The sequence below is a fragment of the Methylobacterium sp. WL7 genome (assembly GCF_008040085.1).
Taxonomy (GTDB): Bacteria; Pseudomonadota; Alphaproteobacteria; order Rhizobiales; family Beijerinckiaceae; genus Methylobacterium; species Methylobacterium mesophilicum.
Genome location: NZ_VRVG01000007.1, coordinates 1 through 56332, shown reverse-complemented (window position 1 = coordinate 56332; position 56332 = coordinate 1). Strand labels below are relative to the sequence as shown.

Here is a 56332-nt window from a genome sequence, read left to right as displayed (position 1 = left end):
CCGTGGGCTACCGGGTCTCGCCGAACGAGGTCGAAGTCGTGCTCTCGGCTCATCCGTCCGTGGCGGAGGTCGGGGTGGCCGAGCTGCCGGTGCGCGCCGACGTCTCGGTGATCTGCGGCTTCGTGGTGCTCCAGCCCGGCGCCGAGTCCGACGCCGAGGCCCTGCTCGCCTGGTGCGAGGCGCGGCTCGCCGCCTACAAGCGCCCGCGGGAGATCCGCTTTCTCGACGCCCTGCCCCGAACCGCCAACGGCAAGGTGCAGCGCAAGCGGCTGGTTGAGGCGGTGGGGTGAGGTGGCATCCTCCAGCCCCTCTGCAAAATGAGCGATTACTAATCGGACTCGAGGACTTTCAAGACGCGGGTCGTTACTTGCGGCACGCAAACATCCACCCTGTCATCCCGGGGCCGCGAAGCGGAGCCCGGAATGACAGGGCGGCTTATTCTGTCGGATCCGCAGTTGTGGGCCCGCGGGCTTCCGCAATCGCACCCCTACAACAGTGTCCCCCGCAGGATCAGCAGCGCCACGGAGAAATAAATCACCAGCCCGGTCACATCGACCAGCGTGGCCACGAACGGGGCCGAGGCGGTGGCGGGGTCGAAGCCGATCCGTTGCAGGATGAACGGCAGCATCGAGCCGGCGAGCGAACCGAACATCACGATCCCGATCAGCGCCGAACCCACGGTGGCGGCCACCAGCGGCCAATGCTCGCCGTAATCGTACAGGCCGAGCTTCTGCCAGGCCACGATCCGGATCACCGCGATGACCCCCAGGATGCTGCCCAGAACGATCCCGGTGGGCAATTCGCGTAGCGCCACCCGCCACCAGTCGCCGAGGCGGATCTGGTGCAGGGCGAGCGCGCGGATCAGCAGGGAGGTCGCCTGCGAGCCGGAATTGCCGCCCGAACTCATGATCAGCGGGATGAACAGGGTCAGGACGATCGCCTTCTCCAATTCACCCTCAAAACCCTGCATCGCCGAGGCGGTGAGCATCTCGGAGAGGAACAGCGCGCAGAGCCAGCCGGCGCGCTTCCGGATCATCGTGAAGAAGCCGATATCCATGTAGGGCTCGGGCAGCGCCTCCATGCCGCCGAAGCGCTGCACGTCCTGGGTCTGCTTCTCGACCATGGCGTCGATCATGTCGTCCACCGTGACGATGCCGATCAGGTGCCCGACGGCGTCGACCACGGGCAGCGCCAGCAGGTCGTATTTCGAGATCAGCCGGGCCGCCTCCTCGCGGCTCGCCGTCGGCGAGACGGCGAGCGGCCGTCGCCCCGGGGCGACGCTGAGCACGTTGTCGCTCGGGTCGCCCGAGATCAGCCGGCGCAGGGGCACCGCCTTGGTCAGCGCCCGGGTGCGCGGGTCGAGCACGAAGATCGCGTAGATGGTCTCGCGGGTCTTCTCGACGTGGCGGATGTGCTCCAGCGTCTGGCCCACCGTCCAGGTGCCCGGCACCGTGACGAACTCGGTGGTCATCAGCGAGCCGACCGTCTCCTCGCCGTAGGCCGACAGCCGGTCGACGGCGCCGCGGGTCTCGGCGTCGAGGCGGGCGCGCAGGTCGGAGCGCCCGGGCTCCTCGATCTCTCGGAACACGTCCGTGACCCGGTCGGCCGACATGCCCGAGAGGTAGGCCGCCACCCGGTCGCGCGGCAGCATCTCAATGATGTCGGCGGCCATATCGAGTTCGGGCTGGTCCAGCACCTCGATCGCCCGATCCATCGGCAGGCCGAGGATGATCGCCGCGGCGACCTCGGGGGCCTCCTCGTTCAGGGCCTCGACGATGTCGGGGGCGCGCTCGTCCGACAGGCGTGCGGCCAGCACGGACGGGTCGACGCGCGCGTCGATGGGGGCGATCTCGTTCATGGCCTCGCCTCGCGGATGACGAGACGGCGCGCCGCCGGTCTTGCTGGTTGAGGGCCGCGACCGGCGGCCCACGCCGCTCACCCCGCGGCCGGGCCTCTCAGCGGCTCAGGCGGGATGACGGCGCGTCGCCGGACACGGCAGGCACGATCGGTCTGGCACGTCGCTTCGCTGTCGATGCTGAAAGGGAGCGCGGGCCACCCGCATGGCGTCCCGACGCGGCTGCCTCGTGCCCCTACGGGAATAGTCCGTCAAGCCGAAACCAGCGTGTGTTCCCCGTTCGCCGCTTCGATCCCGACGGTGCGTGGCCGGGAAGTCGCGACGGCCCGCGCGCCCTACGCCCTAGCTCCCTATGAGAAATATAAGTGTTGTGCTCGCTTGTATTGCGCCCAAGATATTGCCTATATGGTCCTCAGCAACACCGAGGAGAAACGCCATGGCTTGGTCCGCCCCCATCGTTTCCGAAATCTGCGTCGGCATGGAAGTCACCAGCTACGAGTCGGCTGAGATCGACACCTTCAACTAAGCAGTCGACATTCAGAATACAGAAAGGCGCCGCTTCGCAGGAAGCGGCGCCTTTTTCGTGCGCGTCTGAGAGTGAGGAAGCTGGGTATCTGCCTGCCGAGCGTCAGGCGGCGTGATCTTCAGCTTGCCAGGAAACCATACAGACAGGAGCCGGCCTCCGGTGCGGCGGCGAGGCCCTCAGCATGCAAATCAGGCTGGTCCGCGCAGTCCGAATCGCGGACTGGTGCCGCAAATCCTGTCGCTGCCTGAAGCGGTCACACGCAGAGAAACAGGACAGTCGCAGGTCCAGCACGCAGGCCCGGATTGAGGCGCTTGACGGTATACCCTGCCACGTCGATGGATTCGGCGACCGGCCCCGGTGATTTGAGGGGTTTTCCGAACCAGCCCCAAACCCGTCCGCGAAGCCGATGGAGCCGCGTCGTGATGCGGATGCGGCGTACGGCCGCCGGGGCTCAGAGCGTTCCGATCAGGACCAGCAGCATCGTCGTGGCGACGGTGGTGCTGATAAAGCCGCAGAGCGCTGCCGCGAAGGACGGGCCGGTGCGGTCGGCGGTGGGCGCCTGGAGGTCGGACGACAGCAGGGCGGTGGTCATCGGCGCATAACCTTGTCGGCGACGTGCGTCGCTCGTGTCGGGATGATGCTGCGGGGCCTGAACGTATGCGGTGCGCGGACGCACCCGGTCAGTCGCAGCGGTTGATTTTCTTGGCGATGCGGAGACCGCGCAGCTCGCTGCGCAGATCGATGGCCACCACGCCCTCGCCGCAGCGTTCGAAGGCGTCACGAGCGTCGTCGTAGCGGTCGCCGACCTCGTCCAGCGTGTCGCAGACGCGGTCGTGGTTCCCCAGCCGCGCCTCCTGGCGCGCCTGGAAGCGGAGGGCGCTGGCCTCGTCCACCTTGCGCTGCGCATCGAGGCATGCCGGCAGGGCCAGCGCCGCGTTGCTCAGAGCGAAGAGAGACAGGGCCCCGACCAACGCCGACTTGGCGAGGGCGGATTGGGTGGAGAAGCCGGTCTTGGGAGAGGCCGAACGGATACGCACGGGATCACTCACGGAACGGTCAATCTGGCGATCCCGCAGGCGGGGCGCCGGGGTTTCTCGGGAGCGGATCGAGACCGCCCCCTCTCTGTCCGCTGAAACGGTGAAGCTGCCGTGAAGGTTCCGGCCGGACTACGCCTTCCGACGGAGCCGCGAGGTGAGGATTGCGGAGAGCCCAACCGGGGCCGGACCCATCGGGTCGACGCCGACATCGTACTGCTTCGGCATCGGCTTGAGCTTGCCATGGCTGTGGCCGTGCAGGTTGAGGGCGCCCCGGCCCATCCCGTTCCAGGTCCGGAACGCATAGTGGCACAGCACCACCATCCGGTCGTCGACCACGCGTTCCGCGTAATGGCGCACCGAGGCCCAGCCGGGGGCCTCAAGGGTGTCGGGACCGTCGTTGTTGCCCACGATCAGGTGCTTCTCGCCGTTGAGCCCGCCGAGGATCTCGCGGATCCGCGCCCCGCTCGGGCCGAGGGCGAAATCCCCGAGGTGCCAGACTGTGTCGCCGGGGGCCACAGCGGCGTTCCAGGCTGCGATCAGGCCGGCATCGTGGGCTTCGAGATCCGGGTAAGGCCTGTGGTCGAAGCGCAGCGCGCGCAGGTCGCCGAAATGGGTATCGCCCGTGAAGAAGGTGGCCACCTGTGCGATTCCTCAAGCGTTCGTCCCGACGTCCATACGACCGACCATGGCGATGGCCACCGGAAACCGCAGAGGGCAGAGCCGATCCCGCGGCTTGACCGCGGGATCGGCGCTTTGCGAAATCCTCAGGCCGCCAACTGCCGGGTGCCGTGGCCGCCTTCCTGGATCTCCTCGACGATCTTCGCGCAGAAGGCGTCGAGGTCGCCCGGGTTGCGGCTGGTGATGACGCCCTGGTCGGTCACCACCTCCCGGTCGTGCCAGCGGCCACCGGCGTTGATCACGTCGGTGCGGATCGACGCGAACGAGGTCATGTCGCGGCCCTTGGCCGCGCCCGCCTCGATCAACAGCCACGGGGCGTGGCAGATCGCGGCCACGACCTTGCCGGAGGTGAAGAAGCTCCGGATCACCTCCAGGGCCTTGGGCTCGAGCCGGAGCTTGTCCGGATTGATCTGGCCGCCCGGAAGCACCAGGGCGTCGTAGTCGGCGGGATCGACGCGCTCGAGATCGATGTCGACCGCGACCTCCTTGCCCCAATCGGTCTTGTCCCAGCCCCGGATCGTACCCTTGCTCTCGCGGGATTGCGGCGCCGACACCGCGACGGAGGCGCCGGCTTCGGCCAGCCTGGCTTGCGGAACGGTCAGTTCGCTTTCCTCGAAGCCGTCTGTGGCGAGGATCAGGATCTTGGCCTGGCGGATATCGGGCATGGCGAGCCTCCTTCTGGGGGTTTGCCCGGACAACCGAGGTCGATAGGCCGTGTTCCGATGGCGGCGGATCGCGAGGCCGTCGCCTGGAACCCCCGGAGGAGCGGCCCGTTGGTCCGGCATCTCGAAAACCAACAGGAGACCGCCATGGCCAACCCAGGCCTTCCCGAGCCTACGCCCGGCGATCTGCCGCCTCCGCCGCCCACGCCCGACGAGGAGCCGGATATCGGACCGACCGGACCGCGCTCGCCCTATCCCGTGAACGATCCCAGCATCGGCGAGCCGGGCGGGCCGGGCTCGGAGCCCGATGTCTTCCCGGGGGCGCCCACCGACCCGGGCACCCGGATGTGATCCGACCGGATGTGATCAATGGCCGCCGTGCGAGGTGCGTACGTCGCGCGGCGCGCTGAGGATCTCGGAGAGGCTCGTCACCACGTGGCGGGCCTCTTCGTCCGTCAGACGCAACTGGAACGGCGGCAGCGCGCCCGCCTGAAGTGCGACGACGGCCTGCCCCTCCTCGTCGGTGCCGATCTCGATCGCCGAGGACGTCACGTCCAGCACGGCGATTTCTTCGTCGCCCAGGCCGTCGCCCAGGTCCGGCTCGTCCGTGTCGTCGATGGCCGTGAGGAGTTGGCCGACGGCGCGCACCAGCGCGCGCGCGGCGCGGGCATCCATCACCACCGCCGTCGCCTGATCGTCCTTCTGAAAGGACAGCTGGATGTTCGCACCGTCCAGCGAGACCGAAATGCCTGCCATGTATCGCCCGGGAGCCTCGCGCCTTAACTGCCTGTCCGCGTTCCGTATATGCATCGGGATCGGCGGAAATCCCAGGGGGCGTCACGCCGCCGCGGTGGTCGCGTCGCGGCCCGCGACGCAGAAGTTGTGCCCGAAACGCCTTGTTGCCGCCGCAGCCAGCGCCTAAATGATGCGTCGGGGGGCTTACCCACCGAGACCGGCGCTTTTCAACGCCCAGCGTCTCGCGCCCTGCCACACTGGCCAACCCAGCAAGACCGTGGTGCATCGCGCGGCTTTTTCGCCGTGCGCATGGCCTATGGACGAACGAGGTACCCTACGTGAATACCGGCACTGTGAAGTGGTATAACGAGACCAAGGGCTACGGCTTCATTCAGCCCGACGATGGCGGCAAGGACGTTTTCGTTCACATCTCCGCCGTAGAGCGGGCTGGGATGCGCAACTTGGTCGAGGGCCAGCGGCTCTCGTACGAGATCCTGACGGACAAGCGCAGCGGCAAGGACGCCGCCGGCAACCTTCAGGCGGCCTGAACCCCAGCGGGATCTTACCGGCCGCGCGGCGGCTCCCCCTTCCGACGCTTCCATCCGGGCGAGACCGTCCGGACGAGGGGGCGTCGGAGGCAACCAGCAGAAACGACGCCGGGCGCGCACAGACGTCCGGTCCAGAAAAGAAAAGACAAACACGATAATGATGTTCGAATACACGCGGCGCCGCGGCGTCCGCTCCCCCGTCACCGATGCATCGACCTTCCGGGTCGGTCGGCTGGCCCGGGCCAATTCCGCGACCGAGCCCAAGACCGATCTGAGCAACCTGATCGATCGGTCCTACAATTATCACTCCCCGCGGGAACTGCGTTGGCATCTGGCCGAGCGTCTGGGGCTGGCCCCCAACGCCGTGTTCATCCGCGAGGCGGCGGCGGCCTGAGGGCCTCCGTTCCTTCTGGGATATTCCCGCCGCTCGTGACGTAGGGAGCCGTGTTCGATCTCGGATCGAGCGCGGCTCTTGCGCGTCGTCGATCTGGCGTATGGCGCGTATTCCCGCCGCTCCTTTCCCGGGCACATGCAGCGCCAGCGGAATGCGACCCGGGACCCGGCACATAACACCGCGCAGCGGCATCGTCGGCTCTCGGGCCGTGCCGCTGCGCGGCGCTTCCCCCGCTCGGTCCCGGATCACCTTCCACTGGCGTCCCAGGTGTCCCGCCAGCTGTCCGGCAAAGGGGGCGCGTGCGCCTCTTGCGCGGCGGTGTCCTACCGGTCCCAGGCCGCCAAGACCCGATCGCGCAGCGCGACCGGCGTCGCCAGCAATTCGCCGTGGACGGGGTCCGGCCGATTGTAGGCGGTCGCCTCGCCCTTGAGGTCGCAGACCGTTCCGCCCGCCTCGCGCAGGATCAGGTCGGCCGCCGCGATGTCCCAGTCCCGGGCATTGCCGGAGATCAGCCCGACATCGACCGAGCCTTCCGCGACCCGGGCGAGCCGCAGGGCGAGCGACGGGATGCGGTCGATCCGCTCGAAATCGACGCCGGCGCCGGCCCCGCGCGACAGGCGGTCGAGCATCGGCTTGGGGCCGGTGATGCGCGCGCCCGGAAGCGTCTCCTTCGAATCGACCCGGATCGGCTCGCCGTTGCGGGTCGCGCCGCGTCCGAGCACGGCCTCGTAATCAGCGTTGCCTACCGGGGCGTGGACGAAGCCAATCCGCGGCTGTCCACCGGCCAGCAGGGCGACCGCGATCGACCAGTCGGGATGGCCGGACAGGAACGCCCGGGTGCCGTCGATCGGATCGACGATCCACACCAGGTCGTGGCCGAGCCGCGCCGGATCGTCCGCGGTCTCCTCCGACAGCCACGCCGCCGCGGGCACCAGCGCGCTTAGGCGGATCTTCAGGAAGGTGTCGACCGCGACATCCGCCTCCGTCACCGGAGACCCGCCCGCCTTCGACCAGATCCGTGCGGAGGTCTGTCCGCCCAGCTTGAAGTACGGGCGGGCGATGTCGGCGGCCTCGCGCATGACCGCGCGCAGGTCCGGCATCAGGGCGGAGACGGCCGCGTCGGTGATGGGCTCGGGCATCGCGCTCCGCGGGGCATGCGTCAGGCCCGGGATCGGGCCACGTCGGGGCCTCCGCCCGGCAGGTCGGATGCAGTGAGCCGGCTCGGCAGGCGGTGCTGGGTACCGGAGGGCCGTGCCGCCCGGTTCCGTGCGTTGTAGGGCGCTGCCGGCACGGCCACAAGGATCCGCACTCTGCCCCCGGGATCGATCGAGACCAATCGATCTTCGCAAGGATCTGTTGAGCATTCAAGGAAGCATTGAGCATTCCTCAAATGACATCCCCGTCCAGAATCGCTTAACGACGGTGATTAAGCTGTGCGGAGGAGTTCGGGTGCGATTTTGCTTGGCATAACCGACGGCCCCGAGCGGGCCGCCACTTGCTCCAGGGACTCGGACAGATGAACACTTCCTCGTTCACGGACGAACGCCGCGAAGGATCTTCGATGGATGCCCGTGGGGCCGCTGCTCTGGCCGATTTCGCTATCGCCGCATCGCCGCTTCCGGTGATCGGCCGCGTCTCCGGCGCCCGCAAGGCCGCCGGAATCGCCCTGGCCTACGCCACCGAGGATGCCGAGATCTGCGGCGCCGACAGGTTCAGCCTGATCCTGGTCGATGCCGAGGGCGAGGAGCTGGATCGCCTCGGCTGCTTCGACGAGGACGACGTGGTCGCCGTCTGGCGCGACATCGCCGCCCGGGCCGGGCTGGTCCGCATGATCGTCCGGGAGGATGGTGTCCTGGTGCCGGTCTCCGAGCAGATCGGCCGGCTGATCCTCGGGCGCGTGCGCATCCGCCGCCGGCATGCCGGGCTCGGCGCCCGCCGTCCGCGCTTCCTCGCCCGCCGCAAGACCGGCCGTCTTCCGGCCCGGCCGCAGATCTTTCGCGGTGAGAACGAGATCATCGCCCGCACCTGAGACCCCGGACGAACCTCAGGACAGGCTGCGCACCACCGCGTCCGCCGCGAGGCCCACGAACAGGATCAGGCCGGCGTCCCGGTTCGAGCGGAACAGCGTGAGCGCCCCGCGCCCATCACGTTCCCGGAACGACAGGACCTGCCAGGCCAGATGCCCGGCGAAGGCCGCGACCCCGATCCACCCGACCAGTCCCGCCCCCGCATCCCTGGCCGCCAGCGCCACGAAGCCCGCCGCGAGCGCGTAGCACAGGCCGACGGCGCCCCTGACGTGCCGGCCGAACAGCCGGGCCGAGGAGTGGATCCCGGCAATCTCGTCGTCCTCGATGTCCTGGACCGCGTAGATCGTGTCGTAGCCCACCACCCAGCAGATCGTGCCCGCGTAGAGCAGCAGCGCCGGGGCATCGAGCCGGGCGAACAGGGCCGCCCAGCCCATCAGCGCGCCCCACGCGAAGGCCAGCCCCAGCACCGCCTGGGGCATCGGCATTACCCGCTTCATGAACGGATAGATCGCCACCGGCAGAAGGGAGCAGAGCCCGACGATCACGGCCTGCTCGTTGAACTGGAGCAGCACCGCCAGCCCGACCAGCGCCTGAGCCAGCAGGAACAGGGCCGCGTGGCGCGGCCGGATCTGTCCGGAGGGAAGCGGGCGTTGCCGGGTTCGTTCGACCTGCGCGTCGAGGTCGCGGTCGGCGATGTCGTTGTAGGTCGAGCCCGCCCCGCGCATCGCCACCGCGCCCACTAGGAACAGCAGGCAGTGCCAGGGATCGGGGAAGGACAGGTCCGCCTTGATCGCCGCCAGCGCGGAGGACCACCAGCACGGCAGCAGGAGAAGCCACCACCCGATCGGCCGGTCGATCCGCGCCAGGCGCAGATAGGGCCGCCAGGACCGAGGCGCCGCGCGCTCGACCCAGTGTCCGGTGACCGCGTCGGCCGGACGCCCGTCCCCCGCTGCCGTCCCGCTCATCGGTCGGATCTCCGGTCGTCCCACGTACGCATCCCCCCGTCTCGGAGGGGGGCCGCGCCGGACCCGCAATCCTCTCGGACGGCCTTACAGCGCGCCTTGCGGCAGCTTGAAGCTGCCGGTCAAGCCCGGTCCGCCGAGCAGGCCGCTGCTGGCGCCGTTCTGCGCCTGGGCGCGGGCCTGCGCCTCCATCTTGGTGGCTTGGGCCGCGACGCTGCAGATCTTGGTGCGGATGCCGCTGACCTTCAGGTGGTCGGCCTTGAAGCCCTCGGCGAACGAATCCGGGATCGAGCACCATTCCTTGTTGGCGGTGATCCACTTGATGCCTTCGGCGCCGTTGGACTGCAGCTTGCCGAACAGCGCGCAGGCCTCCTGCGGGGTCATCTTCTTCTTGCTGTTCGAGGCCGCGTTCGCGCGGGAGACCAGCGCCTTGCGCTCGGCCAGGGTCTTCTGGATCGTACCGCATTCCGGCGCGGCACCCTGCGCGAAGGCCGCCGTTCCGAACAGCAGACCGCCGACGAGCGCCGCCGCCCCCAGACTCAAGCTCCCGTGTGCCATCCCGCGACTCCCTCGACGCCTGCCGGAACCCGCGTGACGCCGGCTCCACTCCGTTCCCTTGGGTTCGCCATAGGAATGTGGCGTCAATCGAGCGGCAAACCGGCGAGGCGTTGCGCGTGTGGGAGAAGCGCCAAAAAGTCGCCCTCGTAACCTTTCGGCAACATGTCGCTGGTTGCGGGTTGCCGAGGCGGCGCGTTGACAGCCCGGCCGGGCCGCGCGACCACCCGGCCATGCCGGCCTACGACTTCACCGCCCCCCGTCTCCACGTCGAACCGGACCTCGCCGCCGGAACCGTGCTGCCGCTCGACCGCGCCCAGGCGAATTACCTGCTCAACGTCCTGCGCCGGGGGCCGGACGACCCCGTGCTGGTGTTCAACGGGCGGGACGGCGAGTGGCGCGCGCATCTGGTCCAAACCGGCCGGAAGGGTGCGGACCTCCACGTCGCCGCGCGCACCCGCGCGCAGACGCCGCGCGCAGACCTGCACTACCTGTTCGCGCCCCTGAAGAGCGCGCGCCTGGATTACCTGGCCCAGAAGGCGGTGGAGATGGGAGCCGGGACGATCCGCCCGGTCATCACCCGCTACACCCAGGGCGAGCGGATCAACATGGACCGCCTGCGCGCCAACGCCGTCGAGGCGGCCGAGCAATGCGGCATCCTGGCGATCCCGGATTGTCCCGATCCGGACAAGCTCGGCCCCGTGCTCGCGAGCCTGGTGCCCGAGCGGCTGGTGGTGTTCTGCGACGAGGACGCCCCGGTGAGCGACCCGGTGCGGGCGCTCCGGGAGGCCGCCGACCCCGCCGCACCGCCGCCGCTGGCCGTCCTGGTCGGGCCGGAGGGCGGTTTCTCCGAGGAGGAGCGGGCGGCGATCCGGGCCCGGCCCAACACCGTGGCCCTGTCGCTGGGTCCGCGCATCCTGCGTGCCGACACGGCCGCGGTCGTGGTGCTGACCCTGGTCCAGGCGGTGCTCGGCGACGCGCGTTGATCAGTGAGCCGATTGGAATCATGTGTGCCTGCGCACATCAGGGTGGCAGGCCGCGGGATTGTTCCGCCGAAGCGGGGTGAACCGGGCTCCCGGTTCACGGCGCCGCGTTGTCGGTTCCCGAAGCCTCGATTATGTCCCAGGACGGACGCCAGCCGCGCCGCGCTCTCGGAGCCGGCGCGGATGTCCGTCCGGTCTCCGCTCGCGGGACGGGGTTGAACCGGACGGACACGCTGGAGCAGTCCGGTGCGCTCCCATCCCAGGCATAGTTCACAGGCACGGGCAGGCAGCGCATGGCGCGCGACAGCAACGACAACACGCCGCTCACCACGCGCGCCGAACTGATCGAGTGGTTCGCCGCCGGCGAGAAGCCGCCCGCGCGCTTCGCCATCGGCACGGAGCACGAGAAGATCCCGTTCTACCGGGAGAGCCGCGAGCCAGTGCCGTATGACGGCGAGCGGGGCATCCGCGCCCTGCTGGAAGGGCTCGCCCGCGAGACCGGCTGGGAGCCGATCCTCGACCTCGGCAACATCATCGGCCTGTCGGCCGAGGAGGGCGGGGCGATCTCGATCGAACCGGGCGGGCAGTTCGAGCTGTCCGGCGCGGCGCTACCGGACGTGCACGGCACCGCGGCCGAACTCGCCACGCATCTCGCAGCCACGAAGCGCGCGGCCGACCCCCTCGATATCGGCTTCCTGACGCTGGGCATGAGCCCGCGCTGGCGCCGGGACGAGACGCCGGTCATGCCCAAGAGCCGCTACAAGATCATGGCCGGCTACATGCCGAAGGTCGGCTCGCTCGGCCTCGACATGATGCTGCGCACCGCCACCGTGCAGGTGAATCTCGACTTCGCCTCCGAGGCCGACATGGTGCGCAAGATGCGCGCCTCCCTGGCGCTCCAGCCGGTGGCCACCGCCTTGTTCGCCAACTCACCGTTCACCGACGGGCGGCCCAACGGCTTCCTGTCGCGCCGCTCGGAGATCTGGCGCGACACCGACCCGCACCGCACCGGCATGCTGCCCTTCGCGTTCGAATCCGGCTTCGGATACGAAGCCTATGTCGACTGGCTGCTCGACATGCCGATGTACTTCGTCAAGCGCGGCGACATCTACCACGACGTGTCGGGCGCCTCCTTCCGCGACCTGATGACCGGCAAGCTGGCGCAGCTCCCGGGCGAGTACGCCACGGTGGCAGACTGGGCGAACCACGCCTCCACGGCCTTCCCGGAAGTCCGGCTCAAGCGCTTCCTGGAGATGCGTGGCGCCGATGTCGGCGATCCTGGCATGATCGCCGCCCAGGCCGCGTTCTGGGCCGGGCTACTCTACGACGAATCGGCCCTCGACGCGGCCCTCGACCTGGTGAAGGGCTGGAGCCCGGCCAACCGGGAGGCCGCGCGAGCGACGGCGCCGCGCCTGGGGCTCGCCACGCCGGTCGCCAACACCACGCTCGGAGCCGTCGCCGCCGAGGCGCTGGCCATCGCGCGCGCGGGTCTTCGCGCACGGGCCCGGCGCGACGCCGAGGGCCGCGACGAGACCGTCTACCTTCAGCCCCTGGAGGCGATCGTCACGGCGGGGCGCACCCGGGCCGACGACCTGCTCGCCGATTACGAGGGCCGCTGGGGTGCCTGCGTGCGCCCGGCCTTCTCGGAATGCGTGTTCTGAACCGCGCGCCATCGAGACCGTGCGGCCGCACACCGTGGCGCGGAACGAAGTGCGATACCTGACGGTTCTCACGCCGATGGTTCAGCGCGTGGAGGAAGTGTCCATGTCCCGCATCACCACATCTCTCGTCGCCGGCGCATCGGCGCTGGCCATGATCGCCGGTTCATTCACCGCCGCCGAGGCGGCCCCTCTGCCGGCGCAAAGTGCCGTGCAGGTCGGCGGCCCCAGCACCCATATCGACACCGTCGGGTGGCGCCGGGGCTATTATGGCGGCGGCTACGGATACCGCCGCGGCTATGGCGGCCGCGTCGCCGGCGCCGTCGCGGCCGGTGCCGCCCTCGGCATCATCGGCGGGGCGCTGGCCGCCAGTGCGGCTCCCCGCTACGGCTATTACGGCGGCTACGGCTACCCGGCCTATGGCTACGGCTACGCGCCGGTCCGCAGCTACGCCTATCCCGCTTATGGCTACCCGGCTTACGGCTACGACGATTACGGCTGGTAAGTCCGTATTCCAATCTGCTCCAACATTCCCGGTCTCATCGAGGCCGGGATTTTTTGTCACCTGTCAGACACGCTGTCCTGGGCCGAGTCCCCGATCCGAATCACCTTCAACGGGAGCCGCAAGCTTCAGCCAAGGCCCGCGAGGCTAGTCTGCCGCAGGCCATGTGATCGGATCCCTCCGAGGCCGAATCGTCCTCGTCAGGAGACCGACGCCATGACTCGCCACACCGTCGCGCTTGCGGCCGGCGTCTTATCCGCCGTGACGGCCGGCGGCGTTTGCTTCGCCGCGGATCTGGGGCCGTATCGCGCCCAACGCGCCGTCCCGGTCGCACGCCCGCCCGTGGGTGCGGGACTCGTCGCAGAGGCACGGGTCCGTCCGGAATACAGCTATTACGGCGAGTACGGCTATCCGGTGCCGTTCGGTTACGGATACGGATACGCGCCGACCCCTGGTCGCAACATGGAATACGGCTATTACGGCCCGACCTACTATGTGTTCGCGCCGGACACGTATCGCGGTCCGGTCTTCGGCTATCACGAGTGGTAGTCGGCCGTCGCGAGCGCGGGTATCGGTGCGGGATGAGGCCGACCCCGTGCAGGACGACGAACCGGATCGTGTCGAACTCGACTTGACCGGGTTGAAATGCCCGCTCCCGGTCCTGCGCACCCGCAAGGCCCTGCGCGCGCTGGGCGCCGGGCGGGTCCTGGTGGTCACCTGCACGGATCCGATGGCGATGATCGACATCCCGAACCTCGTGCGCGAGGAGGGTGCCCGGCTCGATTCGGCCGAGCGGGACGGCGATCGCCTGCGTTTCCGCATGACGGCCTCCGCGAAGCCGCCGCATTCCTGAGCGATCCGTCCGGTTCCCAGGGATATGGCGGAGACGGCATGGCACCACGGATCGGGGGCGTGCGCCTCGTGCACGAGGGATGGGCCCGCTACCTCGTGGCCGAGGTGATGCAGGACGACGGCACGCGCATCACGCGCGAAATGGAGGATCACGGCCGCGCCGTCGCGGTGCTGCCGTACGATCCGGTCCGGCGGGTGGCGACGCTGGTCTCGCAGTTCCGGGCGCCGGTGCTCTATTCCGGCGGTCCGCCGAGCCATGTCGAGGTCCCGGCGGGGCTGCTCGATGACGGCGCGCCGGAGGACGAGGTCCGGCGCGAGGCCGCCGAGGAGACCGGGCTGCGCCTCGGCACCCTCGACCTCGTGGCCAGCGCCTGGACGATGCCGGGCATCTCGACCGAGCGGATGGACCTGTTCCTGGCGGCCTACGGGGAATCCGACCGCACCGGCGCCGGCGGCGGCCTGGCCGCGGAGGGTGAGGCGGTGGCCGTGCATGAGATCCCGCTGCCGGAACTCCTGGCCATGACCCGCCGCGGCGCCCTCACCGACATGAAGTCGCTGCTGCTGCTCTTTGCTCTCCAATTGCGCCGGCCGGAGTTGTTTGCGTAGCCGACTGAAGCTCGCCCGCGACACGTTGGAATGACAGACGACGGTGGGGCGAAGCCGGACGAACGACTGTCCAATCACGCTGACGATCAGGGCGTGGATGGGATGGGGCTTGCGCACCCGGCGCCGGCCCGCCCCCTCAATCCCGCCGCCCCGAAACCCGGTCGCGCACGGCGATGCCGATGAAGCGCCAGGATTCGATGAAGTAGCGGCGGAAGAGACGGCGCGGGGCGCATAGGAAGCGGAACACCCATTCGAGGCCGAGCCGTTGCATCAGCCACGGAGCGCGGGGGAGGCAGCCGGCCGCGACCGAGAGGGCGTCGCCGACGCAGAACACCACCGGGTTGCCCAGCGCCCGACCCTGGCGATCGACCCAGACTTCCGATTTCGGTGCGCCGACGCCCATCACCAGAAGGGTGGTGCCGTGGGCGCGGATCCGCGCGGCCAGGGCGCTGCCGTAAGACGCGTCGTCCTCGAAGCCGAAGGGCGGCACCGCGCTCGCCACCGCGCCGTCCGGCAGGCCGGCGGCCTGGAGGCGCGTGGTCAGCATGTCGGCGACGTCCTGGCGGGCGGCGACGAAGAACACCCGGCGGGCGTAGGGCGGCGGGTCGGCCAGGATGCAGGCCAGGAGGTCGTGGCCGGTGATCCGCTCCGCCGGCCGGCCGCTCGCCACCCGGGCGAGCCAGACCAGCGGCATGCCGTCGAGGGTCCGGGCGGCGGCGCGCGCGTAGGCGCCCCGGAAATCCGCGTCCTCGGCGAGTTGGACGACGTGGTCGACGTTGGCGGTGACGATCGTCCGGGGCCCGTCCGAGCGCCGTGCCGCCACCGCGGTCACAATCGCGGACGCGGTGCCGACGTGGAAGCCGTAGCCGAACAGCGTGACGGTCGTGGGCGGCTCCGGAGCAGCCCGGTCCTGCGACGCCGCCTCCGAGTCTGCCGGGCTCGGAGCCTCGACATCACGCATCGGCGGCCCGGAAGCTGGTCCCGGGGCGTGCGACGGCCCGGCGGAACCGCCGACGATCGCTGTCGGCGCCGAGCGCCAACGCGATGGCGCCGCCGAGCAGCAGGCCGAGCACGAGGGCCACCGGCAGCACGATCTTCGGCGAGGGCGGGAAGGTCCGCTGGCGGGCCGGCGTCGCCACTGAGATGATCCGGACGTTGGTGGTGTTGAGGCGCTCCTGCTCGCTCGCCTCGCGGGCGCGCTTCAGATAGGCCTCGTAGACTCCCCGGCGGGCCTCCAGCGTCCGCTCCAGCTCGCGTAAGCCCACATAGGCGCGGTCGCTGCTCACGGTCTCGGTCTTCACCCGGTCGAGATTGGTCCGGATCGCCGCCTCGCTGGCGGCGGCCCGGTCGTAATCCTTCTGGGTCGTGTCGATGATCCGCTCCTTCTCGCGCTGGATCAGGCGCTGGAGGTCACGCTGCTGGGCGTATTGCTCGGCCATGGCCGGGTGGCGCTCGCCGAGCCGGGTCGCGAGCTCGGCGGTGTTGCGCGAGAGCGTGGCGTATTGCTGCCGCAGCGCCTGCATCTCCAGGGATTGCAGCATCTCCGGCAGGGCGGTGCTCGGGTCCGAGGTGCGCATCTTGCGGGCTTGGTCCAACCGCGACTTCGCCTCAGCGGTCTTGATCGACGCGGTGACGAGCTGCTGGTTGAGGTCGCCGAGCTGCTGGTCGGTCAGCAGGCGGCCACTCGAGGCCACGAGCTTGTGGGCCTCGCGGTAGCGCACCACCTCGCCCTCGGCCTGCTCGACGTCGCGCTTCAGGCTGCCCAGCCGTCCGGTGAGCGCGTCGAAGGCGCGCCGCGCCGTATCGGTGCGGGCGGCGGCCTCCTCGGCGAAGTAGGCGTCGCCGATGGCGTTGGCGATCCGGGCGGCCTTCTCCGGATCGCGCGATTGCACCGAGGCGTCGATCACGAAGGTCCGCTCGGCCCGGCGGACGCTGAGCTTGGTCTGGAGCGTGTCGAGGGCGATGTTGACCGGGTCGCGGCTCGCGGCCGGAGGCAGCATGCCGAGCGCACCCTTGATCCAGGCGATCGTCGGGTTGTTGCCGTCGGGGAGCACGAACTCGTCGTCCTGGTCGAGATGCAGCTTGGCGATCACCCGGCGCAGGACGTTGTCGGACTGGATCACCCGCACCTGGCTCTCGGCGATGGAGACGCCGCTATCGGCCTGGGGCTGGCGGGCGTTCACGTCGTTCTCGACCACCCGTAGGTCGCTGGGATCGACCAGGACCTGAATGGAGGACGTGTAGCGCGGCGGGATCAGGCCGAGCAGCGCCACGGCGGCCGCCACCATGAACAGGGCGCCCAGCACGATGAAGCCGCTGCCCCGCCACAGGCGGCGCAGGATCACCCGCGCCTCCGGCCGGGATTCGACCTGGGGCAGCACCATGCGGACGGGCTGCTCACCGCTCATGCGTGTCGAGAAGTCGAACATGCGCCTCGCTCCTGACCTGTCGGACGACGACCGGTGCCGTCTTCCACCGCCATCCTGCTCCCGTCCCCTTTCCGGTCACCACCGTGCCGATCCGGGACAGAACCTCCACCGAGGCGGTGTCTTCCTCGACACTCCAGCAACCAGCATACCGAACCAGTACTCTCGCCTTGATGCACACCCTGCAGCAGCAACCGTATAGATATCGCCGCTAGAACGAGAACGGTCTGTCACGATTTTGTGGCCCGATCAGGCCTTTAAATGTTGGCGACTACGTAAACGGACTCATCCGATGCGGGTGGTGCCCGGTTCCGCGTATGCGTCCGGATCCCCCGCCAGGAAGCGCCGGAAGCGCTCCTTGTCCTCGGACGCAGCCGCGTTCCACCGCGCCACGTTCCCACGGCTTTCCGCCGCCGACCGGGCGAGGCCGCCTTCGCCGACCCAGGCGGCGAGCGCTGCCGCAGCGGCCTCTGGATCCTCGGGGCGGATCAGCAGGGCGGAGGCGTCCAGCACCTCGCGGAACACCGGCGCGTCCGGTGCCACCACCGGCAGGCCGCCATGCTGCACCTCCAGCAGGGGCAAGCCGAGCCCCTCGGCTTTCGATGTCGAGAGCAGCAGGTGGCAGGAGCCGGCCAGCGCCCGCAGCTCCGCATCGGCGAGATACCCGTACCGGTGAAGGTAAGGCGGCGGGTCGTCCAGGAAGGCGTGGCGGCCCCAGCCGACCCGGCCGACCAGGTGCAGTTCCGCCGGCATTCCGGCCCGGTTGAGCGCGGCGACCAGCGCCAGGGAGGCCGCATAGTCCTTGCGCGGCTCGATCGTGCCGATCGCCAGCAGGCGCAACGGCATGCCTGGACCATAGGACGCCGGCCCCGGCAGGTCGGCGAGGCCGAAGGCGTCCCGCACGGACGGCCTCAGCAGGGCGACCCGTGCGTGCGGCGGGCTGACGGCCCGGACGGCGTGTCCGGTGGTGCGGCTGTTCACGAACAGGTTCGGGCACCAGCGCAGCGCCCGGGCGAAGCTCGGGCTCATGTAGAGCCGGCTCTTCAGGCTCAGATCCTCCGGCCGGTCGAGCAGGAAGGTGTCGTGGACGTAGAACAGGCAGCGCTCGGCCGCGACGGCGCAGAGCGGCCCCGGCGGGAAGCCCGGGAACAGGAAGAGCGCGTCGCGGTCGGCCAGCGTCCGCAGCGGCAGGCCGAACTGTTGCTGCGCGATCATTCCGGGCAGCGAGCCGCTGGTGACCGGCCGGACATCGTGCGGTGCGAGCCGGTCCGGGGCGAACAGGTCGAGGGTGATCCGCTCGATCCCGGTGACGTGGCCGCGCAGATGGGTCCGGTCGAGATAGATCCGCCGGGCGCCCTGCCGTTCGGGAGCCGACCTCACGGAACGCTCCGCCGCAGGGTGCCGGCGAGGTACAGGCAGCGGCGCACGAACAGGGGCATGCGCCGGCCGAGCACCATCTGCTTGGCCCGGCGCAGCCGGCGCACGAGGGGCCGGGAGGGCGCCGGTACCGTGCCGGACGCGCCCGGCTGCCGGTCCGCTGCGAACGGGAAATGGCCGAGCAGAGCGGGCGTGAAGGTGGGCCGCCCGGAGCCGGTCAGCATCCCGCGCGCACGGACGATGCGGTCGAGCGACAGGGCGGCGGCGGCCGGGCTGTGGCGGCTCTCCAGGGCGATGCGCGCGAAGGCCCCGAGCCGCGCCCGCGCCCCGGCATCGTCCACCAGCTCGGCCAGGGCCTGGGACAGGGCGCCGGGCTCGAGCGGGACGAGGCGGCCGGACACGCCGTCGATCACCGACGAGGTCAGGCCGGAGGTGCGGTAGGCCAGCGTCGGCACCCCACACAGGCCGGCCTCGATCGGCGTCTGTCCCAAGGTCTCGTGGCGGCTCGCGGTGACGTGGAGGTCGCAGGCCCCGTACCAGGCGGCCAGGATCTCCTCGTCCGCGATCAGCCCCGGCGCGAACAGGTTCGGCACGCCGAGCCGGGCCGGATCGTCGAGCCGGCCGATCGCCACGACGCCGACGCCCAGCCGCGCCACGGCCTGGAGCGCGGCGCGCAGATCGGAAAAACCCTTGTCGGGTCCGTCGACGATCACCGCCGAGACCAGGATCAGCACATCATCCGCTGGCAGGCCGAGCCGGCGGCGCAGGGCCGCACGGTCGCCGGGCCGGAACGCGGCGGTCGGGAAGGCCAGCCGGATCCGTTCGGCCACGGTGCCGGGCGGTGCCAGGTCCAGCGCGCGCGTCAAGGTCCAGTCGGAATTGGCCAGCAGCCACGGCCCGGCGACACCGGACAGGACGGCACGCTTGCGCGCGTGCATGCCGGCGATCCGGTTCGGGGCGAGCTGCGGGTACTCGTCCGGGCCGGGACAGGTCGCGTCGCAGCCGGTGACGGCGCGGGTGCAGGCGCGCGGATGGCAGCAGCGGCCGGTGAGCGGGAACAGGTCGTGCAGCACCAGCGCCACCGGGCCGCGCCGGGCGAGGCGCCCGACCACGTCGAGGCTGCGGGTCGCCCCATGCAGGTTGCCGGCGAGGATCAGAGCGGGGACGGCATCCGCGACCAAAGCCTCGGCCTTCGGGAAGGTGTCGGTCCATTCGGCGGCTTCGGGTCGGTCGCTCAGGGCGACGTGCGTCACCCGGTGACCGGCGAGCGCCAGAGCCTCGGCGAGCCGTCGCTGGGCCACGCCGGCACCGCCCTGGGTACCGGTGCCGGTGAGGGAAACGATCGACAGGGCGTCGGGGGCCTCGGCCGACGCCCGGTCCGCCCGCTGCAGCAGCACCGGGCGGCCGATGGTCCCGCGGGCGGCGTCCGTCAATGCCGACCACGCGGCAGCGGCGTTCAGGCGGCCGTCCGCGTCGAGCATCGTCTGCCCGCCCAGGGCACCGCGCATCCACAGCACCTCGCCGCCGGTGAACGGCACGCCGCCCGGCGCGTCCGAAGCCGTCGTCCCGGGCGTGTCGAGCGCCAGCACCCTGTCGGCGAACAGGACGCGCAGGCCCGCCACCGCAAGCGCGCCGGTCAGCGCAGCCTCCAGGGCCAGCGCGGTGAGCGCCCCGGGGGCGAGCAGTTCGCCGGGGCTAAGCCAGAGCACGGCGTCGCAGGCGGCATCGGCCAGCAGCGCCTCGACATGGGCGCGCCCGAGGTGCGCCGGGACGAGGTCGTGCCGCAGCTCCGGATAATCCTGGCGCAGCACCGAGGCGGCGGTGTCGCGCAGGTCCACCCCGGCGGCGGCGACCGTGACGACCCGGATCCGCGGCCACGGGCGTCCATCGGGCAGGGTGGCCGGTCGGCGGATCCCGGGCGCGGCGGCCCCGAACGGCCAGCCGGCGACCCCGTGAGCGGGCGGTGATGCGGGGGCGTCGGTCAAGGTCGGTTCATGGGTCCGAAGGGGCGTGCAGCGTGACCGCGAAGGATGAAGATTGCCTCTCGGGCCGGACCATCCAGCGGCCTTCGACGCGGATCCCAGCGGCGCGGGCCGCCATGGGCAAGGCCGACCGGACGGGAGGGTGCGTCGGTCATCACCGGGCTCCGTCTCGGCCGAGGCCGCCGGTGCGGTGCGTGTCAGTAGCGCGTTGTCACCGCGTTCAGCCAATCCGGCGAGGCCGCTACCGCCGCGGCCTCGACGCGCTTGTCGGTGCCGGTCAAGACGAGCAGGCCGAGCACAACCATCACGACCCCCAGGGCTGCCTTGACGCCCTTGCCGGCCGCCGCGAGCCCGCCCCGCCAGCGCATCAGCGCCTCGCGCGAGACGAAGCCCAGCAGCATCAGCGGCGCGGCGGCGCCGATCCCGAAGGCCAGCATGGTGAGGGCGACGCTCCCGAGATGCTCGCCCCTTGCCGCCAGCAGCGACGCGGCGCCCAGAGTCGGCCCGACGCAGGGGCTCCAGGCCGCCCCCAGCAGCAGACCCACACCGAACTGACCGGACAGCCCCCCGGACCCGAACCCGCCGAAGCGTTCTTCCGCCCAGGCGCCGACCGGCCCCGCCGCCGTCGCGACCCGCGCCTGCAGACGCGGCAGCATCAGGACCGCGCCGAGGATGACGAGCAACACGGCGCCGGCGCTGCGGAACACGTCGCCGTCGAGCCCGATCGAGAAGCCGATCGTGGCGACGAACAGCCCGATGGCTGTGAACGACAGGGCCAGGCCGAGCGCCAGCGCCACGGGCCCCAGACGGTGCTCCGACGCGGCAGTTCCGAGCACGATCGGCACCAGCGGCAGGACGCAGGGCGACAGCACCGACAGCAACCCCGCCAGGAACGCGAACCCCACCGTCCCCAGCATCGTCCCGATCCTCCCACGGCGGTAACCCGTCGTGCGGGCTTCGCGCCGGGCGGCGACGGCGTCAACGGGGATGCCGATCACGGTCCGGTTGATCGCCCCGCGGATGTCCGTCGGACCCGTCGCGCCGGGTACCGGCATGAACATCAATATAGGTTAGGCAAGGTGCCGAGCGGAGCGGTTTATAATGGATGTCGGAGCCTCGGAGCCGACCTAACTTTTGCCGCGGAAGCCGCTAAACGGGGCTATGCCTGAACGCAGCCATCTTCAGCACGTCATCGAGAGCGCGATCGATTTCGCGATCGTCGTCACCGATCTGGATGGCATCGTCACCGACTGGAACGCCGGCGCGGAGAACATCTTCGGCTGGCGAAGCGGCGAGATCCTCGGCGCGTCGAGCGACTGCATCTTCACCGCGCGGGACCGGGCGGCCGGGCGCCCCAGCGAGGAGAGGCGCGTCGCCCTCGCCGAGGGCCGCGCCGCCGACGAGCGGTGGCACGTGCGCAAGGACGGCTCCGAGTTCTGGGCCTCCGGTGAGCTGATGCCTCTGCGCCGCGAGGACGGCACGCGGCACGGCTACGTCAAGATCCTGCGCGACCGCACCGGCCCGCGCGAAGCCGGCGAGCGCCTGCGCAAGACGGAGGATCTGTTCAGGACGCTGCTGGACACGGTGGAGACGGCCTTCGCCATCGTCGAGGTGAAGTTCGATGGCGACCGCCCGGTGAATTACCGCTTCCTCGAGGCCAACCCGGCCTTCGAGCGTCAGGCCGGTGTCAACCTGCGCGGGAAATGGGTCACGGAGTTCGCGCCCGATCTGGAGCGGTTCTGGTTCGAGACCTACGGCCGCGTCGCCTGGACGGGCGAGCCGGCCAACTTCGAGAGCTACGCCAACAATTTCGAGCGCTGGTTCGACGTGCGCGCCATCCGGGTCGGCGAGCCCGCGGACCGGCACATCGCGATCTTCTTCAACGACGTGACCGCGCGCAAGGTCGCCGAGGCGGAGCTCCGGACGCTCAACGACACGCTCGAGCAGCAGGTGCAGGAACGGACCCTGGAGCTGAACACCCTCTGGGACACGTCGCCCGACCTCCTGCTGGTCATCGATTTCGCGGGGGTCTTCCGGCGGGTCAATCCCGCCTGGACGAAGATGCTCGGCTACACACCCGAGGAACTCCTGGGCCGCCACGTCAACGCGTTCGTGGTCCCGGACGACCATGCCGAAACCATCGACGCCTACACCGCGGCGGCGGAAGGCGCCCAACCGCGGATCGTCAACCGCTACCGGCACAAGGACGGATCGCTGCGCTGGATCTCCTGGGTCGCGGTCCCGGCGGGAGACATGCTCTACGCCACCGGCCGGGACGTCACCGCCGAGAAGGAGCGCGACGCCCTCTTGCGCGACGCCCAGGACTTCGCGCGCCTCGCCCTGTCGGCGGTCGGCGGGGTCGGCGTCTGGACCTACGAGCTGGACAGCGACCGGTTCTTCTACGACGCCGCCATCGCCAAGCTCTACGCGATCGATCCGGAACGGGGATCGGAGGGCATCCCGCGCCCGGACTTCCTCGCCAACGTCCACCCCGACGACCGCCCGGCGCTCAAGACGACGATGGCGGGCGGATTGGCGAATGCCGGCGACCTCGAACTCGAGTATCGCCTGTGCCACCCGGACGGCACCGTCCACTGGGTCCTGTCCCGCGGCCATACCTATCACGATGCCGCGGGGCGGCCGCTCCGGCGCACGGGCGTCGGCATCGACACGACCAGCCAGCGTCAGACCGAAGAGGCCCTGCGCCAGTCGCAGAAGATGGAGGCCGTCGGCCAGCTCACCGGCGGCCTGGCCCACGACTTCAACAACCTGCTGGCCGGCATCTCCGGCGCGCTGGAGCTGATGCAGACTCGGATCAGCCAGGGCCGGTTCGCCGAGCTGGACCGCTACATGACGGTGGCCCAAGGAGCGGCCAAGCGCGCGGCGGCCTTGACCCACCGCCTGCTCGCCTTCTCGCGCCGCCAGACGCTGACCCCCAAGCCGACCAACGTGAACCAGCTCATCCTCGGCATGGAGGAGCTGATCCGGCGCACCATCGGGCCGGAGGTCGGCCTGGATGTGATCGGGGCTCCCGCGCTGTGGCCGGCGCTGATCGATCCGGGCCAGCTCGAGAACGCGCTCCTGAACCTGTGCATCAACGCCCGCGACGCCATGCCGGCGGGCGGGCGCATCACCATCGAGACCGCCAACACCCACCTGGATCGGGCCGCGGCCCTCCGGCACGACCTCCCCGAAGGCCCGTATCTCGTGCTGCGCGTGACCGACACCGGCACCGGCATGCCCCCGGAGGTGATCGCCCGGGTGTTCGAGCCGTTCTTCACCACGAAGCCGATCGGCCAGGGTACCGGCCTCGGGCTCTCGATGATCCACGGCTTCGCGCAGCAATCGGGGGGCCAGGTGCAGATCGAATCGGAGGTCGGCCGGGGCACGACCGTGTGCCTGTACATGCCGCGTCATCGCGGTGAGGCCGAAGGGGGCGATGTCGCCCTTCAGCTCTCCGGCGTGGCGCGGGCCGGCCGTGACGAGACCGTGCTGATCGTGGACGACGAGCCGTCCGTGCGGATGCTGGTCACCGAGGTGCTGGAGGATCTCGGCTACACCGCCATCGAGGCGGCCGACAGCACCGCGGGGCTCAAGGTCCTGCAGTCGGACGTGCATATCGATCTGCTCGTCACCGATGTCGGCCTACCCGGGGGGATGAACGGCCGGCAAATGGCGGATGCCGGCCGCGAGCGGCGGCCCGACCTCAAGGTGCTGTTCATCACCGGCTACGCCGAGACCGCGGTGTTGGGGCACGGCCACCTGGAGCCCGGCATGCAGGTGCTGACCAAGCCCTTCCCGATGGACGCCCTCGCCGCGCGGATCAAGGATCTGATCGCCGCCCGCTGATGGTTGTGGCGAGCATGCCGACGTCGCGGAACGCCGAGGCGTCTGGAGCGCCGGATCCACGGCGTTCAGGCGTTCCCGATTGCGACGCAACGATACGCGCCAGCGCGCCTTCAGTGGGCTCAAGTGCAGTCGGCCACGCCGGCTTAGGCCGGCCATGGGGGCATCCTACCGTCTCCCTTATTCTTAAGGTCTTGCGCAGCAGCCTCGAGGGAACTCTGCAGGGATCGCGCGGCTGGCCGGCAGCATGGGATCTTTACCCTTCCCGGCGACCTTCGGGCTGGCGCACCGTATCGATGCCGCAGACCGAGGCCTCGTCTTGTCCACCCGGAACGCCAACCTGGGACGGTGCGTCGAACTCGATGTCTTCAAGACGTTCCTCGTGGTCGGCATGGTGTTCGCCCACGTCGTCCAGATCGTCCAGGCCCCGATCGACGGGTTCACGGCGGGCCTGTCGAACGTCATCAATCTCGTGAGCTTCCCGGGATTCCTGTTCGCATTCGGCTGGGGCACGGCCCTGTCCGCCCGGTCTGGCCGGGTTAGGCCGGTGTGGGAGCGGCTGCAGGGGCCGGCCAAGATCCTGCTGGCCTTCTACCTGTCGGGGATCGGGGCCGTGATCCTGACCGACGGCAACGGGTGGTCGGCGGCGCGGATCCTCGGCGTGGTGACGCTGACGGACCTGCCGGGCCACAGCGAATTCCTCGCCTCGTTCTTCGTCCTGAGCCTCGCGATGGTTTGGCTGGGCCGAGGGCTCGGGCACGTCGTCCGCAGGCCGGCCTGTCTGGTGGCCTGCCTGGCGGCCTCGGCCTCGTTCGGATGCATCCCGTTCGACGGTCCCGATCTGCCGTGGCTGGCGATCGTCCTCCCCGCGCCCGGCAACACGTATTTCCCCCTCGCCCCGTACGCGATGTGGCTGTTCCTGGGGGCCTCTTACGCCGACCGGACGGAGCCTTTCGGCCGCATCGATCTCTGCCTCGCCGCGTCGGCGACCTACACGCTCCTGGCCGTCGCGTTGATCACCGGGAGCCTGCCCTCGCGGTTCCCGCCATCGACCTTGTGGGTGATCGGGCCGGCGCTGTTCTTGCTGCTCTACCGGGCGGCCAGCATGGCGATCGTGCGGCGCATCGCGGTCCCGCGCCTCTGGACCGGTCCCGGGCGGCACGTCCTGGTCCATCTGGTCGCATCGAACCTGAGCCTGTTCGCCATCCAAAGTGTCTGCGGTCCGATCGTTCGAAACCCGTGGGAGGCCGCGGCGCTGACCATCGTCCTGATCGCCGCGATCACGGGCTTTCGCGCGGCGCTGACGCGCGCGATGCAGGCCGCGTTCACGCTCGCGCCGACGTGACCTTCTAACCGCGCGCGCCGTCGCCCGTGACTTCGAGCACGACGCAGGCGCGGATCGGCCGGCCGTACTCGTCTGTGCCCGCGACCGTGACCCGGTGGGCGCCCGGCGCGAGGTCGTCGGGCAGGCCCGCGGTCCAGATGTGGGTCGAGGGCGTCGCCTGCACCCAACTCTTCTTGGTCTCGGGATAGCGGGCGTAGAGTTCGGTCACGAACGGATCGAGCCGGCGCGTCCGCGCCATCGGCGCCGGCGCCCGGTCGCCGATCCGAATCGTGAGGTTCGTGCGCGGGCCGCCGTCGAACACGTTGACCACGAGATTGGTCGCCGACAGCGCGTCCTGCGGGACCGGCGGGCGCAGCCCCTGCATCGGGTGGCTCGCCCGGACGATCTCGGGGGCGGCCGGGCGCAATTCGCTCTCGAAGGCGATCCGCATCGCCGCGTCCGGCTCGCCCTGGGCGGGGACGAAGCGAGTGGTGTAGTCGGTGCCGCGGATCGAGAGCACGTGGAAGCCGTTCGGCGTGCCGTCGCGGCTGTCGGCGGACGGGATGCCGGTGCGGGTGTCGGGGCCGCTCCACCACGAGCCGGACACGGCGGTCATCACGTGGTGGTGGTGCCGCTCCGCAAGGTAATGGTGCTCGGTGGTGTGGGTGTGGCCGGCGAGGCTCAGCACCGTCCGGCCGGCCAACAGGTCGAGGAGCGCGGCCCGGTCGATCGTCGCGCTGCGCGGGTCGTCGCCGGTATCGGTCACCAGCGGGATATGGGTCGCCAGCACGATCAAATCGTCCGGCGGGATCTCGGCCAGAAGGTTCTTCAGGAAGGTGAGCGAGCGCTCTCCGACATGGCCCCGGTAGGTGTTGGCCCCCACGGGGACCGGCGGCCCCATCCACTCGACGTTGTCGATCATCACGAACAGCGCCCGCCCGTGACGGAACGCGTAGGTCGGCGCCCCGAACACGCGCTTCCAGGTCTCGCGGCTGTAGCGGGCGTCCGGCGCCTGCATGTTGAGGTCGTGGTTGCCGGGCAGGCTGTACCACGGCAGGCCGATCCGCCCGACGATGCGGTTGGAGCGGCCGTAGAGCGAAAGGTCGTCGAACAGCACGTCGCCGGTGGTGAGGCCGAAGGCCGCCGGGATCGCCATCGCCCGGGCGACTGCGGTGTCGCGCACGTGGTCGAGCTCGAACCGGCTCTCGGGCTGCGGATCGGTGAACAGGATCACGTCGAAATCCGCCGGCTCGTCGGCCTTCGTCAGGGTGAAGTCGATCGCGGCCGGGAGCGGACCGGTGGGCGCGAGGCCCCTGTAGCGCAGGCCGAGGCCCGCGGGCGTCCCGCCGGGCTGGTGGATATAGGAGTGGCGGGGCACGTTGTCGGCGTCCCGCGGCAGGGCATAGCCCGGCGGCTTGATCACGAACACCGCGCCGTCGCCCGGCATCGGAAGGCGGTAGCGGCCGTCCCTGTCCGTCCGCACCACTTCCCGGCCGTTGGAGACCAGCACGCCCGAAAGCGGCGCGCGCTCGGAACCGGTCGCCTGGATGGCGTAGACGATGCCCGTGGCCTCACCGGATTCCTGCGCGCCCGCGCGGCCGGCCAGGAGCGAGAGGGCGGCGGCGCCTGCCACGGTCTCCCGGCGGGTGAGGCGTCCGGCGGCTGAGATCGAATCGCGCGACATCGGGGGCTCCTGCTCGGCGGCAAAGGCCAAGCAGAGGCGTTTGACCGCCGGATGACAGAGCGGCCCCGAACGCGCGAGGCCCGCACCCCGGGTCGGGGTGCGGGCCTCGGATGAGCCCGTCGGGTCGAAGCGCGGAGCGCTTACTCCTCGTCGCCAGGCTCGAAAGTCTGGGGCAGCGGTTCGGCGCTGGCGACCGGGGTCGGCGCCCCGATGGTCGAGGGCACGTTCACGCCGTCGCGCTTGTAGATGTCGTCACGGAACTGCACGAGGCCGTCCGGGGTCGCCCAGGCGGTGATGTAGGTCCAGTAGACCGGCACGGGCTGAGCGATGTTGGCGTCGACGCGCTTGCCGCTCTCGATCGCCTGCTCGACCTGCTCGCGGCCCCAGCCGGGCGTGTCCTTCAGGAGCCACGTGATGTACTCGCGCACGTTCTGCACGCGCACGCAGCCCGACGAGATGAAGCGGAAATCGTCGCCGAACACGCCCTTGGTGTTCGTGTCGTGCATGAACACGCCGTAGGGGTTCGGGATGTTGATGCGCACGATGCCCATCGAGTTGAAGTCGGCGCCCGATTCCTGCCGGTAGGTGTAGCGCGTGCCCTCGTCCGAGTTCCAGTTGATCGAACGCGGCGAGACCTCGCCGTTGCCCGACAGGATGTGGATCTTGTTGTCGGTGAGGTAGTTCGGATCCTTCTGCATCTTCGGAATCAGGTCCTTCTTCACGATGGAAGCCGGGACCGTCCAGGTCGGGTTGAAGTTGATCTGGGTCGCCTTGGTGTTCATGATCGGCGACTGGCGGTCGATCTTGCCGACGCCGGCGGCGTGCAGCGTGACGACCTGGCCGTTCTCCACGGTCTCCACCAGGGCGGCCGGGATGTTCATGATCACGAAGCGCCGGCCGAGATCGCCCGAATAGGAGCGCAGGCGGACGACGTTGGTCTCGAGCTGGTGCAGCCGCACGTCGGCGGGCACGTTCATCGCCTGCTGGGTGGCGAGGCTCATGGCGCCGGTCTGGCTAAGGCCGTGACGGGCCTGGAACCGCTTCACGCCGGCCGAGACGTAGGAATCGTACACGCCGGAGCCGCCGGCGGCCGGATCGAGGTCGCCGGTGACGATCAGGCGCTGGCGCACCGCGGCCACCGCCGGGCCCTTGGCGCCGACGCGCAGGCGGTCGGCACCGGAGACCGGGCGCCAGCCGCCGCGGTTGACGATGTCCCGATAGCGCTCGACCATCTGCTCGGTGGCCGACACGGTCTGGGGCGACAGGATCGGCACGGTCTCGCGCTGCACCTGCATGCCGGCGGGCGAGGCGTAGTCCTGCGCCCATTCGGCCTGGGCGTAGTTGCCCTGGTCGCGGGCCTCGGCGGCACCGAGGCCGAGCGTGCCGAGCGCGGCGACGCCCAGGATGGCGGTGAACCGGTTTGTTGCCTTGATGCGCATCAGTCGCTGGCTCTTGTCCGGAGTTCGTCAGTTCATGGCGAGAGCGGGTCTACTCGGTCGCCACGGTGTCGGGATGACCTTAAGACTCCCTATCGAAGGGGCCGGATTGTGGCGTCGGCGTGCGCCAGCGCACGTGGCGACTGGATGCGGCACGGCGACAACAGTCCCGGGTCGATCAGTGTGGCAGAGATGTCACCGCACCGCCGGCCAGCGCGGGATTCCGCCTTCCTCGGAAGGACCGGCCGCGCGGCCCCGACGTGTCGTCTCGGTCGATCATCATCCTCAGGACGGAAGCATGCCGATGAAGATCTTTTGCGCGGCCCTCCTCGGCCTCAGCCTGTTCACGGGGGCGGCCCAGGCCGATCCGATCAAGGCCGGCGACCTCACGATAGACACGCCCTGGCTGCGTGCCACGCCGAACGGCGCCAAGGTCGCGGGCGGCTACGTGACGATCCGCAACACCGGCAGCGTCCCGGACACGCTGACGGGCGCCGCGGTGCCGTTCGCGCGCTCGGGCGAGATCCACTCCATGTCGATGGAGGGCGGCGTGATGAAGATGGCCCCGGTCTCCGGCGGCCTGACGGTCAAGCCGGGCGAGACCGTGGAGCTGAAGCCCGGCGGCTATCACCTGATGTTCGAGGGCCTCTCGGGCGCCCCGAAGGCCGGCGACAGCGTATCCGGGACACTCACGTTCCAGCGGGCCGGCACCGTGCCGGTCACCTTCTCGGTCGCACCGATCGGCGCGAGCGCGCCTGGTGGCGGCCACCAGCATCAGCATTAAAGCGTCCACCGCCGGAGTGGATACCGGCTCGGCGCAAGCCAACGTGCCGATCCAAGGCCTTGGAGCCGTTCACGATTGCGCGGCGGTCGGGAACGGCTCGGGCGTCCGACTCTGCCGAGCCCGGACGGCGACACACCTTCCGGGTGTTTCAAGAAGAGTCGTGCAACTGTTCCTCGCGAGGCCCACGCTCCGCTGTTCAAGGCTGCGCGGCCGCGGGGAGCCCGATTTCAAGACCGGTCCAAGGCACCGTATATTCGGCGGTGTCCAGGTCACCTTTTGAATGCTTGCAGCCGGCGGCGTGTGCCATATCTTAACCATCGGCCGGCTCATTAAGGTTAAGAAAGATCTAACCCTGATGCTGCCGCGGTTCGGCGCTAGGATTGCGGCGTCGCCCGAGAGCCATGGCCGGAATGTCCCGGTCCGGGACGGCTTGGCCCGTCGGCGGCACAGGAGAGGCACATGAACGGCTTCGATGTCACGTTCCGGGACGATCGGGACTGGGTCGATTTCGGCAAGACCTACGTCAATTCCGAGGCGTTCAAGACGCTGTTCCGCGACGGCATGCTGCTCGTGGAGGAGACGGCGGCCTACCTCGACGGCCAGGGCCGGGACGAGTCGCGCCTGGTTTCCCGGGATGCCACGCTGAGTTACGCGGCCGAGAGCATGCGCCTCACGACGCTACTCATGCAGATCGCGTCGTGGCTGCTCGTGCAGCGCGCGGTGTCGGAGGGCGAGATGACCCCGGCTGAGGCGCTGCTGGAGAAGCATCGGGTCAAGCTCGGCAAGTCCGACCCGCCGAAGCAGTCGGACTTCACCCTGCTGCCGATGCGCCTCCAGCAGTTGATCCAGCGGGCGCGCCGGCTGCACGCCCGCATCCTGCACCTGGATTCACTGATCACCGACGACCGCCCGACGCCGATGCCGGTCGAGAGCCCGGTGGCGGCGCAGCAGGGCCTGCTGCGCATGGCGTTCCGCCTCGGCGAGGGCTGAGGATTGTGGCGCGGCCGGACCGGCTGGTTCCGACCGCGCGCCAATCTCAGAAGGCCGGCACTTCCCCCGGCCGCTTGTCCGTGATGTAGGCCCGGATCGTATCGTTCTGATAGGCGTGGACCAGCTTGGGCACCCAGGGGGCGTTCTTGTCCGTCTCCCGAACCGCGATGAAGTTGCTATAGGGATTGTCGACCGACGACTCGATCGCGATCGAGTCCTTGCCCGGCTTCAGGCCTGCCTCGACCGCGTAATTGGTGTTGATCACCGCAGCGTCGAGATCGTCGAGGCTGCGCGACAACTGGGCCGCGTCGATCTCACGGAACTGAAGCGTCTTCGGATTGTCGGTCACGTCGAGCACCGTGGGCAGGATGCCGACGCCGTCCTTCAGCTTGATCAACTTCTGCGCCTGAAGCAGCAACAGGGCACGCCCGCCGTTCGACGGGTCGTTCGGGATGCCGATCTTGGCGCCGGCCTTCAGGTCGCCGACCGCCTTCACCCTCCGGGAATAGAGCCCGATCGGCGAGACGATCGTGGCCCCGACCGGCACGATCTTGTAGCCCTTGGCGGTGATCTGGTTCTCCAGGAAGGGCTTGTGCTGGAAGGCGTTGGCCTGAAGGTCCCCGGCATCCAGGGCGGCATTCGGCAGCAGGTAGTCCGAGAACACGACCAGATCGAGATCGAGCCCATCCTTGGCGGCGATCGCCTTGACCTTCGCCCAGACGTCCTCGGAATCGCTCATGATGCCGACCTTGATCTTCCCGCCCGCCAAGGCTGGGGCGGCGAAGGTCAACAGGACTGCGACGACAAAAAACAGCCAGCGTTTCATGAACAAAGACCTCGAAAACGTCACTCGCAATGTTCGAGCGCGCCATAAGATGTATTGAGTTTGTTTTACAAAATACTCACACACCGCACGACAAACACATCGGAACAGACATCTGCCATCGGACCTGGACGAGATCGCGACAACCGAAGATCGTGACCGGGCGGAACATCGACGGCACCGGACATTACGACGGCTCGGCTTGGCTGGAAAAGAGGCCGCACCGATCGGGTTGACCGGGTGGAGCGCCCGGACAGCGCCGTGACAGAAGAACATTTTCTCCATGCGGCGTCGGAGAAGATCGAACGCGTCGGAAGGCTGGAAAATTCGCCAGACCATTCCGCCAGAAAAATTCCCGCCCTGCTCTGCGACAGCGCCGGACAGACACGAAAAAACGGGCGGCTCCGCTAGGGACCGCCCGTCCTGATTCGTTTCGGCGCGATCCGTCCGGGATCAGCGCTTGCCGAGGTTGCCGAACCGCGAGTTGAAGCGCGAGACGCGGCCCGCGCGGTCGAGCATCTTCTGCTCGCCACCGGTCCAGGCCGGATGGGTGAGCGGGTCGATGTCGAGGTTGAGGGTGTCACCCTCCTTGCCGTAGGTCGAACGGGTCCGGTACTCGGTGCCGTCCGTCATCACGACCTTGATGAAGTGGTAGTCGGGGTGCTCGGTCCCCTTGGCCTTTGCGGCCGCGTCCTTCGCCATGACCTGTCGTTCCTGTTCTGGCATGCCGGCGGGGAGCGCAGGAGGCGCCGCCCGGCCCGGGATGCGGAAGGTGTCAGCGGTTGCCACGAACCGTAGGTTCGTGGCAACGGCACGTCCAAGCCGACCGTGGTGGCGGCCCGCGGCCATTGAACACGCGCAATCGGATGAGGGGCGGCGTATATCGCAGGCTCTCTCCGGGAACAAGCGCCGTGGACCGGGTGGGAAGAGACGCGTGAGGCGTGATGGCCCGTAAGACCAAAGCGGCCGCTTCCGGCCGGCCGAAGGCCCCTTTGAGCGCACTGCGGCCGCTCCTGCCCTTCGCCCTGCGGTATCGCGGGCGGATCGCCGCCGGAATCCTCGCCCTGATCTGCGCCTCGGGCTCGACCCTGGTGGTGCCGATCGCCATGCGGCGGGTCATCGACCACGGCTTCACGGCCGACGGCGCGAACGTGATCGACGCCTACTTCCTCGCGCTGCTCGGGGTGGTCGCGGCTTTCGCGCTGTCGAGCGCGGCCCGGGTCTACACCGTGGTCACGCTGGGCGAGCGCGTGGTCGCGGATCTGCGCAGTGCCGTCTTCGCCCGGCTGACGATCCTCGACCCAGCCTTCTTCGACCGCTCGCAATCGGGTGAGATCGTCTCCCGGCTCACCGCGGACGCGACGCAGATCAAGGCGGCCTTCGGCGTCTCCGTCTCGATCCTGCTGCGCAACCTGTTCCTGTTCGTGGGCGCGACCACCATGATGGTGATCACCAGCCCGCGCCTGTCCGTGATGGTGCTGGCCGCCATCCCGGTGATCGTGTTCCCGTTGATCGTCTCGGGCCGCGGCGTGCGGCGGCGCTCCCGGGCCGCGCAGGACCGGCTGGCGGACGCCTCGGCCTACGCCGCGGAGGCGGTCGGGGCAGTGCGGACCATGCAGGCCTTCGGGCGCTCGGGTACGGCCGCGGCCCGGTTCGCGGCGGCCTCCGAGGACGCCTACAGGGCCGCCCGGGATTCGATCCGGGCGCGGGCACTGCTCACCGGCGTGGCAATTTTCCTGATCTCGGCCTCGGTAGTCGGGGTGATGTGGTACGGCGCCCAGGGCGTTCTCAACCACACGATGACCGGCGGTGAGCTGTCGCAATTCGTACTCTACGCGGTGTTCGGAGCGGGCGCGCTGGGCCAGCTCTCGGAGGTCTACGGCGACCTCGCCATGTCGGCCGGCGCAGCCGAGCGGCTCACGGAGATCCTCGCGGCCGAGCCCGCGATCCGTGCGCCCTCCCCGGCCCTGCCCCTGCCCAAGCCGGCCGCTGGCGCCGTGAATTTCGAGGCCGTGCACTTCGCCTATCCGACGCGGCTCGGTCACGCCGCCCTGGACGGGCTGACCTTCGCGGCGGCCCCCGGCGAACGCATCGCCATCGTGGGACCGTCCGGTGCCGGGAAGTCGACGGTGCTGCAGCTGCTCCTGCGCTTCTACGATCCGCAGGGTGGCCGCGTGCTGGTCGACGGCACCGACATCACGAAGGTCGATCCGGAGGCGCTGCGCGCCCGCATCGCCCTGGTCCCGCAAGATCCGGTGGTGTTCTCCGGGACCGTGTCCGAGAACATCCGCTACGGACGTCCCGAGGCCGGCGAGGCCGAGGTGAGGCGCGCCGCCGAACTCGCCAACGCGCACGGCTTCATCGCGGCCCTGCCGCAGGGCTACGACACGCAGGTCGGCGAGCGCGGCGTGACCCTCTCCGGCGGACAGCGCCAGCGCGTCGCCATCGCCCGGGCGATCCTAAAGGATTCGCCGATCCTGCTGCTCGACGAGGCGACCTCGGCGCTCGACGCGGAATCCGAGCGCGCGGTCCAGGCCGCCCTCGACACGCTGATGCGCGGGCGCACGACCCTGGTGATCGCCCACCGGCTGGCCACGATCCGCGCCGCCGACCGGATCCTGGTGCTGGACGACGGCCGCATCGTCGAGACCGGCACCCACGAGAGCCTGCTCGCCCAGGGCGCGCTCTACGCCCAGCTCGCCAGCCTGCAATTCACCGACGCCCTGGACGAGACCGCCCGCGGCAAGGGTCTTCGGACCCGCGAAGGCGAACGCATCCCCGCCGCCGAGTGATTTGGGACTTGGCTGCGTCGGGTTCGGCGACGGAAGGGGTCTATCCGTCGCCCGGATCCGGGACAGTGATCGCGCTTTAACGGGCGGCCGCGTTGAAGGTCGAGTTCCCGAGCCTAAGGGTTTCCGTCCGTGGAGGGGCCCGACCGGCTGCCGGGCTACGCCAATACCGCCTCCGGGATCCTCGCGCAGGCCGACGCCACGGGTCTCGATCCGATGCTCACCGCGACGGCCGGGCCCAGGCCGAGGTGCTGGGGAAGGCCAACGCTGCCCTGGCTGTGGTTGGCGCCGGGCGATGCGTGTGCCCCCGAGGGCATCACCGCCAGTGTACGCCATCGCGGGCCGGACTATCAAAACGCTTCGTTCGGTCCGGCATATCGGAAGGGTGAGCCCCTACCGTTCCGTCAGCTTCATCTCGATCCGACGATTGCGGGCGTAGGCATCCTCGGTCGTGCCGGCGTCCAGCGGCTGGAACTCGCCGAAGGCTCCGGCCAGGAGATGTTGCGGCGGGATGCCCTTGCCGGCCAGGTACTGCACCACCGCGATGGCCCGGGCAGCCGAAAGCGCCCAGTTCGACGGGAACTGCGCGGTGGTGATCGGCCGCGCATCGGTGTGACCGTCGACCCGCAGGACCCAGGGTAGGTCCGCCGGGATCTGCCGGGCGAGGTCGGCGATGGCCCCGGCGATCCGGTCGAGTTCGGGGCCGGCCTCCGGCTTCAACGTCGCCGAGCCGCCGGGGAACAGCACCTCGGATTGCAGCACGAAACGGTCGCCGACCACCCGAATGTCCGGCCGGTTGCCGAGGATCTGGCGCAGGCGCCCGAAGAAGTCCGAGCGGTAGCGCGCCAGCTCCTGGACCTTCTGGGCCAGGGCTACGTTCAGCCGGCTGCCGAGTTCGGCGATCCGTACCTGCGATTCCCGGTCGCGGGTCTCGGAGGCCGCCAGCGCATCCTCGAGGGCCGCGAGCTGGCGGCGCATGGCGCTGATCTGCTCGTTCAGGAGATCGACCTGGGACAGGGCCCGCCTGGTCGCGCCGCGCTCGGTCTCCAGCTGCTTGTCGAGGGCGCCGGCGGCCCCCTGGCTCACGGTGGCGGCCTCCGCCTGGGACTTCGCTTGGTCGCGCTCGGCCTCGACGCCGGCGAGCGTGGTGCGGAGATTGCGGACCTCGTCCTCCTGGCCGCGGCGGTTCGAGCGCTCCAGCGCCAGGAGATCGGTGAGATCGGCGATCTGGCGGTTGAGCTTGACCAGCGTGGCGTCCCGCCCAGTCAATTCCTGCGACAGGAAGAACTGGCCGACCACGAACACCGTGAGCAGGAACACCACCGCCAGCAGCAGCGTCGCCAGCGCGTCGACGTAGCCGGGCCAGACATTGAGGGGGCGCCGGGCGCGCGCTGCGGTCGAGGCCACTACACCCGCTCCCGGCCGAGCCGGTCGAGGACTTGCTTCAGCTCGCGCTCGCGGCTCGCCTGAGCCTCGACCCAGTCGCGGATCATCTGCTGCTCGGCGCGCATGTGCTGGACGAGGCCCTGGATGCCCTCGGCGAGGTTGGTCATGGCCAGCGTGGCGGCCCGGCCGCCCCCGCCCTCGGACACGATCGCGGTCAGGCGCTCGACCGCCTCCTTGAGATCCTGCGCACCGGCGGCGGCGACAGGCCGGACAGCGCCCGCCACCACCGGCTCGGAAGCGGTTCCGGACAGCAGCCAATCCTGCAATTCGTTGTGGAACCGAGCATGGGCCTGGCCGGCCTGCAGCTCCAGGAAGCCGGTGATCAGCGACGAGGCGAGGCCGAACAGCGAGGCCGAGAAGGCGAGGCCGATGCCCGAGAGCGGCACGGCGAGTCCGGACTTGAGTTCGTCGAACATCACGCCGGCATCGCCTCCGCCGCGCATGCCCTTGATCACCCCGCCCACCGCCGAGAGCGTGTCGATCAGGCCCCAGAAGGTGCCGAGCAGGCCCAGGAGAATCAGGATGCCGGCGATGTAGCGCAGCATCTCGCGGCCCTCGTCGAGGCGCGCCGCGATCGTATCGAGATAACCGGTCGTCCCCGGCAGCAGCGCCCCGGTCTTCCGGGCCGCGATCATCGGCACCATCGGGGCGAGCAGCGCCGGCGGCTTTTTGGCCTGAGCGCCGGTCGCCACCGCGTTGACGTAGCCGACCTCGCGGAACAACCGGACGACCTGCCCGAAGGCGATCAGCACCGCGATCAGCAGAACCCCGAGGATCAGCCCGTTGAGCCCGGGATTGGCCAGGAAGGCCGGGGTGATCTGCTTGAACAGGATGAAGGCCAGGAAGCCCACAAGGATCAGGAAGATCACCATACGCCCGAGATAAATCCCGGGTCGCGCCAGCGGTGGACTGTTATTCTCGCTGTTGTAGCGGGCGGCCATCGGTCGCTCTAGCCTGATCTCAACATGGGGTCGCCCAGAAGCGGGGTCCGTCACGACCACTGTGGGGGCAGCCCCGCATGCGATCAAGTCTCGCCACGGACACGCTTGTGTGGCGTCGGACCGGCCGAGACCGAACCCACCCGTCGCATGACGTAGGCATGGGCCGTACACAAGCGGCCCATTCGACTTAAGCGGGGTTCGATCTCAGGGAGTCCCACGCGCGTTGACCGAGCCGGTCCGATCGCGGGCTTCAGCGGTGCTGGTACCAGTCCCAGACCAGGTACGCCGGAAACGGAAGCATGATGGCGAAGAAAATCCAGTCGAACATCTGAGGCATGCGGAGCTCCCTGGTTCCGAGGGTCTCTGCAATCTACGGGTGCGGGCGGCCGAAGTTCCTGGGTCGGCGAGCGCCCTAATCCCAGAACCGAGGCCAGCTCTCCTCGAGATGCGGGCCGAGGCGGACCGCCGCGACCCGGGTCGCCAGGCCATCGGCCTGCGTCTCCACGGCGAAACCGCACAACGTCGCCTCGCCGCCTGCGACCTCCCAGCGGGAGCCCGGCGTCTTCTGGATCATCCGGCGAATCGGCTCGTCCTTCTGCATGCCGATGACCGAATCGTAGTCGCCGCACATGCCGGCATCCGACAGGTAGGCGGTGCCGCCTGGCAGGATCCGGTGATCGGCCGTCGGCGTGTGGGTGTGGGTCCCGACCACGAGGCTGGCGCGGCCGTCGAGGTAATGGCCCAACGCCTGCTTCTCGCTGGTCGCCTCCGCGTGCACGTCCACCACGACGGCGTCGGCGGCGGCTCCCAGCGGGCAGGCGGAGATCTCGCGCTCCACCGCGGTGAAGGGGTCGTCCATGGCGTCCATGAAGACCCGGCCCATCACGTTGACCACGAGCACCCGGGCGCCGCCCTGCGTCTCCACCACGGTGGCGCCGCGACCCGGTGTACCCGGGGGATAGTTCGCCGGCCGCACCAGGCGGGGCTGCCGGGCGATGAACACCAGCGCCTCGCGCTGGTCGAAGCTGTGGTTGCCGAGCGTCACCGCATCGGCGCCGGCCTGGATCAGCTCGTCGCAGATCGTCTCGGAGATGCCGAAGCCGCCGGCGGAGTTCTCGCCGTTGATCACGACGCAGTCGAGCCGCCAGCGCTCCCGCAGCTTGGGCAGGCGCTCGCACACGACGGTACGGCCCGGGCGACCGATCACGTCGCCGAGAAAGAGCAGCCGCATGGATCAGGATGTCCTGTCGAACCGGATCACGCCCGTCTCGGTGATCACGAACTGGAGCGGCCGGTCGTGCGGCTCGGCCGGCACGCGCTCGACCGCCTGGACGGAGAAGCCGACCCCGACAGTGAGGACAGGCCGCCGAACGGACAGGCGCGCGATCGCGCCGTCATAGTAACCACGACCGTATCCGATGCGCTGGCCGTCGCGGTCGAAGGCGGCGAGCGGCACGATCAGGGCGTCCGGCTCCACGGGCGGGAGCGACGGGTCCGGCTCGCTCAGGCCGAAGCGGCCGGCGACCAGCGCGTCCCCAGCCCGCCACTCCCGGAAAACCAGCCCCTCGGGGGTGACGTGGGGCAGCGCGACCGCCTGGCCGCGGGCGAGCAGCGCCTCGGCGGCAGGACGCGGATCGACCTCGCTGCGGATGGGCCAGTAGGCTCCGACGAGCCGAACCTCGGCCAGTTCAGGCAGAGCCAGCAGCGCGCGGACGATCCGGGCGGAGGCGTCCAGCCGTGCGGCCGGATCCAGCGCGTCCCGGGCGGCCAGCGCCGAGCTGCGCAGCGCGGCCTTGAGGGCCGCATCCGGGCTGGAAGATCCGGTATCTGAAGACGATGAGTGCGGAGCCACGTGAGCCGTTGGAGGATCGATCCCGGGAAACCTACAGAGTAGGTGGGCGCCGTGTTGGCCAAGTCCAGGGACGAGGCCAGGGACAGCTCCCGAGGGAGTCGATAAGGCCCCGGGGAAAGTGCTCCTGACGAACTCTGCAGCCCCGCCGTCGCAATGTAGCGATCTCGTGGGGCTCCCGCCAGGGCCGAAGGCACGGAAATATCGGTTTGTCGGGGATCGGTACGATCCGGCATCGGGCGCGTCGGGTCAGATCCGTATCTCGGCGTCCGAGCGTTCCTCAGCGGGGATTGTCGCTCGCCCCGGCGACGACCGCGCGGGTGCCGGCCAGGATCTCGGCCCGCGCGGTCTCCGTCCCGGCCGCGTCCCAGAGCCGGATCAGCTCGATCAGCCCGCCATGGGTCGCCGACGCGGATTCGGTGAAGAACGCCTCGACCGGGATGCCGGCAACGGCGGCGATCCGCGAGAGCCTGACATTCAGGGCGCTGCGCGCGGGCATGTCGCTTCCGATCGTCGCGCTTGCACTCATGAAACAGTCACTCCGATTGATCAGGCGCTCGGGATATCAGACATCCTCAGACCAAAATACAATCTATGCAATTAGTCCATGCGGATTAGGGCACGTACAAGTTGCGTTATCCACCATGGAGGTACGCAACAATCGCTTGGACAACGTTTTGACGTCCGAAGCCCGGTCGCAACAGGCTGAACCCGGGTGTTTGCGGGCTACCGGAGACGGCTACGCTCCGAAGCGGTCAGGAACGGCCCGGCATCCGGATCCGGGGGGCTCGGGCCGAGCCGTCGATACACTCGATGCCGCCGCCCGAATTGACGGTGTGGAGCCGGCTCCCGGCCCAGGCCGGGCCGGGCTCGACGCGGCCGATCAGGGTCTGGGCGAACCCGTCCGGGTCCAAGCGGTCGATCCGCGCCAGCCCCAGGGCGCGGCCGTAGCCCGTGGCGCAATCCTGGACCGGGCGGATCAGCTGCCCGCCGCGCTCGACGATGCGCCCGGCCGGCCGGGCGGTCGCGGGATCGATCAGGACCGGGTTGGCCGGATGCGGCGTGTAGGGACCCCGGAAATCGGGGGCCGACCAGAGGCACAGCGCGTCGTGGTAGGATCCGGAGCCGGCAGGCGCCTCGACGGCGGCATCGCGCAGTGTCGCGAACAGCCACCACCGGCCGTTCTGTTCGAGAAGCGTCGCATCGCTGGCGACCACGTCGGAGAGCAGCGTCGCCTCCTTCACCCAACCCCCGGGATAGCGGGTCGCCCGATAGAGATCGACCCGGCCGGCCGCGGAACTCTCCGGCACCATCCAGACCGCGCCGTCGCGCTCGAACACGAACGGGTAGGAGAGGTGATGGGGCTCCTCCAGCACCGGCACGGGCGTGCCCTCGGGGCCGTTCGGGCCGAACCGGACGGCCGAGATGATCGCCTTGCCGGTCGCGTGCGGAAATTCCTCGACGAAGACGTGCGTGCTCCCGGCGTGGGCGAGCGGGAACGGGTCGGCATAGAAGCGGTGGCCGTCATCCGGCAGGTCGGTCCATCCGGTCTGGGGGTGACGACCGAGGTCGATCAGGTCCGGCCCGTCGAGGCGCCGCCAGCCGCAGCGCCAGTGCGGGGCGCGGTAGCAGAGGTGGTAGAGGCGGCGGATCACCGCGCCGGCCAGCATCCGCGCCGCGCGCGAACCGAGTTCGGTGCCCGACAACGTCCGCTCGGGCCCCGGGGACGGCTCGGACACGGCCGAGGACGGATCGCTGCGCCCGGCGGCGCGGCGGCCGATCGCTGCGGCGATCAGGGTCACCGTCCGCGCCAGCGCGTCGTCGACGCCGGCCAACAGGATGCCGGGCCGGTCGGTGCCGAGCCGTCCTTCGGCCTCGATGCGCCCATCCGCGATCAGCGTGGCCCGCGGGACCGCGCCGGCCAGAAGGCTCGCCAACAGGGCGTCGTCACCGCACCGGCCGTCAAAGGCCAGATGCCAGATGCTGGGCCCGGCGGGTAAGTCGCCGCACAGGTCGATCGTCAGATCGGCCCTGGCGTCCTGCCGCCGCCATGGATCGAGGGCGGTCGGCGGCAGGCGCTCCGAGCCGATCCGCGGCAGACGGTGAATCAGCGCCTCCAGCCGGAACAGCAGCTCGACCGTGTCGGGCCACCCGTTCGGAACCGGCGCGGCGTCGACGCCGACGGTGCGGATCCCGGCCATCGCGGCGATTCGCTCCAACAGGGCGATCTGCCAGCGGCGCGGTTCGGCGCCGTCCAGGCGAACTCTCACATGCATGATGAGCGCCCTCGCGCAGCGCAGCGGTCCGACACGTCATGGCCGCGGATACGATCTAATTCCCAAACCCTAACGGGACCGATAAACCTGGCGGCAGCAAACTTCGGTGCAGGGCGTTTACCAGACGCCGAGTAATCGGTGCGTGCGCACACGACCCTCGGCAGTCTTGAGGGATTGTCAGCAGTCTGCGCGACTCTTGCAGTAGGAGATGGGGCCCGCGAGGGACCGACCGAGTTCGAGACGATGGTGACCGATCGTGGCACAGATCGACCGTAACATTGCCGTGGCGAGCTGGCTCCCGCCGGTCCATCCGGCACAACCGGAGCGGACGGGCCCGACCCGGCCCGACACCACCGCCGAGTTCGGCGACCTGTGGCGCATCCTGTGGCGGCGCAAGCGCACGGTGCTGGGGACCGCCCTGGTGCTCGGGCTGCTGGTCCTGGCCTATGCCCTGATCACACCGTCCCTCTACACCGCGACCGCGCAGATCCTGATCGACCCCCGCGACCGGCAGGTGGTGCTGAACGACGTCAATCCCGCCGCCCTGTCGCCGGACGGCGGCATCGCCCAGGTCGAGAGCCAGGTGAAGGTGATCGAATCCGACGCGGTCCTGGGCCGGGCCGTGACGCAGGCACGTTTGGAGAGCGAGCCCGGGTTCGGCGCGGCTCAGGACGGCCTAATATCCCGCGGTGTCGCGTCGCTGCGTGAGATGGTTCTCGGTCCCAAGCCGGAGCGGCCCGTCGATGCGCGCGGCCGGGCGCTCGACCAGCTGCGGCGCAAGCTCGCCGTCAAGCGCGCCGACAAGGTGTTCGTGATCGACGTGGTCGTCACCACGGTGGATCCGGACCTGTCGGCCCGGATCGTCAACGCCATCGCGAACGCCTACCTGGTCGATCAGACCGAGGCGCGCTCCGACGCGGCCAAGCGCGCCTCGGGCGACCTGCGCGGGCGGCTCGACGAATTGCGCAACGCGGTCAACGCCGCCGACAAGAAGCTCGAGGACTACAAGGCCCGCAACGGCCTGATCGCGTCGAGCGGCCGGCTGGTGAACGAGCAGCAGCTCACCGATTCCAACGCCCGTCTGGTGGCGGCGCGGGCCCGGACCGCCGAGGCGAAGGCGCGCCTGCAGGGTATCAAGGATGCGCGCGGCCAAGCGATCGGCTCCGGGGCGATGCCGGAGGCCGTCCAGTCCTCGGCGGTCGACCGGCTGCGCGGCCAGTACGCCGAACTTGCCGCCAAGGAAGCGGACCTGCGCACCAACCTCGGCGAGCGCCATCCCTACATCGCCGCCGTACGCACGCAGATGCAGGATGTCCGCCGCCTGATCGACGCCGAATTGAACCGCATCGCCGGTGCCGCCGAAACCGAGTACCAGCGCGCCCAGGCCAACGAGAAGTCGCTCGCGGCCGACCTGGAGCGGCTGCAGCGGCAGTCGGCGGTGACCGCGCAATCCTCGGTCCAGCTGCGCGAGATGGAGCGGGAGGTCGAGGCGGCCCGCACCGTGTACAACACCTTCCTGGTACGCACCCGCGAGATCAAGGAACAGTCGGGCATCGACAGCTCGAATGCCCGCATCATCACGTCGGCCCGGCCGCCGCAGGACGCGAGCTGGCCGCCGCGGCTGATCCTGGTCGCCGCTGCGCTGGCGGGCGGCCTCGGCCTCGGAGCCGGCCTCGCGCTGACTCGGGAATACCTGGAGCCGACGGTGCTGTCGTCGCGTCAGCTGGAGCGGCTGTCGAACGCCCCCGTCGTCGCGGTGATCCCGAGCGTCCAACCGGGCGGCGCCAGCACGGCGGCCGCGAGCTTCACCCTGGACCACCTCGCCACCACGGCGGGCACGCGCGGCCGATCGCTGGCGCTGCTGGTGACGTCGGGCCAGGCCGAGGCGAACGAGCGCAGGGCGGTGATCGCGCTGCTTGCCTCGGTGGCCGTGGCGCGCGGCGACCGCGTGCTGCTGATCGATGCCGATCTCCGCACCGACAGCGCTGGCACCCCCGGCCTCCTCGACGTGCTGCGCGGTGAGCAGAGCCTCAACGCTGTCACGCAGGTCGACGCGAAGACCGGCGCCCGGCGGATCGGGCTCGGCGATACCCATAAGCCGATCCGCGACGCGCTGGTCCCGACCAACATCGAGCGCTTTCTGGCCGGCGTGAAGGGCCGCTTCGAACTGGTGCTCGTCGATGGCGGCGTTCTCTCCGAGAACCTGCGTCTCGGCCCGATCGCGGCGGCGGCGGACCGGCTGCTGCTGGTCGTCTGCAACGGCGCCACCCGCCAGCGCGACCTGATCGACCTGGTCGACACCTCGGAAGCCCTGGGCCGGCCCGTCTCCGGTTCCCTGCTGCTCGACCGGCGCAGCGCGTGAGCACGGCGCGGCCCGCGGGCTTCGCGCACCGGCAGGCGGCGCGTTCGCGGCCGGAGACGCGCCTGCGCGGCCTGGACCGGCTCGAGTCGATGGCGTTCGTGCTGCTGACCGTGGTTCTGGTCGGCGTATCGGGCGGCTTGCTCTGGGCGCTCGGCCTCAACTACGACGGCATCAGCGGTTCGGCTCCCGCGAAGATCCATCCCGCGACCTACATGGTCGTCGCCTTGGTCGGCTGGACGATGCTGCGCGCGGGCAATCCGGTGATCCCGGTGGCGCAGGCCCTCAACCGCCGGCCGGCCTGCGTGCTGCTGGCTTTCTGCGGCGTGCTGCTGCTCGGACTGATTGCGGCCCGCGGCGGCACGGGCCTGGCCGGCTCGATCGACACCTTCGTGCTGGCCGGGCTTGTCCCGATCCTGCTGATGGACCGGGACGAAGCGACGCTTCGGCGGATCGAGACCGCCTTCCACCTGATGATGCTGGCCAACGCGCTGCTCGGTCTGTTCGAGTTCGCCAGCGGCCAGCGGTTCTTCCCGTTCCGGTTCGACGGCATGGCGTTCGAGACCGACACGCGCTCGGCCGCGCTCCAGGGCCACCCGCTCGTCAACGCGACGCTCACCGCCTGCTACATCCTGGCGCTCGCCAACGGCGGCGGCCGGCTGAACCCGGCGCTCCGGGCCGGGGTGATCGCCCTGCAGCTCGTGGCACTGGTGACCTTCGGCGGCCGGTCGGCCACGGTGACGACCCTGGCACTCGGCGGGGCGGTCGGCCTCTTCGCCCTCAACCGGACGCTGCGGAGCAACCGCATCCCCCTGATCGGGGCGGCCTGCGCATGTTTCGTGCTGACGGCGCTGCCGGTGATGGTCGCGGTGCTGGCGGCGGTGGGGTTCTTCGACACGCTGCTCAGCCGTTTCGTCTCGGACGGCGGCAGCGCCCAGGCCCGGGTCGACATGCTGGCGATCTTCGATGCCGTCCCGTTCCGGCAGCTGCTGCTGGCGCCCGACCTCCTGCAGGTGAGCACCCTGCGGCGGATCTACGGCCTGGAATGGGGCATCGAGAACTCGATCGTCTCCGACGTGCTCTACCACGGCATCCTGGTGACGACGCTGCTGGTCGTGGCGGTGGGCCTCTACCTCACGGAGATCGCGCGCAACTGCCGACGCGGCGTCTGGCTGCCGATCCTCACCTTCGTGATCCTGGTCAACACCTTCGAGGGCTTGGCCGGCAAGACCACCATGCTGGCGAAGTTCGCCCTGATGCTGATCGTGCTGTTTCCGCTCAATTCCCTGCGCACGCGGGCCTGAGGGCCGCTCACGGCCGCGCCGTCAGACCCAGTGCGGAGACCAGGGCGGGATCGACGGCGTGCGCGTCGTCCATCAGGCCGAGGCCGTCGAACAGGTTCCAGAACGACCAGCCGAAGCCCGCCTGCTCCGCCGCCCGCCGCACGTCGCCGAGATAGGCCGCGCGGTCGGGCGCCCGGGATGCGGTGTAGCGGGCGTCGGTGCGCAGGGCCCCGAACTCGCCCATCAGGATCTGCCGGGCCGGGATCCCGTAGAGGTCGGCCCAGGCCGAGACCGAGGCCAACTCCTTCGCCAGATAAGCCGGTCCCGGCTCGGCCGCGAAGTAGTCGCGCAGCTTCGCCTCGATCACCGTGCGGTCCCGGGCCTTCTCGGCTTCCGGGACCGCGCGGTCGGCAGCCATGCGGGCCCGGACCGCCGCCAGGGTTTCGGGCTGGCGCCCCGGAGCGCCGGGCCAGGGCACGGCGTTCAGCCAGCGATAGAACGGCTCTTCGGTGAGCCAGGTCGCGCCCTGGTGGGAGAACAGGTACGGCTCGTAGAAGTGGAAGGTGTAGAGCAGCGGCGCGAACCGGGCGAGGGATTCCGGGTCGAGGACCGACAGCCCGGAAACGAGGCTGCCGCAGGCGCCGGTCGCCACCAGAGTCAAGCCCGGCGCGGCGCCCCGCGCTGCGGTGAGGAGCCCGGCCTGGACCCGGTTCCAGGCGTCGGCCCCACAGCCCTGCCGGCGGCTCATTGACCGGCTCCAGCGCCACCCGCCCGATACCCTTCCGGACGCAGAGCCGGGCGAGGTCCGCGATGAGATCGCGATAGGCGGGGAACAGCGGCGCCCGGTCCGATCCGTAGAACGCGTCGGGCGTGTAATGATGCGTGGCGGCATTCGCCTGCACGTTGACGAGGACGCGCATCCCGGCAGCCAGCACGTCGTCGATCGCGGCCGAGAGCATGGCCATGAGGTCTGCCCGGCGCCCGCCCGTGAACGCCACGAACGGTCCGGGATCCAGGGGAAGCCGCGCGAAATCGAAGCCCAGCCCGGCCAGCCGGCGCAGGTCGTCGCGGGTCGGGGTCGGGCGGTCGGCCTGGAACGGCGGCCACGCGTAATCGATGCGCGGCGCCGGGAACTCCGTGGTCAGCGAGAACCAGGGCCACAGGGCGATGCCACGGCGCAGCGGAAGCGGCTCGGCTACGGCGGCAGCCGGGAGCGCACCGGCGCCGGCCACCGCGAGGCCGCCGGCCAGCACCGAACGCCGGTTCGCGCTCACATGTCGGTCCCGGCCGTGACGCGGGCGGGGCTCGCGTGGGTCCGGATGGGCGATGCGGCGAGTGCCGGGTAGCCGCCGACCCGCCGCAGCTCGCCTTCGTAGGCTGCCAACACGTCGTCCCAGCGGAAGCTTTCGGCACGCGCCCGCGCCGCCGCACCGGCCGCCGCGACCGCATCGTCGTCGGCGATCACGCGCTCGATCGCGGCGGCGCAGCTGTTGCCGTCCGTGAAGTAGAATTGGCCGTCGCCCGCAGTGTGGCGGTTGAACGGATTGTCGTGGGCGATCACCGCGTTGCCGGCCCAGAGCGCCTCGACCAGCGATGGGTTGGTGCCGCCGACCGTGTGGCCGTGAAGGTAGGCGCGGGCGTGGACCCGGAGGCTCTGGACCAGCTCCGGCTCATAGATCGCTCCCGGCATCAGCACCTCCAGTCCCGCGGCGTCCTCGACCGCACGGTGATAGGCGTTGCAGACCTTCAACGTTCCGAGCACCACCAGCCGCATGCCCCGCGGCTTGCGTGAGAACGCCTCGACGAGCGTCAGGATGTTGTTGTCGGGCTCGATGCGGGCGATCGACACGAGATAGCGGCCCGCCGTGAGACCGAGCGGGGGCGGGCCGAGATCCGCCGGCGGCGGGTCGCCTCCGTAGGGAATCGTCGCGATGGCGCGTCTTGGGCGGCGCCGGGCGAGATGGTCCGCAATCGCCGGATGGTCGGCCACGAGCCGCTGCGATGACCAGGCCGCGATCCACTCGCTCAGGTAGAAGAACGTCCGGACCGGCAGCGACCATTTCGGCCTGCGCCACTCGATCCCGTCCATGTTGGTGAGGATCCGGCCGCCGCGCGCCCGGAGGTAAGGCAGGAACGCCGCGCCGTTGTAGCCGAGCACGAGACAGACGCCGCCCCGCGTCGCCGCGTCCTTCACGCAGACCGCATCGAAGGCGAGCGTCGCGGCCGGGCCGCGCAAGGCGACCTCCACGGTGATGAGTTCGATGCCGTTCCAGGTTCGGGTCGCGATTCGCTCCCGCACCCGGTCGACCTCCGCCTGGCAATACACGCCCACCCGCCAGCCGCGACCCGCCAGATAGAGCGCGAGACGTTCCGCGAAAGTCTCGAAGCCGCCATGGGCGGCCGGAATGCCGCGTGTCCCAAGAATAAGTAGTGTGGGCACATCGACGGGCACGGCTCTTCCTTTCTTGTCAGCGACTCATATTGTACGGAGATAGGAATAACGGTCGCCTAAACAGGCGATACAACTCACAGTTGTTATAGACTGACAAGTATTCATCTTATGGTAGACAGTTCGATACTCACGACATCGTCTAGCCCAGTTGGCGCCCACAGCGCATCGCGTCCGTTGGCTTTTGGGCTGGAGACCCTGCAGCGTGGTGGGTTCGCCGCCGAGCCGGGCGCCGCCGGGACGACGGGCCGGTTCACCTTCGGCCGGGCCCGTGGCGATGTGCCGGTCACGCGCATCACCTGTGTCCACCAGGGTTTCGAACTCTACGGGTCCGATCGCTGCTTCATCGAGACGGTGCGGACCATCCGGGCCGCCCATCCGACCGCGCGGATCGACGTGGTTCTGCCCCGTCGCGGCCCGATCGTCGCGGCGCTCGAGCCCTATGCCAGCGCCATCGTGATCGAGCCCCTGTGGATCCTGCGACGCAAGAACCTCGCCCGGCTCGCGACGCTGGGGATGATGGCGCTGCCCTTCGCGGTGGCCCGGGCGCTCCGGCGCATCCGCGACAGCGACCTCGTCTACGTCAACACGACCGTGGTGGCCGACTATCTGCTGGCTGCCCGCCTGCTGCCGGGGCGCAGCATCGTGCACGTGCACGAGATCCCGGAAGGCGCCGTGTTGAAGGTCCTGCGCGGGCTGATCCGCTGGAGCGGGGCCAACGTGGTGTTCAATTCGCGCGCCACCGAGCGCGCCTACGCGCTGCCCCCGGAGGCCACGGCCCGGGTCGTCTATAACGGCATCGCGGGCCCGACCGAGCCGAACGACCGGGATTACGACGGCACGCGCCCGCTGCGGGTGCTGATGCTCGGCCGGATCAGCCGGATCAAGGGGCAGGACGTCCTGGTCGAGGCGCTGGCCTCCCTGCCGGAATCCGTCCGCAGCCGGATCGAATTACGGATCGTCGGCAGCGCCTTCGAGGATGCCGCGCGCGAGGAAGCCCTCGCCGCCCGGATCGCCGAGACCGGTCTGTCGAAGCAGGTCACGCTCCAGCCGTTCGTCGACGATCCGTCCGCGCTGTACCGCTGGGCCGACGTGGTGACGATGCCGTCGCAGCGGCCGGAATCCCTGGGCCGGGTCGCGATCGAGGCGATGTCCTACGGGGTGCCGCCGCTGGTGACCGACATCGGCGGACTCCCCGAGGTGGTAGCCGACGGCAAGACCGGGTGGATCGTCCCGCCGGGCGGCCCACAGCCGATCGCCGACGTGCTGGGCCGCATCGCCACCGATCCGGCCAGCTGGCGCGGCTTCGGCGCCGCGGCGCGGGTGCGCTACGAGACCCTGTTCTCGGAAGCCTCGGCGGCCGATGGGATCAACGGCATGGTCCGGGCGACCCTGCGGGGCGCGTTCAGCGCCGAGAAGGCGGTGACGGCGGAACAGACCGCGCGCCCGACGGTGTGATCGGAAGCCGCGGGCTCAAGCGCTCGGCGGCGGATACCCGGGCCGGACCAGCGATCATCAGTCGCGACCGATCTCCGGTGGACAATCGACGCGACAGTCAGATTCGGTAAGTACCAGTCGTCGATAATGGTCGACGGGCAGAACGTACGCGTTTTGGCGAAGCTCGAAGCGTCGGATCGGGAGCGGCCATCCGCATCGTCCGGGCGTCGGACATCGCAAGGTAGAGTCGGCGGTCCCCGTCGGCGAGCAAACCGGACCGGCGGAGGGAACGCCTCGTCATGGATGTCGTCGGCTTCATCACGCAGATCGTCGACAGGGTCTCCGCAGAGAACCTCGTCGCCGCGGGCCTGCTGTTCGCGACCGCGTTCGGCTGCGCGCTGATCGCCTACCTGCGGACGGCCGAACGCTATTCGTTCGCCGAGTTCTTCGAATTCGTGCTGCCGCACGAAGTGATGACTCATCCTTCGGCCCGGGCCGACCTGCTGTTCTACATCACCCGCAAGGCGATCATGCCGTTCCTGCTGATCCCGGCCGGGGTGACCTTCGTGGTGGCGGTGGGCTACGCGACCAACCGGGTGCTGGGCACCGTCTTCGGGATCGACCAGCCGGTCTTCGGCGATCCCGGGCCGGTGACCGTGGTGCTGTTCACCCTCACGATGCTGCTGGCCTACGACTTGTCCTACTACCTCTACCACACGGCCCAGCACCGCTACCCGTTCCTGTGGGAGCTTCATAAGGTCCACCACTCCGCCGAGGTGATGGTCGGCATCACCAAGGACCGGGTCCACCCGCTCGACGAGCTGATGAACCGCGCCTGGGACGGGGTGATCCCCGGGATCTGCTTCGGGATCTGGAGCCTGCTCGCGCTCAACCCGGTCGAGCTGACGGTGTTCGGGATCAACGTCTACATCATGCGCAACATCCTGATGATGGACTTCGTACGGCACACGCATTTCAAGATCTCGTTCGGCCGGCTCAACGCGGTCATCCTCTGCCCGCACTGGCACCAGCTCCACCACTCGACCGCGCCCCAGCATTACGACAAGAATTTCGGGTTGCTGTTCTCGTTCTGGGACCGTCTGTTCGGGACCCTTCACGTCCCGGATCCGAACGAGGATTTCACCTTCGGCCTCGTCGATCGGGATGTCGCCGACTATCAATCCCTGTCGGGGCTCTACGTGCTGCCGTTGAAAAAGATGGGCCGGCGGATCGTGCGGCAGGTGCGGCGCCTGCGCGGAATTCCGGCTCAGCCTCGCTCGGGCGCTTGACCATGTCTCCTGAACGTTTCGAGATCGTCCGCACCACCGACCGCCTCGCGGCCGTCGGACCGGCCTGGACCGACCTGTGGACCCGCAGCAATGCCCTGGTGTTCCAGAGCCATGCCTGGATCTCGGCCTGGTGGGCGAGCGCCCCCGACCGCGATCGCCGGGCGCTGGCGATCGTGCTGGCGTGGCGGGGCGAGACCCTGGTCGGCGTGCTTCCGCTCGCCACGGTGCGGCGGAAAGGGTTTCGCGTGCTCGAATGGGCCGCCAAGGATTGCTCCGACTTCGGCGACGCCGTGCTGGCCGACCGCACGAATGCTGGGCTGGTGTGCCGGATGTGGCGGCAGGCCAGCCGCGAGGGCGGCTTCGATCTGGCCTATCTCAACCGCCTCCTGCCCGACGCCGCCGCGCGGGCGCTGCTCGCCCCCGCCACAGGCGGCGTCCGGCTGCGGCTGAACCACCGCGACGAGGCGAACTGGCGGGTGCGCGGCCCCTGGCCGACCGGGCAAGCCTGGTTCGACGCACAGTCGAAGAAGACCCGCCAGAACTACCGCCGCGGCCAGAAGAGCATGGGCGAGCACGGGCCGCTGACGTTCCGGCTGCTCGGCCCCGAGGAGCCGCTCGGGCCGGTTCTCGACAGGCTGACCCAGTTCAAGCGGGCTTGGCTGGCGACTCACGACCTGCCGTCCACGGCGTTCTACGACGAGGGCTCGCAGGCCTTGCCCGCGATGGTCCAGGTGCTGGCCGCGACCGGGCTGCTGCACGCCTTCGTGCTTGAATGCGGCGGCGCCGTCGTCGCCGTCTCGATCAACTTCGTCCAGGCCGGGACGATGATGGCGTTCGTCACCACCTACGATCCGGCCTTCGAGCGCGGCTCGCCCGGCATGGTCCTGATGATGGACTACATCATGTGGTCGATCGACCGTGGGCTGCACACGGTCGACTTCCTGTGCGGCGACGAGGGCTTCAAGGGCCGTTTCGGCACCCAATCCCTGACCCTGGCCTCGATGATGGGCGGGCGCACCCCCCAGGGCGCGGCCGCGCATCTCGTCGACCGCACCCGCCACGCATTGCAGCAGCGCTTCGGCAAGGACGGCGCCGCGGAAGCGCCGCCGACCGAGGCCGCGGCGTGACGCGCTGAGGATCTCCGGACATCGCGCGCTCGGCGCGGGCGCGCGGTCGAATCATCCCTTGGCCGCCGCACCCCGTGGTCCCCGCGACAGGCCCCGGAACGCAGCCACCGACCAGGCCAGCGTCGCGATCTCCGAGGCCAGGAGCCCGACGAGCGCGGTGGCAGGGGGCAACAGGAGCAGGAGCGGCACCATGAGGGCGAAGCCGAGGGCGGCGCTCGCTACGGCCCCGGCCGTGATCATTCGGAAGGCCGCGGAGGCTTCGAGATAGGCGCGTGGAATCGCGTAGAGCAGCGACATCGTCACGACAGCCCAGACGCCGAGGCCGATCCAGCCCATGGGCTCGCCCGCGAAGCGCCCCTTGAACAGCACCCGCTCGATCAGCGGCAGGGTCGCGGCCATCAGCAACCCATAGACTAGGCAGGCGAAGGCGATCAGCAGGACGTAGCGCGTCACGAGCCGCCGGGCGGCCTGGATCTGCCCTACGGCCAGCAGGCTGCTTATCTCCGGCAGGACCATGTTCATCAGCGCGGACGTGGGAATGCGCAGCGGCGCGTACAGCACGAGCGTCGCGGCGATGGGCGCGTAGGCGGCGGGGCCGGCCAGCAGGGCGAACAGGAGCGTCAGGCCCTGGCCCTGGACGGTGAGGCTGGTGACGCCGGCCAGCGACCAGGCCAGGGTCCGCCAGATCGCCCGGTATCGCGCCCGCGCCCGGGCGTGGAGCGAAAGTCTGAGCCGCTCGCGCAGCGCCCCGTATGCCACCGCGATCGCGATGGCATGCGCCAGAGCGATGGCCAGGAGGGCGCGGTCCAGCAGCGCCTCGCCCTCGCCGCTCAGCCCTTGCCAGAGGAAGGCGGCGCCGCAGACCGCGTAGACGAGGTCGCTCAAGCCCGCGATCCGCGGCCGTCCGCGGGCGAGCAGCACGATCCGCAGATAGCTGCGGAAGCCGTAGAGGCCCACGAACGCCCCTGCACCCAGTGCGCCCAGACCGATCACGGGAAGAAGCGCCACGCCGGTGGCGAACGCCATCAGCACGGAGACCAGGGCCGCGCCGGAGCCGAACATCACGTCGTAGCCCAGCGCCGCCGGTCGGCCGAGACTCCGGGCGAGGTGGAGCGTCGCCGGCACCGTCACCAGGGCGCGGATATAGGTGATGCCGACTGCGCCGACCGTGAACACGATCGCGAACAGCCCGTAATCGTGGGCGTCGAGTTCGCGGACCAGCAGGATGTTCAGCGCGAAGTGGAACAGGCTCTGGATCAGCTCGCCGGACAGGATCACGGCGAACCGTCCCGACAGGGCTGCGCGCACGGAGGCGGTCAGGCGTAGGCTGCGGGCCGGCATGGGACGGGTCTCACCGGGGCGCGGCATGGGTCTCGACAGGAGGGTGTGGGCGGCCTCGTCCAAGGGGGACAATTGCCACGCCTCGACCCCGGGAACGTGGGTGGCGGTCCGCACGGGCATCCGCACGCACGCGACGGAGGCACGAAATCTAGCGGCCGGTCCAGTCCGTATCGTTCCGGGTCCTGGACCCCAGCACATCTCGGAGTGCGGCGAGACAGCGCGCGACGTCGTCCGGGTCGGCCCAGACATGCGGGCTGAGGCGCAGAGCGCCCGAGCGCTCGCTCGCGAAGACCCGTGCCGCCTGCAGGCGATCCATGAGCCCATCGGGCAGGCCGCCGGGCGCATGAACGCCGAGGATGTGGTCCGCGCGCAGATGCGGTGGCGCCACGGTGAGGCCGAGCGCCGTCACGCCCTCGGCGAGGCGATCGGTCAGATCCCGAAGCCGCGCGGCGATGGACGGGACGCCCCACGCGGCGATGAGGTCAAGCCCGCTCGCGGCCATGGACAGGGCCACGGGATCGTTCAACTCACCCCGGTCGTAGCGCCGGGCTCCGGCCGCCGGCGTGCGGTTTCCGATGTTGTCCTCGATCGGCAGGCCGTCCTGCCGATGGGGGGCGGCGTACAGGAACGCGACGCCGTAGGGGCCGAGCGCCCATTTGTAGGTCGGAAAGGCGAGGAAATCCGGCCGCCAGCGGGCCACATCCACGGGCATCGCCCCCACCGCCTGCGTCGCGTCGATCACCAGGGCCGCACCTGCCGCATGCACCGCCGGTGTGAGGCGGTCGAGGTCGATCAGGCTTCCGTCTGTCCAATGCAGGGGTGTCAGGGTGGCGATCGCGAGCGGCTTGTCCGACGGCTTGTGGATCGCCGCCAGCAGGGCGGCGGTCCAGTCGCCGTCCGGCGGCCGGGGAACTTCCTCGACGGCCAGGTCGTGCGCGGCCGCCAGCCGGTCGTAGGCGTAGCGCAGGGAGGGGAACTCGTCGGCGACTCGCAGCAGGCGCCCGCCCCGCGCGGGAGCGAGGTTACACGCGGCGGTCGCCATGGCGTGGCTCACCGAGCCGACGATCGCCACATCGTCCGCGCCCGCACCGATCAGGCGCGCCGCAGCTTCGCGGGTCCGCTCGGCGAGGGCCGGGAACGCCGTCCTGGGATGGTCCCAGGGTCGGCTCTTGGTCAGGATGCCGGCCTCGCCTGCAGCCCGGACGACGCGCGGCAGCGGCGACCAGGCTGCGGCATCCAGGTAGCTGACGTCCGCCGGCACCTCGAACAGGTGGCGCTGACTGGGAATCGCTTCGATACGCGGCATGATAGAGGCGAGCGTAGAGGATCGGACGGGCAGCCGCCATCGTCCGGGCTTGATCGCCCAGCCCCGATGCCGCAAGCCGGCGGACCACAGCCCCGCGAGGCACCCGTGCCGACCCGCTTCCTGCCAACGACCGACATCGCGTCACGATGGGACGCCTGAGCCGCGACTGCTTCGACGTTGCCCCCGCGCCCATGCGGGTCGCCGACGCGGTGACTCTGTTGCGCGCACGGCTGCCGATCCTGTCAGCCATCGAAACGGTCCCTGTCGACCGGTCCGATGGGCGCGTCCTCGCCGAGGATTTGATCGCTCCGATCGATCTGCCGCCGTTCGATAACGCGGCCGTCGACGGCTACGCCGTGCGCGCCGGTGACGTCGCGAATGCGGGCGAGACACGCCTGCCCCTGGGGGGCCGCGTCCCGGCCGGGCATGCGCCGGTCGATCCCGGGCCGGGCTTCGCGGTGCGGATCTTCACCGGAGCGCCGATGCCGCCGGGGACCGACGCGGTGGCGATGCAGGAGGATGTGCGGATCGACGGCGAGGCTGTGATCCTGCCGGCGGGCCTCGCCTCGGGGTCCAATCGCCGCCGGGCCGGAGAGGATATTGCGCGCGGCAGCCGCGCGATCCCGGCGGGCACCCGGCTGGGTCCGCGCCACCTCGCGCTGGCCGCCGCGCTCGGCCTGCCCGCCCTGCGCCTGCGCGTGCCGCTCAAAGTGGCGTTGTTCTCCACCGGCGACGAGTTGACCCCGCCCGGCCGGCCTCTCCCGGCCGCCGGCATCCACGACGCCAACCGGCCGATGCTCGCCGCCCTCTTGCGCAGGCTCGGGGCCGAACCCGCCGATCTCGGCATCCTGCGCGACGCGCCCGGCCCGTTGCGGCAGCGCCTCGAAGCCGCAGCCGCCGACCACGACCTGATCCTCACCACCGGCGGCGTCTCGGTCGGCGAGGAGGATCACGTCCGTGCCGCCGTCGAGGCGTCGGGCGGGCTGACCTTCTGGCGGCTGGCCATCAAGCCGGGCCGGCCCGTGGCGCTCGGCACCGTGGCGGGCACGCCGTTCGCAGGTCTCCCCGGCAACCCCGCCGCCGCCTACGTGACCGCCCTGGCGGTCCTCCGCCCCCTCGTCCTGCACCTGTCGGGCGCGCACGACGAGACGCCGACGCTGACCGTGCGAAGCGGCTTCGCCCAGGAGAAGCGCGTGGGCCGGCGCGAGTACCTGCGCGTCCAGATCCGCGTCGGCGCCGACGGCGTCGCGGAGGCGGTGCCGTCGACGGGGGGCGCCTTGTCCGGCCTGTCGGCCAGCGACGGGCTGGTGGAACTCGGCGAGGATCTGAGCGCGATCCGTGTGGGTGATCCGTTGCCATACCGGGCGCACGGGGATCTGGGGTGAGTCTTGGGGATGGGTCTTGGGCATGCGTCGGGTGACGACGCTCTCAACAATTGGCGGCGCGCGTATATACTCGCACGTATATACGCGGAGGCTTGTATGAGGCGGACTCGGGTGTTTCAGTCGGGCAACAGTCAGGCGGTGCGACTGCCCGCCGGCTTCCGCCTTCAAGGCCCGGAGATCGAGATTCTCCGCAGGGGCGATGAAATCGTGCTGCGTGAGATCCGGACGCACGACCTAACGGCCGCCTTTGCGCTCCTGACCGAGCTTCCGATCGACGAACTCGTCCGTGAGGACGCGCCGCCGCAGGATCGCGACGGCTTATGAAGCCGCGCTACATGCTCGATACCAACATCTGCATCTACATCCGCCGCGCACGGCCGCCACAGGTACTCGAACGGTTCCGCGACCTGCGACCGGGCGAGGTGGTGATATCGCCGATCACCCATGGCGAGTTGCAGTTCGGTTTGGAGAAGATCCGGGATACACCCGGATTCGATGCGGCCTTGCGGGCCTTTGCCAGGCTGACGGAGATGATCCCGGTCGTCACCCCGGGCGAAGCGACTGCAGCGCATTACGCGGCGTTTCGCGCCAAGCTTCAGAGGGCCGGCTTGATCATCGGCAACAACGACCTCTGGATCGCGGCGCACGCGAAGGCGCTCGATGTCATTCTCGTGACCAACAACACGCGGGAGTTCGATCGCCTGAAACCTGCCCTCACAATTGAGAACTGGGCCGCGCGGGGGAGCGTATCCGGCGCTTAGTCGGATCCCCCCTCGTCACGCCCAGGACAGCACTTCACGGCCCACCGCCCCCGATATCCGGCGGGACACCGCGCCCACCAGCCTGTAGAGCGTCAAATCCGTCCCTGCCCGACCCGTTCGAGATCCCGTGCCCCTGCTCGCAGACCGCGCCCCCGCCAAAGTCAACCTCACGCTCCACGTGCTCGGGCGCCGGGCCGGAGACGGCTACCACGAGTTGGAGAGCCTGGTGGCCTTCGCGGGGACCGCCGACCGCCTGACCCTCCACCCCGGCGCCGCGCTCGGCCTCACCGTCAGCGGTCCGACCGCCGGTCCGGCCGGTCCGACGGACGACAACCTCGTCCTGCGCGCCGCCCGCGGGCTGGCGGCACGGGTGCCGAACCTGCGATTGGGGGCGTTCCATCTGGTCAAGCGCCTGCCGGTTGCGGCCGGCATCGGCGGCGGTTCGTCGGATGCCGCCGCGGCCCTGCGGTTGCTGGCGTGTCTCAACGACCTGCCGCTCAATCATGCAGCCCTGATCGCCGCCGCGCGCGAGACCGGGGCCGACGTGCCGGTCTGCCTCGACCCGCGGGCCCGCATGATGCGTGGCGCCGGGGAGGAGATCGGCCCCGTGCTGGGGCTCGCGCCGCTGCCGGCCGTGCTGGTCAATCCCGGCGTGCCGGTGCCGACCGCTCCGGTGTTCAAGGCCTTGGGCCTCGCGGTCGGGCAGACGCGCGACGGCGCGGCCCATCCCGAGATCGCCGAGGGGCTCAGCGCCGACGCCCTGGTGGCGTCCCTCGCCCCGGCCCGGAACGACCTGGAGGCGCCAGCGCTCACGGTCGCCCCGGTGATCGGCGAGGCCCTGGCGGCCCTGCGCGCGCGGGACGGATGCCGCCTGGCACGGATGTCCGGCTCGGGTGCGACGGTGTTCGCGCTGTTTGCTGACCGCCGCGCGGCGGTGCGGGCTGCCGCCGCCTTGCGGACCGCGCATCCGAATTGGTGGGTGGCGCCGACCTTCCTGCGCTGAACGGCGCGTCGCACCTGCCCTCAGCCCCCTGCCCCCTGC

At 70.1% G+C, this 56332-nt stretch carries 53 protein-coding genes, 1 other RNA gene and 1 pseudogene (1 of these 55 cut by a window edge); 26 read left to right on the top strand and 29 right to left on the bottom strand.

The genetic code is table 11. The annotated features are described in order from the left end of the window. Positions 1–290: the final stretch of an AMP-binding protein gene (locus FV233_RS03595; RefSeq protein ID WP_147896636.1), read on the top strand. 1252 nt of this gene lie to the left of the window's left edge; only the last 290 of its 1542 coding nucleotides appear in the window; its start codon lies off the left edge, out of view; the stop codon is at positions 288–290. 197 nt (positions 291–487) lie between these two features. Here FV233_RS03595 and mgtE read toward each other — a convergent pair whose 3' ends face one another. Continuing rightward, the gene (gene mgtE, locus FV233_RS03590) at positions 488–1858 is read right to left on the bottom strand and encodes a magnesium transporter (RefSeq protein ID WP_147854659.1); all 1371 of its coding nucleotides are present in this window, start codon (positions 1856–1858) and stop codon (positions 488–490) included. 433 nt (positions 1859–2291) lie between these two features. Between mgtE and pqqA the strand changes: the two genes are divergently transcribed. Then, positions 2292–2381 carry a pyrroloquinoline quinone precursor peptide PqqA gene (pqqA, locus tag FV233_RS03585; RefSeq protein ID WP_007559223.1) on the top strand — a complete coding sequence of 30 codons (90 nt, stop codon included), beginning with the start codon at positions 2292–2294 and terminating at the stop codon, positions 2379–2381. Between the two features lie 451 nt (positions 2382–2832). Here pqqA and FV233_RS30125 read toward each other — a convergent pair whose 3' ends face one another. The 4 genes from FV233_RS30125 to FV233_RS03570 all read right to left on the bottom strand — a co-directional run bounded on the left by FV233_RS30125 (position 2833) and on the right by FV233_RS03570 (position 4761). Then, on the bottom strand, positions 2833–2973 hold the full coding sequence (locus FV233_RS30125) for a hypothetical protein (protein WP_187277700.1): 141 nt from the start codon (positions 2971–2973) through the stop codon (positions 2833–2835). An 88-nt stretch (positions 2974–3061) separates the two neighbouring features. Beyond that, on the bottom strand, positions 3062–3352 hold the full coding sequence (locus FV233_RS03580) for a hypothetical protein (protein ID WP_147896661.1): 291 nt from the start codon (positions 3350–3352) through the stop codon (positions 3062–3064). A 195-nt stretch (positions 3353–3547) separates the two neighbouring features. Beyond that, positions 3548–4057: a metallophosphoesterase gene (locus tag FV233_RS03575; RefSeq protein WP_147896635.1), complete on the bottom strand. Its 510-nt coding sequence runs from the start codon at positions 4055–4057 to the stop codon at positions 3548–3550. A gap of 125 nt (positions 4058–4182) precedes the next feature. Then, entirely contained in the window at positions 4183–4761 is a 579-nt protein-coding gene (locus tag FV233_RS03570; protein WP_147896634.1) for a type 1 glutamine amidotransferase domain-containing protein, read from the bottom strand. Positions 4762–4905: 144 nt separating this feature from the next. Between FV233_RS03570 and FV233_RS03565 the strand changes: the two genes are divergently transcribed. Next, positions 4906–5109, top strand: coding sequence for a hypothetical protein (locus tag FV233_RS03565; RefSeq protein ID WP_147896633.1), 204 nt, complete (start codon positions 4906–4908; stop codon positions 5107–5109). A 15-nt stretch (positions 5110–5124) separates the two neighbouring features. Here FV233_RS03565 and FV233_RS03560 read toward each other — a convergent pair whose 3' ends face one another. Then, complete coding sequence (locus tag FV233_RS03560) at positions 5125–5514, bottom strand: hypothetical protein (RefSeq protein WP_147896632.1); 390 nt, start codon at positions 5512–5514, stop codon at positions 5125–5127. A gap of 317 nt (positions 5515–5831) precedes the next feature. On the opposite strand from FV233_RS03560, the gene FV233_RS03555 reads away from it, so the two are divergent. Next, positions 5832–6041, top strand: a complete 210-nt coding sequence (locus FV233_RS03555) for a cold-shock protein (RefSeq protein WP_007565868.1) — start codon at positions 5832–5834, stop codon at positions 6039–6041. 157 nt (positions 6042–6198) lie between these two features. Beyond that, a complete protein-coding gene (locus tag FV233_RS03550; RefSeq protein ID WP_147896631.1) occupies positions 6199–6435 on the top strand; it encodes an AsnC family transcriptional regulator in 237 nt (78 codons plus the stop codon). Between the two features lie 323 nt (positions 6436–6758). Here the strand turns inward: FV233_RS03550 and FV233_RS03545 are convergent, their stop codons facing one another. Next, positions 6759–7574 carry a 3'(2'),5'-bisphosphate nucleotidase CysQ gene (locus tag FV233_RS03545; protein ID WP_147896630.1) on the bottom strand — a complete coding sequence of 272 codons (816 nt, stop codon included), beginning with the start codon at positions 7572–7574 and terminating at the stop codon, positions 6759–6761. A 422-nt stretch (positions 7575–7996) separates the two neighbouring features. Between FV233_RS03545 and FV233_RS03540 the strand changes: the two genes are divergently transcribed. Next, on the top strand, positions 7997–8464 hold the full coding sequence (locus FV233_RS03540) for a DUF6101 family protein (protein ID WP_147854652.1): 468 nt from the start codon (positions 7997–7999) through the stop codon (positions 8462–8464). Positions 8465–8479: 15 nt separating this feature from the next. On the opposite strand, the gene ubiA is transcribed toward FV233_RS03540, so the two are convergent. Continuing rightward, positions 8480–9427, bottom strand: a complete 948-nt coding sequence (gene ubiA / locus FV233_RS03535) for a 4-hydroxybenzoate octaprenyltransferase (protein ID WP_147854651.1) — start codon at positions 9425–9427, stop codon at positions 8480–8482. Between the two features lie 84 nt (positions 9428–9511). Further along, positions 9512–9982, bottom strand: coding sequence for a hypothetical protein (locus FV233_RS03530; RefSeq protein ID WP_147854650.1), 471 nt, complete (start codon positions 9980–9982; stop codon positions 9512–9514). Between the two features lie 230 nt (positions 9983–10212). On the opposite strand from FV233_RS03530, the gene FV233_RS03525 reads away from it, so the two are divergent. The 6 genes from FV233_RS03525 to FV233_RS03500 all read left to right on the top strand — a co-directional run bounded on the left by FV233_RS03525 (position 10213) and on the right by FV233_RS03500 (position 14580). Next, positions 10213–10965, top strand: coding sequence for a 16S rRNA (uracil(1498)-N(3))-methyltransferase (locus FV233_RS03525; RefSeq protein ID WP_147896629.1), 753 nt, complete (start codon positions 10213–10215; stop codon positions 10963–10965). A 290-nt stretch (positions 10966–11255) separates the two neighbouring features. Further along, the gene (locus FV233_RS03520) at positions 11256–12623 is read left to right on the top strand and encodes a glutamate--cysteine ligase (protein WP_147896628.1); all 1368 of its coding nucleotides are present in this window, start codon (positions 11256–11258) and stop codon (positions 12621–12623) included. Positions 12624–12726: 103 nt separating this feature from the next. After that, positions 12727–13125, top strand: coding sequence for a hypothetical protein (locus FV233_RS03515; protein WP_147896627.1), 399 nt, complete (start codon positions 12727–12729; stop codon positions 13123–13125). Positions 13126–13338: 213 nt separating this feature from the next. Beyond that, positions 13339–13671, top strand: coding sequence for a hypothetical protein (locus tag FV233_RS03510; RefSeq protein ID WP_147855940.1), 333 nt, complete (start codon positions 13339–13341; stop codon positions 13669–13671). 46 nt (positions 13672–13717) lie between these two features. Further along, positions 13718–13975, top strand: coding sequence for a sulfurtransferase TusA family protein (locus tag FV233_RS03505; protein ID WP_147855939.1), 258 nt, complete (start codon positions 13718–13720; stop codon positions 13973–13975). 38 nt (positions 13976–14013) lie between these two features. Then, on the top strand, positions 14014–14580 hold the full coding sequence (locus FV233_RS03500; RefSeq protein ID WP_147896626.1) for an NUDIX hydrolase: 567 nt from the start codon (positions 14014–14016) through the stop codon (positions 14578–14580). A gap of 136 nt (positions 14581–14716) precedes the next feature. Here the strand turns inward: FV233_RS03500 and FV233_RS03495 are convergent, their stop codons facing one another. The 5 genes from FV233_RS03495 to FV233_RS03475 form a co-directional block, all read right to left on the bottom strand. Next, positions 14717–15541, bottom strand: coding sequence for a WecB/TagA/CpsF family glycosyltransferase (locus FV233_RS03495; RefSeq protein WP_147896625.1), 825 nt, complete (start codon positions 15539–15541; stop codon positions 14717–14719). Then, positions 15534–17009, bottom strand: a complete 1476-nt coding sequence (locus tag FV233_RS03490) for a GumC family protein (RefSeq protein WP_147896624.1) — start codon at positions 17007–17009, stop codon at positions 15534–15536. Before FV233_RS03490 ends, FV233_RS03495 begins: the two co-directional genes overlap by 8 nt. Before the next feature lie 282 nt (positions 17010–17291). Further along, entirely contained in the window at positions 17292–18386 is a 1095-nt protein-coding gene (locus FV233_RS03485; RefSeq protein WP_147896623.1) for a glycosyltransferase, read from the bottom strand. Further along, entirely contained in the window at positions 18383–20368 is a 1986-nt protein-coding gene (locus FV233_RS03480; RefSeq protein WP_147896622.1) for a glycosyltransferase, read from the bottom strand. Before FV233_RS03480 ends, FV233_RS03485 begins: the two co-directional genes overlap by 4 nt. A 194-nt stretch (positions 20369–20562) precedes the next feature. Further along, positions 20563–21282: a cytochrome c biogenesis CcdA family protein gene (locus FV233_RS03475; protein ID WP_147853521.1), complete on the bottom strand. Its 720-nt coding sequence runs from the start codon at positions 21280–21282 to the stop codon at positions 20563–20565. A 244-nt stretch (positions 21283–21526) separates the two neighbouring features. Here FV233_RS03475 and FV233_RS03470 point away from each other — a divergent pair, with 244 nt between their 5' ends. Together FV233_RS03470 and FV233_RS03465 are read left to right on the top strand one after the other, a co-directional pair. After that, positions 21527–24214: a PAS domain S-box protein gene (locus FV233_RS03470; RefSeq protein ID WP_147896621.1), complete on the top strand. Its 2688-nt coding sequence runs from the start codon at positions 21527–21529 to the stop codon at positions 24212–24214. A gap of 316 nt (positions 24215–24530) precedes the next feature. Continuing rightward, positions 24531–25556: a heparan-alpha-glucosaminide N-acetyltransferase domain-containing protein gene (locus FV233_RS03465; RefSeq protein WP_187278044.1), complete on the top strand. Its 1026-nt coding sequence runs from the start codon at positions 24531–24533 to the stop codon at positions 25554–25556. A 4-nt stretch (positions 25557–25560) separates the two neighbouring features. On the opposite strand, the gene FV233_RS03460 is transcribed toward FV233_RS03465, so the two are convergent. Together FV233_RS03460 and FV233_RS03455 are read right to left on the bottom strand one after the other, a co-directional pair. Further along, a complete protein-coding gene (locus FV233_RS03460) occupies positions 25561–27219 on the bottom strand; it encodes a calcineurin-like phosphoesterase family protein (protein ID WP_147853518.1) in 1659 nt (552 codons plus the stop codon). Between the two features lie 140 nt (positions 27220–27359). Further along, positions 27360–28658 (bottom strand): L,D-transpeptidase family protein, encoded by a 1299-nt coding sequence (locus tag FV233_RS03455; protein ID WP_147896619.1) that lies wholly within the window; start codon positions 28656–28658, stop codon positions 27360–27362. Between the two features lie 349 nt (positions 28659–29007). On the opposite strand from FV233_RS03455, the pseudogene FV233_RS03450 reads away from it, so the two are divergent. Continuing rightward, positions 29008–29439: pseudogene (locus tag FV233_RS03450) on the top strand (copper chaperone PCu(A)C); the annotation flags it as partial. A gap of 459 nt (positions 29440–29898) precedes the next feature. After that, positions 29899–30429 (top strand): DUF1465 family protein, encoded by a 531-nt coding sequence (locus tag FV233_RS03445; RefSeq protein ID WP_147853515.1) that lies wholly within the window; start codon positions 29899–29901, stop codon positions 30427–30429. Positions 30430–30475: 46 nt separating this feature from the next. Here FV233_RS03445 and FV233_RS03440 read toward each other — a convergent pair whose 3' ends face one another. Continuing rightward, positions 30476–31255 carry a MetQ/NlpA family ABC transporter substrate-binding protein gene (locus FV233_RS03440; RefSeq protein WP_147896618.1) on the bottom strand — a complete coding sequence of 260 codons (780 nt, stop codon included), beginning with the start codon at positions 31253–31255 and terminating at the stop codon, positions 30476–30478. A 450-nt stretch (positions 31256–31705) separates the two neighbouring features. After that, positions 31706–31954, bottom strand: coding sequence for a 50S ribosomal protein L31 (gene rpmE, locus FV233_RS03435; RefSeq protein WP_007565880.1), 249 nt, complete (start codon positions 31952–31954; stop codon positions 31706–31708). 242 nt (positions 31955–32196) lie between these two features. On the opposite strand from rpmE, the gene FV233_RS03430 reads away from it, so the two are divergent. Beyond that, the gene (locus FV233_RS03430) at positions 32197–34044 is read left to right on the top strand and encodes an ABC transporter transmembrane domain-containing protein (RefSeq protein WP_147853514.1); all 1848 of its coding nucleotides are present in this window, start codon (positions 32197–32199) and stop codon (positions 34042–34044) included. Positions 34045–34434: 390 nt separating this feature from the next. Here FV233_RS03430 and FV233_RS03425 read toward each other — a convergent pair whose 3' ends face one another. The 7 genes from FV233_RS03425 to FV233_RS03395 all read right to left on the bottom strand — a co-directional run bounded on the left by FV233_RS03425 (position 34435) and on the right by FV233_RS03395 (position 40553). Next, positions 34435–35448 (bottom strand): peptidoglycan -binding protein, encoded by a 1014-nt coding sequence (locus FV233_RS03425; protein ID WP_147853513.1) that lies wholly within the window; start codon positions 35446–35448, stop codon positions 34435–34437. Continuing rightward, positions 35448–36428, bottom strand: coding sequence for a MotA/TolQ/ExbB proton channel family protein (locus FV233_RS03420; RefSeq protein ID WP_147896617.1), 981 nt, complete (start codon positions 36426–36428; stop codon positions 35448–35450). Before FV233_RS03420 ends, FV233_RS03425 begins: the two co-directional genes overlap by 1 nt. Before the next feature lie 412 nt (positions 36429–36840). Next, positions 36841–37659 carry a TIGR00282 family metallophosphoesterase gene (locus tag FV233_RS03415; RefSeq protein WP_147853511.1) on the bottom strand — a complete coding sequence of 273 codons (819 nt, stop codon included), beginning with the start codon at positions 37657–37659 and terminating at the stop codon, positions 36841–36843. 3 nt (positions 37660–37662) lie between these two features. Continuing rightward, complete coding sequence (locus tag FV233_RS03410; RefSeq protein WP_147896616.1) at positions 37663–38280, bottom strand: 5-formyltetrahydrofolate cyclo-ligase; 618 nt, start codon at positions 38278–38280, stop codon at positions 37663–37665. Beyond that, positions 38270–38426: non-coding RNA, 6S RNA (gene ssrS / locus FV233_RS03405), on the bottom strand. Before ssrS ends, FV233_RS03410 begins: the two co-directional genes overlap by 11 nt. Positions 38427–38557: 131 nt before the next feature. Beyond that, the gene (locus tag FV233_RS03400; RefSeq protein ID WP_147853509.1) at positions 38558–38776 is read right to left on the bottom strand and encodes a hypothetical protein; all 219 of its coding nucleotides are present in this window, start codon (positions 38774–38776) and stop codon (positions 38558–38560) included. Positions 38777–39032: 256 nt separating this feature from the next. Beyond that, positions 39033–40553, bottom strand: a complete 1521-nt coding sequence (locus tag FV233_RS03395; protein WP_147896615.1) for a formyl transferase — start codon at positions 40551–40553, stop codon at positions 39033–39035. A 256-nt stretch (positions 40554–40809) separates the two neighbouring features. Between FV233_RS03395 and FV233_RS03390 the strand changes: the two genes are divergently transcribed. Together FV233_RS03390 and FV233_RS03385 are read left to right on the top strand one after the other, a co-directional pair. Continuing rightward, a complete protein-coding gene (locus FV233_RS03390; RefSeq protein ID WP_147896614.1) occupies positions 40810–42915 on the top strand; it encodes an exopolysaccharide transport family protein in 2106 nt (701 codons plus the stop codon). After that, on the top strand, positions 42912–44216 hold the full coding sequence (locus tag FV233_RS03385) for a VpsF family polysaccharide biosynthesis protein (protein ID WP_147896613.1): 1305 nt from the start codon (positions 42912–42914) through the stop codon (positions 44214–44216). Before FV233_RS03390 ends, FV233_RS03385 begins: the two co-directional genes overlap by 4 nt. 7 nt (positions 44217–44223) lie before the next feature. On the opposite strand, the gene FV233_RS31735 is transcribed toward FV233_RS03385, so the two are convergent. Together FV233_RS31735 and FV233_RS03375 are read right to left on the bottom strand one after the other, a co-directional pair. Beyond that, on the bottom strand, positions 44224–44943 hold the full coding sequence (locus FV233_RS31735; RefSeq protein ID WP_348642215.1) for a hypothetical protein: 720 nt from the start codon (positions 44941–44943) through the stop codon (positions 44224–44226). Positions 44944–45465: 522 nt separating this feature from the next. Then, a complete protein-coding gene (locus FV233_RS03375; RefSeq protein WP_147896612.1) occupies positions 45466–46647 on the bottom strand; it encodes a DUF1972 domain-containing protein in 1182 nt (393 codons plus the stop codon). Positions 46648–46923: 276 nt separating this feature from the next. Here FV233_RS03375 and FV233_RS03370 point away from each other — a divergent pair, with 276 nt between their 5' ends. The 3 genes from FV233_RS03370 (at position 46924) to FV233_RS03360 (ending at position 50497) form a co-directional block, all read left to right on the top strand. Then, positions 46924–48102, top strand: a complete 1179-nt coding sequence (locus FV233_RS03370; protein ID WP_238261097.1) for a glycosyltransferase family 4 protein — start codon at positions 46924–46926, stop codon at positions 48100–48102. Between the two features lie 278 nt (positions 48103–48380). Next, positions 48381–49370, top strand: a complete 990-nt coding sequence (locus FV233_RS03365) for a sterol desaturase family protein (RefSeq protein ID WP_147896610.1) — start codon at positions 48381–48383, stop codon at positions 49368–49370. Between the two features lie 2 nt (positions 49371–49372). Next, positions 49373–50497, top strand: a complete 1125-nt coding sequence (locus FV233_RS03360; RefSeq protein WP_147896609.1) for a GNAT family N-acetyltransferase — start codon at positions 49373–49375, stop codon at positions 50495–50497. Positions 50498–50548: 51 nt separating this feature from the next. Here the strand turns inward: FV233_RS03360 and FV233_RS03355 are convergent, their stop codons facing one another. Both FV233_RS03355 and FV233_RS03350 read right to left on the bottom strand, forming a co-directional pair. Further along, entirely contained in the window at positions 50549–51952 is a 1404-nt protein-coding gene (locus FV233_RS03355) for a hypothetical protein (RefSeq protein ID WP_238261086.1), read from the bottom strand. Positions 51953–51986: 34 nt separating this feature from the next. After that, entirely contained in the window at positions 51987–53144 is a 1158-nt protein-coding gene (locus tag FV233_RS03350; RefSeq protein WP_147896608.1) for an aminotransferase class V-fold PLP-dependent enzyme, read from the bottom strand. A gap of 146 nt (positions 53145–53290) precedes the next feature. On the opposite strand from FV233_RS03350, the gene glp reads away from it, so the two are divergent. The 4 genes from glp to FV233_RS03330 all read left to right on the top strand — a co-directional run bounded on the left by glp (position 53291) and on the right by FV233_RS03330 (position 56293). Next, complete coding sequence (gene glp / locus FV233_RS03345; protein ID WP_147896607.1) at positions 53291–54529, top strand: gephyrin-like molybdotransferase Glp; 1239 nt, start codon at positions 53291–53293, stop codon at positions 54527–54529. A 96-nt stretch (positions 54530–54625) separates the two neighbouring features. Beyond that, positions 54626–54853, top strand: a complete 228-nt coding sequence (locus FV233_RS03340) for an AbrB/MazE/SpoVT family DNA-binding domain-containing protein (protein WP_147855772.1) — start codon at positions 54626–54628, stop codon at positions 54851–54853. Beyond that, positions 54850–55290, top strand: coding sequence for a type II toxin-antitoxin system VapC family toxin (locus tag FV233_RS03335; protein ID WP_147855773.1), 441 nt, complete (start codon positions 54850–54852; stop codon positions 55288–55290). The genes FV233_RS03340 and FV233_RS03335 overlap by 4 nt, the downstream gene beginning before the upstream one ends. Before the next feature lie 127 nt (positions 55291–55417). After that, a complete protein-coding gene (locus FV233_RS03330) occupies positions 55418–56293 on the top strand; it encodes a 4-(cytidine 5'-diphospho)-2-C-methyl-D-erythritol kinase (protein WP_147855774.1) in 876 nt (291 codons plus the stop codon). Positions 56294–56332 lie beyond the last annotated feature (39 nt).

Excerpts from the sequence above, each read along its gene's own strand:
- FV233_RS03365 (WP_147896610.1), top strand. The coding sequence starts at position 48,381 with ATGGATGTCGTCGGCTTCATCACGCAGATCGTCGACAGGGTCTCCGCA.
- FV233_RS03420 (WP_147896617.1), bottom strand. The coding sequence starts at position 36,428 with ATGGCCGCCCGCTACAACAGCGAGAATAACAGTCCACCGCTGGCGCGA.
- FV233_RS03500 (WP_147896626.1), top strand. The coding sequence starts at position 14,014 with ATGGCACCACGGATCGGGGGCGTGCGCCTCGTGCACGAGGGATGGGCC.
- glp (WP_147896607.1), top strand. The coding sequence starts at position 53,291 with ATGGGACGCCTGAGCCGCGACTGCTTCGACGTTGCCCCCGCGCCCATG.
- FV233_RS31735 (WP_348642215.1), bottom strand. The coding sequence starts at position 44,943 with ATGAGCCGCCGGCAGGGCTGTGGGGCCGACGCCTGGAACCGGGTCCAG.
- FV233_RS03470 (WP_147896621.1), top strand. The coding sequence starts at position 21,527 with ATGCCTGAACGCAGCCATCTTCAGCACGTCATCGAGAGCGCGATCGAT.
- FV233_RS03400 (WP_147853509.1), bottom strand. The coding sequence starts at position 38,776 with ATGCCCGCGCGCAGCGCCCTGAATGTCAGGCTCTCGCGGATCGCCGCC.
- rpmE (WP_007565880.1), bottom strand. The coding sequence starts at position 31,954 with ATGGCGAAGGACGCGGCCGCAAAGGCCAAGGGGACCGAGCACCCCGAC.
- FV233_RS03510 (WP_147855940.1), top strand. The coding sequence starts at position 13,339 with ATGACTCGCCACACCGTCGCGCTTGCGGCCGGCGTCTTATCCGCCGTG.
- FV233_RS03360 (WP_147896609.1), top strand. The coding sequence starts at position 49,373 with ATGTCTCCTGAACGTTTCGAGATCGTCCGCACCACCGACCGCCTCGCG.
- FV233_RS03565 (WP_147896633.1), top strand. The coding sequence starts at position 4,906 with ATGGCCAACCCAGGCCTTCCCGAGCCTACGCCCGGCGATCTGCCGCCT.
- FV233_RS03515 (WP_147896627.1), top strand. The coding sequence starts at position 12,727 with ATGTCCCGCATCACCACATCTCTCGTCGCCGGCGCATCGGCGCTGGCC.
- FV233_RS03540 (WP_147854652.1), top strand. The coding sequence starts at position 7,997 with ATGGATGCCCGTGGGGCCGCTGCTCTGGCCGATTTCGCTATCGCCGCA.
- FV233_RS03545 (WP_147896630.1), bottom strand. The coding sequence starts at position 7,574 with ATGCCCGAGCCCATCACCGACGCGGCCGTCTCCGCCCTGATGCCGGAC.
- mgtE (WP_147854659.1), bottom strand. The coding sequence starts at position 1,858 with ATGAACGAGATCGCCCCCATCGACGCGCGCGTCGACCCGTCCGTGCTG.
- pqqA (WP_007559223.1), top strand. The coding sequence starts at position 2,292 with ATGGCTTGGTCCGCCCCCATCGTTTCCGAAATCTGCGTCGGCATGGAA.
- FV233_RS03530 (WP_147854650.1), bottom strand. The coding sequence starts at position 9,982 with ATGGCACACGGGAGCTTGAGTCTGGGGGCGGCGGCGCTCGTCGGCGGT.
- FV233_RS03440 (WP_147896618.1), bottom strand. The coding sequence starts at position 31,255 with ATGAAACGCTGGCTGTTTTTTGTCGTCGCAGTCCTGTTGACCTTCGCC.
- FV233_RS03350 (WP_147896608.1), bottom strand. The coding sequence starts at position 53,144 with ATGCCGCGTATCGAAGCGATTCCCAGTCAGCGCCACCTGTTCGAGGTG.
- FV233_RS03335 (WP_147855773.1), top strand. The coding sequence starts at position 54,850 with ATGAAGCCGCGCTACATGCTCGATACCAACATCTGCATCTACATCCGC.
- FV233_RS03495 (WP_147896625.1), bottom strand. The coding sequence starts at position 15,541 with ATGCGTGATGTCGAGGCTCCGAGCCCGGCAGACTCGGAGGCGGCGTCG.
- FV233_RS03340 (WP_147855772.1), top strand. The coding sequence starts at position 54,626 with ATGAGGCGGACTCGGGTGTTTCAGTCGGGCAACAGTCAGGCGGTGCGA.
- FV233_RS03395 (WP_147896615.1), bottom strand. The coding sequence starts at position 40,553 with ATGCATGTGAGAGTTCGCCTGGACGGCGCCGAACCGCGCCGCTGGCAG.
- FV233_RS03550 (WP_147896631.1), top strand. The coding sequence starts at position 6,199 with ATGATGTTCGAATACACGCGGCGCCGCGGCGTCCGCTCCCCCGTCACC.
- FV233_RS03525 (WP_147896629.1), top strand. The coding sequence starts at position 10,213 with ATGCCGGCCTACGACTTCACCGCCCCCCGTCTCCACGTCGAACCGGAC.
- ubiA (WP_147854651.1), bottom strand. The coding sequence starts at position 9,427 with ATGAGCGGGACGGCAGCGGGGGACGGGCGTCCGGCCGACGCGGTCACC.
- FV233_RS03415 (WP_147853511.1), bottom strand. The coding sequence starts at position 37,659 with ATGCGGCTGCTCTTTCTCGGCGACGTGATCGGTCGCCCGGGCCGTACC.
- FV233_RS03490 (WP_147896624.1), bottom strand. The coding sequence starts at position 17,009 with ATGTTCGACTTCTCGACACGCATGAGCGGTGAGCAGCCCGTCCGCATG.
- FV233_RS03475 (WP_147853521.1), bottom strand. The coding sequence starts at position 21,282 with ATGCTGGGGACGGTGGGGTTCGCGTTCCTGGCGGGGTTGCTGTCGGTG.
- FV233_RS03560 (WP_147896632.1), bottom strand. The coding sequence starts at position 5,514 with ATGGCAGGCATTTCGGTCTCGCTGGACGGTGCGAACATCCAGCTGTCC.
- FV233_RS03430 (WP_147853514.1), top strand. The coding sequence starts at position 32,197 with ATGGCCCGTAAGACCAAAGCGGCCGCTTCCGGCCGGCCGAAGGCCCCT.
- FV233_RS30125 (WP_187277700.1), bottom strand. The coding sequence starts at position 2,973 with ATGACCACCGCCCTGCTGTCGTCCGACCTCCAGGCGCCCACCGCCGAC.
- FV233_RS03445 (WP_147853515.1), top strand. The coding sequence starts at position 29,899 with ATGAACGGCTTCGATGTCACGTTCCGGGACGATCGGGACTGGGTCGAT.
- FV233_RS03570 (WP_147896634.1), bottom strand. The coding sequence starts at position 4,761 with ATGCCCGATATCCGCCAGGCCAAGATCCTGATCCTCGCCACAGACGGC.
- FV233_RS03520 (WP_147896628.1), top strand. The coding sequence starts at position 11,256 with ATGGCGCGCGACAGCAACGACAACACGCCGCTCACCACGCGCGCCGAA.
- FV233_RS03455 (WP_147896619.1), bottom strand. The coding sequence starts at position 28,658 with ATGCGCATCAAGGCAACAAACCGGTTCACCGCCATCCTGGGCGTCGCC.
- FV233_RS03460 (WP_147853518.1), bottom strand. The coding sequence starts at position 27,219 with ATGTCGCGCGATTCGATCTCAGCCGCCGGACGCCTCACCCGCCGGGAG.